At 68.2% G+C, this 57,671-nt stretch carries 36 protein-coding genes, 1 tRNA gene, 2 pseudogenes and 1 riboswitch (1 of these 40 running past the window's edge); of the genes and pseudogenes, 21 read left to right on the top strand and 18 right to left on the bottom strand.

Annotated elements, in window-relative coordinates; genetic code table 11:
* From E1291_RS00175 to E1291_RS41665, 3 genes are all read right to left on the bottom strand, one after another.
* A protein-coding gene (locus E1291_RS00175; RefSeq protein WP_131735437.1) for a PqqD family protein crosses the window boundary here: on the bottom strand, positions 1-819 show its 5' portion. The gene continues 408 nt to the left of window position 1, outside the view; the window shows 819 of its 1,227 coding nt (coding positions 1-819); the start codon lies at positions 817-819; its stop codon lies off the left edge, out of view.
* A gap of 2 nt (positions 820-821) precedes the next feature.
* On the bottom strand, positions 822-1,925 hold the full coding sequence (locus E1291_RS00170) for a HesA/MoeB/ThiF family protein (RefSeq protein ID WP_242613854.1): 1,104 nt from the start codon (positions 1,923-1,925) through the stop codon (positions 822-824).
* Positions 1,926-2,041: 116 nt separating this feature from the next.
* Positions 2,042-2,209 carry a hypothetical protein gene (locus E1291_RS41665; RefSeq protein WP_165494877.1) on the bottom strand — a complete coding sequence of 56 codons (168 nt, stop codon included), beginning with the start codon at positions 2,207-2,209 and terminating at the stop codon, positions 2,042-2,044.
* A gap of 217 nt (positions 2,210-2,426) precedes the next feature.
* Between E1291_RS41665 and E1291_RS00165 the strand changes: the two genes are divergently transcribed.
* The 3 genes from E1291_RS00165 to E1291_RS41660 all read left to right on the top strand — a co-directional run bounded on the left by E1291_RS00165 (position 2,427) and on the right by E1291_RS41660 (position 8,739).
* Positions 2,427-5,639: an AfsR/SARP family transcriptional regulator gene (locus tag E1291_RS00165; RefSeq protein WP_131735435.1), complete on the top strand. Its 3,213-nt coding sequence runs from the start codon at positions 2,427-2,429 to the stop codon at positions 5,637-5,639.
* Between the two features lie 629 nt (positions 5,640-6,268).
* Positions 6,269-7,861 (top strand): hypothetical protein, encoded by a 1,593-nt coding sequence (locus tag E1291_RS00160; RefSeq protein WP_131735434.1) that lies wholly within the window; start codon positions 6,269-6,271, stop codon positions 7,859-7,861.
* 728 nt (positions 7,862-8,589) lie between these two features.
* A complete protein-coding gene (locus tag E1291_RS41660) occupies positions 8,590-8,739 on the top strand; it encodes a hypothetical protein (RefSeq protein ID WP_165494876.1) in 150 nt (49 codons plus the stop codon).
* A 425-nt stretch (positions 8,740-9,164) separates the two neighbouring features.
* On the opposite strand, the gene E1291_RS00155 is transcribed toward E1291_RS41660, so the two are convergent.
* The gene (locus tag E1291_RS00155; protein ID WP_131735433.1) at positions 9,165-12,149 is read right to left on the bottom strand and encodes a DEAD/DEAH box helicase; all 2,985 of its coding nucleotides are present in this window, start codon (positions 12,147-12,149) and stop codon (positions 9,165-9,167) included.
* 118 nt (positions 12,150-12,267) lie between these two features.
* On the opposite strand from E1291_RS00155, the gene E1291_RS00150 reads away from it, so the two are divergent.
* Positions 12,268-14,931 (top strand): DEAD/DEAH box helicase, encoded by a 2,664-nt coding sequence (locus tag E1291_RS00150; RefSeq protein ID WP_131735432.1) that lies wholly within the window; start codon positions 12,268-12,270, stop codon positions 14,929-14,931.
* A gap of 235 nt (positions 14,932-15,166) precedes the next feature.
* Here E1291_RS00150 and E1291_RS00145 read toward each other — a convergent pair whose 3' ends face one another.
* Positions 15,167-15,712 (bottom strand): IS5 family transposase, encoded by a 546-nt coding sequence (locus E1291_RS00145; protein WP_131735431.1) that lies wholly within the window; start codon positions 15,710-15,712, stop codon positions 15,167-15,169.
* A 327-nt stretch (positions 15,713-16,039) separates the two neighbouring features.
* A pseudogene (locus E1291_RS00140) lies at positions 16,040-16,809 on the bottom strand (transposase family protein).
* A 1,307-nt stretch (positions 16,810-18,116) separates the two neighbouring features.
* Here E1291_RS00140 and E1291_RS00135 point away from each other — a divergent pair.
* The 3 genes from E1291_RS00135 to E1291_RS00125 all read left to right on the top strand — a co-directional run bounded on the left by E1291_RS00135 (position 18,117) and on the right by E1291_RS00125 (position 21,744).
* Complete coding sequence (locus tag E1291_RS00135) at positions 18,117-19,013, top strand: helix-turn-helix domain-containing protein (protein ID WP_165494875.1); 897 nt, start codon at positions 18,117-18,119, stop codon at positions 19,011-19,013.
* 615 nt (positions 19,014-19,628) lie between these two features.
* Complete coding sequence (locus E1291_RS00130; protein ID WP_131735429.1) at positions 19,629-20,369, top strand: response regulator; 741 nt, start codon at positions 19,629-19,631, stop codon at positions 20,367-20,369.
* Between the two features lie 10 nt (positions 20,370-20,379).
* Positions 20,380-21,744: a condensation domain-containing protein gene (locus tag E1291_RS00125; protein WP_278045215.1), complete on the top strand. Its 1,365-nt coding sequence runs from the start codon at positions 20,380-20,382 to the stop codon at positions 21,742-21,744.
* Positions 21,745-22,130: 386 nt separating this feature from the next.
* Here E1291_RS00125 and E1291_RS00120 read toward each other — a convergent pair whose 3' ends face one another.
* Genes E1291_RS00120 through E1291_RS00095 form a run of 6 tightly spaced genes read right to left on the bottom strand, consistent with a single transcriptional unit; the run spans position 22,131 to position 33,343 of the window.
* Positions 22,131-22,367, bottom strand: coding sequence for an acyl carrier protein (locus E1291_RS00120; protein WP_165494874.1), 237 nt, complete (start codon positions 22,365-22,367; stop codon positions 22,131-22,133).
* A gap of 10 nt (positions 22,368-22,377) precedes the next feature.
* Positions 22,378-23,361, bottom strand: a complete 984-nt coding sequence (locus E1291_RS00115) for a beta-ketoacyl-ACP synthase III (protein WP_131735426.1) — start codon at positions 23,359-23,361, stop codon at positions 22,378-22,380.
* Positions 23,358-23,576 (bottom strand): MbtH family protein, encoded by a 219-nt coding sequence (locus E1291_RS00110; protein ID WP_278045214.1) that lies wholly within the window; start codon positions 23,574-23,576, stop codon positions 23,358-23,360. The genes E1291_RS00115 and E1291_RS00110 overlap by 4 nt, the downstream gene beginning before the upstream one ends.
* A 20-nt stretch (positions 23,577-23,596) precedes the next feature.
* Positions 23,597-25,372 carry a non-ribosomal peptide synthetase gene (locus tag E1291_RS00105; protein WP_131735424.1) on the bottom strand — a complete coding sequence of 592 codons (1,776 nt, stop codon included), beginning with the start codon at positions 25,370-25,372 and terminating at the stop codon, positions 23,597-23,599.
* Positions 25,373-31,303, bottom strand: a complete 5,931-nt coding sequence (locus E1291_RS00100) for a type I polyketide synthase (RefSeq protein WP_131735423.1) — start codon at positions 31,301-31,303, stop codon at positions 25,373-25,375.
* A gap of 3 nt (positions 31,304-31,306) precedes the next feature.
* Positions 31,307-33,343 (bottom strand): AMP-binding protein, encoded by a 2,037-nt coding sequence (locus E1291_RS00095; RefSeq protein ID WP_131735422.1) that lies wholly within the window; start codon positions 33,341-33,343, stop codon positions 31,307-31,309.
* Between the two features lie 261 nt (positions 33,344-33,604).
* On the opposite strand from E1291_RS00095, the gene E1291_RS00090 reads away from it, so the two are divergent.
* The 8 genes from E1291_RS00090 (at position 33,605) to E1291_RS00055 (ending at position 42,922) form a co-directional block, all read left to right on the top strand.
* Complete coding sequence (locus tag E1291_RS00090) at positions 33,605-34,402, top strand: thioesterase II family protein (RefSeq protein ID WP_165494873.1); 798 nt, start codon at positions 33,605-33,607, stop codon at positions 34,400-34,402.
* 1 nt (position 34,403) lies between these two features.
* Positions 34,404-36,239: a non-ribosomal peptide synthetase gene (locus E1291_RS00085; RefSeq protein WP_131735420.1), complete on the top strand. Its 1,836-nt coding sequence runs from the start codon at positions 34,404-34,406 to the stop codon at positions 36,237-36,239.
* Between the two features lie 325 nt (positions 36,240-36,564).
* Positions 36,565-37,878, top strand: a complete 1,314-nt coding sequence (locus E1291_RS00080) for a TfuA-like protein (RefSeq protein ID WP_131735419.1) — start codon at positions 36,565-36,567, stop codon at positions 37,876-37,878.
* Entirely contained in the window at positions 37,875-39,038 is a 1,164-nt protein-coding gene (locus E1291_RS00075) for a YcaO-like family protein (RefSeq protein ID WP_165494872.1), read from the top strand. Before E1291_RS00080 ends, E1291_RS00075 begins: the two co-directional genes overlap by 4 nt.
* Positions 39,039-39,091: 53 nt before the next feature.
* A complete protein-coding gene (locus E1291_RS00070) occupies positions 39,092-39,370 on the top strand; it encodes a ubiquitin family protein (protein ID WP_165494871.1) in 279 nt (92 codons plus the stop codon).
* Between the two features lie 81 nt (positions 39,371-39,451).
* Positions 39,452-39,718: a hypothetical protein gene (locus E1291_RS00065; RefSeq protein ID WP_131735416.1), complete on the top strand. Its 267-nt coding sequence runs from the start codon at positions 39,452-39,454 to the stop codon at positions 39,716-39,718.
* Between the two features lie 173 nt (positions 39,719-39,891).
* Complete coding sequence (locus E1291_RS00060; RefSeq protein WP_131735415.1) at positions 39,892-40,905, top strand: MvdC/MvdD family ATP grasp protein; 1,014 nt, start codon at positions 39,892-39,894, stop codon at positions 40,903-40,905.
* Between the two features lie 52 nt (positions 40,906-40,957).
* Entirely contained in the window at positions 40,958-42,922 is a 1,965-nt protein-coding gene (locus E1291_RS00055) for an ABC transporter ATP-binding protein (RefSeq protein WP_207400474.1), read from the top strand.
* 1,215 nt (positions 42,923-44,137) lie between these two features.
* Here the strand turns inward: E1291_RS00055 and E1291_RS00050 are convergent.
* Complete coding sequence (locus E1291_RS00050) at positions 44,138-44,959, bottom strand: alpha/beta hydrolase (RefSeq protein WP_131735413.1); 822 nt, start codon at positions 44,957-44,959, stop codon at positions 44,138-44,140.
* 1,043 nt (positions 44,960-46,002) lie between these two features.
* A complete protein-coding gene (locus tag E1291_RS41655; RefSeq protein WP_165494870.1) occupies positions 46,003-46,179 on the bottom strand; it encodes a hypothetical protein in 177 nt (58 codons plus the stop codon).
* 250 nt (positions 46,180-46,429) lie between these two features.
* Here E1291_RS41655 and E1291_RS00045 point away from each other — a divergent pair, with 250 nt between their 5' ends.
* On the top strand, positions 46,430-47,731 hold the full coding sequence (locus E1291_RS00045; RefSeq protein WP_242613856.1) for a pentapeptide repeat-containing protein: 1,302 nt from the start codon (positions 46,430-46,432) through the stop codon (positions 47,729-47,731).
* 11 nt (positions 47,732-47,742) lie between these two features.
* Here the strand turns inward: E1291_RS00045 and E1291_RS45355 are convergent.
* Positions 47,743-48,890, bottom strand: a pseudogene (locus E1291_RS45355) (IS30 family transposase); the annotation flags it as partial.
* A 231-nt stretch (positions 48,891-49,121) separates the two neighbouring features.
* Between E1291_RS45355 and E1291_RS41650 the strand changes: the two are divergent.
* Positions 49,122-49,262, top strand: a complete 141-nt coding sequence (locus E1291_RS41650) for a hypothetical protein (RefSeq protein WP_165494868.1) — start codon at positions 49,122-49,124, stop codon at positions 49,260-49,262.
* 93 nt (positions 49,263-49,355) lie between these two features.
* Here the strand turns inward: E1291_RS41650 and E1291_RS00035 are convergent.
* A tRNA-Pro gene (locus E1291_RS00035) sits at positions 49,356-49,429 on the bottom strand.
* A 278-nt stretch (positions 49,430-49,707) separates the two neighbouring features.
* Between E1291_RS00035 and E1291_RS00030 the strand changes: the two genes are divergently transcribed.
* Entirely contained in the window at positions 49,708-50,421 is a 714-nt protein-coding gene (locus E1291_RS00030) for a serine hydrolase (protein WP_242613853.1), read from the top strand.
* Here E1291_RS00030 and E1291_RS00025 read toward each other — a convergent pair.
* Entirely contained in the window at positions 50,400-50,867 is a 468-nt protein-coding gene (locus tag E1291_RS00025) for a GNAT family N-acetyltransferase (RefSeq protein WP_207400471.1), read from the bottom strand. The genes E1291_RS00030 and E1291_RS00025 overlap by 22 nt on opposite strands.
* Positions 50,868-50,871: 4 nt before the next feature.
* Positions 50,872-52,206: a pyridoxal phosphate-dependent decarboxylase family protein gene (locus E1291_RS00020; protein ID WP_131735411.1), complete on the bottom strand. Its 1,335-nt coding sequence runs from the start codon at positions 52,204-52,206 to the stop codon at positions 50,872-50,874.
* A gap of 293 nt (positions 52,207-52,499) precedes the next feature.
* Here E1291_RS00020 and E1291_RS44455 point away from each other — a divergent pair, with 293 nt between their 5' ends.
* The 3 genes from E1291_RS44455 to E1291_RS00005 form a co-directional block, all read left to right on the top strand.
* Positions 52,500-54,377: a PP2C family protein-serine/threonine phosphatase gene (locus E1291_RS44455; RefSeq protein ID WP_131735410.1), complete on the top strand. Its 1,878-nt coding sequence runs from the start codon at positions 52,500-52,502 to the stop codon at positions 54,375-54,377.
* A 493-nt stretch (positions 54,378-54,870) separates the two neighbouring features.
* Positions 54,871-55,025, top strand: a riboswitch (cyclic di-AMP (ydaO/yuaA leader).
* A 12-nt stretch (positions 55,026-55,037) separates the two neighbouring features.
* Positions 55,038-55,793, top strand: coding sequence for a CHAP domain-containing protein (locus E1291_RS00010; protein ID WP_165494867.1), 756 nt, complete (start codon positions 55,038-55,040; stop codon positions 55,791-55,793).
* A gap of 245 nt (positions 55,794-56,038) precedes the next feature.
* A partial coding sequence (locus E1291_RS00005) for a glycosyltransferase family 2 protein (RefSeq protein WP_131735408.1) occupies positions 56,039-57,671 on the top strand: 1,633 nt, incomplete at its 3' end.

Here is a 57,671-nt window from a genome sequence, read left to right as displayed (position 1 = left end):
GGTCCGCAAGAAGACCATGCATTGCCACAGGAAACCGACCAGCTTCACCAGCACCCACGCGGCCAGCAGCGAGTCCACGACCGCCGGGGGCGACCAGACGCCGGCGTGGATGAGGAGGCGCGCGGACAACAGGCAGCCGAGCACCACGGAGTCGACGGCCATTCCCCCGAGCAGGGGGCTGTAGCGCCGCCGGCGGGGGACCGACCAGACCTGGGTCAGGTCGGTCTCGAAGACGAGCATCATCATGCGGCGATCGACGCCGAAACGCGCCTTGACGCCGATCGCCCGAGCCGCCAGCCAGTGCCCGCACTCGTGGACGGCCATCGACAGCATCCCGAAGGGAGCGAGCAGCAGGGCGCTCAGCCCGATGTCGCCGAGAAAGAACGCGTCGTCGGCCGGGCGGGGGAACAACGCCGGAACACCGATCAGCACCGCGACGTCGAAGGCGAAGAAGAGCCCGTAGCACGTCCAGGCCGTACGGCCGAAGAAGGGGCGGACCAGTTCCTGCCGGATCCCTCTCAGCCACCGCCGGCCCTGGATCGGCGCCGTCCGCGCGGGGGCAGGTGCCTCGGCGTCCTCGACGAAGCCGAGTTCGCGCAGCGTCTCGACGAACGCGGGGATGTCCACCGGCTCCCCGGCGTACTCCTCGGCCTTCGCGGCCACCTCGTCCAGGGGCGCTCCCCGCTGAAGCAGGGAGATCACTACACCGCCCACCGTCGGGAGGGTCACGAAGGTGCCCGATTCCGGATCGCCCACCAGAACCTCGTCGCCTTCTTCGACGAGGCTGAGCGGGCGCAGCGGTACCGTCTGCTCTTTCATGCTCACGGGCTCTTGCCTTCCGGTGGGGACGGAACATGCCGGCATACTCGGCAGTCCGGGTCCCTGACGACGGGCACGCGCTCGGGAATCATCCCGTTCCTTAGATCCAGGACGATGCGAGCTCCGGCGGCATGGGGCGGTTCGAACCCGGTGATGTAGCGGAGCGCCTCGTACGCGATCAGTGAACCGATCTGCATCGCCATCGGACCGATGAGGAAGTTGTTCGATCTCATGTCCTGGGCGAGCCGCTGGCCGATTCCCGCCGCGCTCTTCTCGGTCTCGTCGGGCCGGTCCGCCTCATCGCACTGGATGCACGCGCTCTTTCCGGGATCCACCGATGCGTACATCACCTGGGTGCGGCCGGGCGATCCACCGGTGACAAAGGGAATTCCGGCGCGCACGGCGGCCTCGTTGACGACGAGGTTGCCGTCCCGGAAACCGTCGATGCCCCCCGCGATGAGGTCGACATCCGCGATCAGGTCCGACAGGTCCTCCAGGCGCGAAATCCACCGGTTCACCGCGCGCACCTCGATGTCCGGATCGTAGTCGCGCACCCACTCGGCGGCCCGATCGACCTTTGACCGGCCGATGTCCTCCCGCCGGTACAGGAACTGGCGGGCGAAATTGCGGGGCTCGACGTCATCGCGGTCCACCAGGGTCATCGCGCCCACGCCCAGCCCGGCCAGGCACTGCACCAGCGAGGAGCCCGCGCCTCCGACACCGAGGACGAGCACGCGCGCGTCGCTCAGACTACGGAGATAGCCGGCCCGGGGCCGCTCGATTCCACTGAACGTGCCGAAGAAGGTGAGGTTGGAGAAATGCCGCCCGTCCGCCCAGTGGTCGCCGAGCCACCGATCGTCGGCGTTCTCGACGAGGCCGAGGGAGTCCAGTCCCTCCACCGCGGCGCGCACATCCCCCTCCGTCACCCGAACTCCCCGACCCGCCAGGCCGTGGCACAGTTCGATCGCCGTCCGCGGTCCTCGGCCGAGTTCGGAAAGGAGCGCCTCGATATGCCCCTCGGGATCGGCGAGTGTGATCGCCTCACAGGGATCGGAGACCACGAGAATCTCGTTGTCGAGCGTTTCCCAGGCGCATTCCTTCAGCATGACTCGCATGAGATCTCCCAATGGGTCCGTATCGGCCCGCGGGGAAGGGGATGGGAGAGAATCCCGCCCCCTTCCGCCGCGGTACCGTGTGAGTCGACGACGGGTCACGTTGGCTTTCAGCCGGTCGCGTCCCGGCCAGTGGCCTTGATGGACTCGACCTTGCGAACCTCGATCTTCATGTCGGATCTCACCTCCTTCGCAAAACCGCGAGGAATGTTGAGATCAACGATGGCGAACGTTTCTACAATCTCGCCATAGGCGCACCACAGAACCACTACACGCATCGCGGAGTCGGTTCCGCGCCGGCGGGCGGGGCGCCGCCGGGGGGCGAACGCCCCACCACGATCGATGGCCGGTCCGCCGAGGACGACTCGGAGGGACGGCGGAGGCCCGACCCGGGTCACGCGACAGGAAGGATCGGGTCGGGGCTGGTCAGACGCGACTCCCCGTGCTTAATCTGACCGAAGATCAACTGATCTTCGGTCAGAGGCGGGAGATGCCATGTATCGCACCCCACACGACGGCCGGGACATGACCTTCGCGGCCCTCGGGCCCCTCGAGGTCCGGAAGGCCGACCGCATCGTCCGGCTGTCGGGCAAGCAGCGGGCCGTCCTCGGCATGCTTCTGCTGAACGCCAACGCCGTCGTCCCGCGCGACCGGCTCGTGGAGGGGCTCTGGAACGAGCCACCCTCTTCCGCCGTCGCGAACGTGCAGACCTACGTGTCGGGCCTGCGCCGCGTTCTCCTGAACGGTGAATCAGGTGGTTCCAGTCGGCTGAGAACCCAGGGGCACGGCTACGTCCTGACCGCGGATCCGGTCCAGCTGGATCTGCTGGAGTTCACCGAGGCCGCCGAGAGGGGCCGCAGGCAGATGGCACGGGGGGACCTCGCCATGGCCGAGCGGGAACTCGGGCATGCCCTGTCCCTGTGGCGCGGTCACCCTCTCGAGGACGTCGCGTTGAGCGACCTCGTCGCCCCGCGGCTGGCCGAACTCGCCGAGCAGCGCATGCGGGCGTGGACGACCTGGATCGACGTGCGCCTTTCCCGGAGCCCCGCCGACGAGCTGATCGGCGAGCTGCGCACGGCGGCCGCCGCCCATCCGCTGCGCGAGCCCATCTGGGAACACCTGATCCTCGCGCTCTACCGGGCCCGCCGCCGAGGCGAGGCGCTGGACTGCTACCAGCAGGCCAGGACCATCCTCGCCGACGAGCTGGGGATCGAGCCCGGACCGAATCTGCAACGGCTGCACATGGCCGTCCTCCACGACGACTCGTCGCTGATGCGGCCATTGGACGAACGCGCCGGAGAGGAAGAGGGATCAGACGATCACGGCGCCACCCTCGGCGGCTGGATGCGACCGGCCGAGCTTCCCCGTGACATCCGGGGATTCGTCGGCCGGGCCCGCGAGCAGGACCTGCTCGGCATGAGCCTGCCGCACGACGGAGCGACCGCCCCGGAACCCGCGGGGCCGAACCTCTGGGTCGTCAGCGGCACCGCGGGGGTGGGAAAGACCGCTCTGGCCGTGCACTGGGCGCACGCGGCGAAGGACGCCTTCCCCGATGGTCAACTCCACGTCGATCTGTACGGGTTCGACCGGCGACGTGACCCGGTGGAACCCGCGGCGGCGCTGTCGCAACTGCTGCAGAGCCTCGGGGTCCCCGCGGCGCAGGTTCCGGGAGGATCCGACGAGCGCGAGAAGTTGTACCGCTCCATGATCGCGGGCCGGCGCGTCCTGGTGGTGCTGGACGACGCCCGTACCGCCGAGCAGGTCCGGCCGCTGCTGCCCGGTCACGGAGAGGCCGTGGTGCTGGTGACCAGCAGGTTCCGGCTCGGTGACCTGGTCGTCCGGCACGACGCCCGGTCCTTGCCGCTCGCGGCGCTCACCACCGAGGACGCGCGCGAGCTGCTGGCCCACGCCGTCGGCCACGAACGGCTGGCGACGGAGACGGAGGCGGCGGACGAGCTCGCGTGCTTGTGCGGACACCTGCCGCTCGCGCTGCGCATCGCCGCGGCGAACATCACCGGGGGACCGGACGGGGCGATCGCGGGCATGGTCGCCGAGCTGAACCAGGGCGACCGGCTCGCCGGCCTGTCGGTCGACGGCGACGCGGAAGAGTCCGTCGCGGCCGCGTTCCGGCTCTCCTACGACTCCCTCAGACCCGAGCATCAGAAATTGTTCCGGCTCCTCGGCCTCATCCCCGGACCGACGTTCACCCCGCCCGCCGTGGCCGCCCTCGCGGGCTGTTCCCGCTCCGCCGCCGCCGACCGGCTCAAGGCGCTGGCCGCCGCCCACCTGATCGACCACGACGGCGGGCGCGTCTACCGGATGCACGACCTGCTCCGCCGGTACGCGGCCGACCGCGCCGACCGCGAGGAGCGGCGGAAGGAGCAGCGGCGGGCCTTGACCGGCCTGTTCACGTACTACCTGAACGGCGTGGACGCGGCCGGGCTGACGATCAGCCCGAGCACGTTCCGGCCGCGGCACGGCCTGCCCCGCCGGACATCGCACGCCGCCATGGACCTGGCCGAGGCGGGCACCGCGCTCGCGTGGCTGCAGGCCGAGCTGGAGAACATCATCTCCGTGATCTCCTTCTGCCTGGCGAACGGCCCCCTGCTGTTCGTCTGGCGGATCATGGACGCCCTCCGGCCCTTTCTCAGCATGGGGATCTACCGCGAGGAGTGGCTCGAACTCGGCCGGCAGGGGCTCGAGGCCGCGGAGCGGGTCGGCGACCGGCAGGCCCAGGCGACCGTGCACATGAGCCTCGGAGTGGCCCACCTCATCCTCGGGCAGCTTTCCCTGAGCGAACGTCACCTGGAGCAGGCGCTGGAATCCGGTACCGAGAGCGGCTGGCTCGAAGGGACCGCTGAGGCCTCCACCCACCTGAGCGGCGTGCTGCTCCGGAACAAGAACCCCGGCAGGGCGATGCAGCTGGCCAGGAGCGCCATCGACCTCTATCGGGAACACGGCCACCCCAGCGGAGAGGCCGCGGCGCACACCATCCTCGGCTATTCACATTGGCTGGTCGGTGACCTGTCCCAGGCACTTCGGCATCAAGAGCAGGCCCATTCCCTCTATCTGCGGACCAGCAGCGAATACGGTCAGGCGATCTGCCTGACCGAACTGGCCGCCACGCTCCACGACCTGGGCGACCTGACCGGAGCGGCAGCACGCTACGCCATGGCGCTGGCGATCTGCGAACGCCTGAAAGCGCCGGCCCGGCAGGTCCAGGCGCTCGTCGGGCTCAGCCGTGTGCAGACCGAGATGGGGGAGCACGAGGCCGCCCTCCGAAACGCCGAACTCGCGGTCGAGCTCGCCCGCCGATCGAGAAACCGGAGAGCGGAGACGAGCGCGTTCGATGCCCTGGCACGCGCCTGCTTCGCGCTCGACCGGCACGACGACGCCCGGGACGGCCACCGCAGGGCACTGCGGGCGGCCGAGCACGTCGGTGTGGCCGTGGACATCGTCCAGGTGCTGATAGGCATGACGGAGTGCCGAGGCCCGGGATCCGATCGCGAGGATTTTTCCGCCACCGTTCTTCGTGCCATGGCCATTGCCAAGGAACATGGGTTCCGGCTTTTCGAGGGCAAGGCCGCCGAGGTATTGGCCAAGGCCGACGAGAGCGAGATCGCCACGGCACGGCGCCGAGTTGCGATCACTGCCTACGAACGGACAGGCCACCGCCACGGAGCCGAACGCGTACGACGCCTTCTCTGACGGAGACGGCCCATACCGCCCCGGGGCCTGCGCCGCGCACCGTGACCGCCTTCCCGCCGTCGCCATGCGCACCGCGGCTTGGTCTGCTGACCTGCCGCCGTACCCGCCCCGAGCCGGGAGGCGTGATCACGGGGTCACTCACCGCAGCGGGCTTCGCCGCTTCCATTGGCCCGGCCGATGAGGCACGGCTCGGCGGCGTATGTCGTCCGGCCCTGAGTGAAATGCGTATCGGACGGCTCAATGTCCTTCCGGGCAGGGCCCTCAGCGAATGAGCGATACCGAGAATTCACGACACGGAACGATATCAACGCTCGTTGTGAGCGGAGCGGAAAGCTACGTTTGCCCCAGGTCCGTGGATGGACTCGTGCGACGGGGCGCACCGGCCGGACGGAACGAGGGACGTCATGCCTGTGGTGTTCAGAGGATCACGGTGGTTGACCGTTGCCCTGATGATGAGTCTGGTGCTGGCCACCGGAACAGCCGCTCTGGGGGCGAGCGACAGCCGAGCGGGTGTCGCGATCGGGGGGACGCACGGCCTGAGGGCGGCCGCCTCCTCACCATCGGACCCGTGCTTCGGCTCGGGGCCTTTCACCAACTGCCAGAGCACCGATCCAGTGGTGAGCTTCGGCATGGCGAGCGTCGGGAACACGAGTTCCTGTACGTTCAGCACGACCGCCGACTGGGGCGACCACACGACGACAAAGCAGACATTTCCCGGCGGCCAGAACGGGACTCAACTCGCCCTCTTCAGCCACACCTACAGCGCTCCCGGGACGTACACGCTGTCGGTGACGTCGGTCGTGACCGGCAACTGCTACGCCAACCCCGCCACGGCGCAGTTCACGCTGCTGGCCTCGACCAAGCTCATCACCAGCCCGGTGGGCGGCAGCGTCATCGCCCTCACCGACCGCGACCTCGTCCAGAGCCCGCCGACCGACAAGAGCAGCGCGCCCGGACCGTACGGCCTCAAGGTCGACGGCAAACTCCCCTGCAAGTGCACGCTCAAGGTCAACGGCCGGCCCGCGACGGTGACGGGCGACACCTGGCACGTCGTCCTGCCGGACGTCAAGCCCGGCCCGCTGGACATCGCCGCGGTCGCGAGCGACGGCAAGAGCCAGCAGATCCAGGTCACCCTGATCGACCTGCGCGTGGTGAGCCCCGCGGACCGTGCCGGCCTGCCCCTCACCGCCGCCCCCGCGATGCCCGCGCTCAACGCCACCCTCCAGGTCGCCGGGTTCCCCGGACGCGTGCCGCAGACCGTGACCTTCTCTTGGAGCCTCCAGGCGTACAACCGACGGGTGACCAAGTCGGCGAAGGGCAAGGTTCAGTGGCAGCAGGGCCCGACACTCCTCGCCCAGGGGTCGACCGTGGGTGACTCGGCAGGATGGACTCCGAAATACGGGACCACGCTCCTCGGCGGATGGGGGCGCCTGGTGGTCAAGGCCTCGATTCCGGGTGTCACGGGCGGCACGGTCACCTCCAGCCCTCGCTGGTTCGACATGCCGGGGACCAACCCCGTCCGCAGCGACCTGACGGCCTTCATCAAGACCCACACCGGCAACAACGCCGCCCAGGCCGCCGCGATCACGGGGATCGCCTGCAAGGAGAGCCACTACCGGCAGTTCGGTGCCAAGAGCCCGGCCGCCTACAAGGAAACCGACATTCCCTCGAACCTGCCCAACCCCGCGGCGAACCGCCCGCTCTTCGGGCCGCCCGCCGGAGTCGGGATCATGCAGCTCGACCCCGCCGCCTACCCGGCGGAGCAGTGGAACTGGCAGACCAACATGCTCGACGGAATCGCCCTCTTCAACCAGAAGAAGGCCATCGCCTCCGGCTACCCGGGCAAGGTCAAAGCCGCGCTCGACAAGCAGCGTTCCACGGTCATCAAGACGGTTCTACCGCCGCTCAACAAGAGGCGGGCCGCACACAAGCCCGTCCTTCGTCCCCTGACCCCGGCTGACGTCCCCGTGGCCACGGTGCCCGCCTTCAGCGCCACGCAGCTGATGCAGGACGCGATCCGCGGATACAACGGATACGCCGGCAAGCCGGCCAAGCCGGGCGGCAAGCGCCCCATCGTCCACCAGTTCACCTTCGACGCCCATTACGCCACCACTCCAGGCCTGACAGTGGCTCTCGCCGGCTCCCACAGCTGGCGGCCGACCCCGCCCGCCGCGTTCAACGCCAACCCCTACTACGTCCAAGAGGTCCAGTCCTGCAAGTAGGCCCGCCCTGGAACACGCGTCGCCTGGTGCCGGTGCACGGCTGATCGAGCCGTACCAGGCGGCGCGTGCTCTTTCTCGGGTCAGCGGCGTCCTCACCGAGTGAGGAGACGAGGCCGCAGCCGTACCCACGGCGTTTCCACATGGTCCCGTTCAGCCTGCGCATCCAGGCGTACCCACATGTCGAGGGAGCAGGCAGGCCCCCGACGGCCGCCATGGAGGCGCACCCTCGAGCGGCCCAAAGGTCTCAAGCCGGCCCACCTGCAGCGATCGCAAAGCTGGCACCCGCCGCCGAGACGTCGATCCCGCCACGCCACGACCCACGATGCAGCCAACACCTGGCCGCGCGCTCCACCTGCGTCCGCACCCACGGGATCTCCTCTAACTGCCCGGGGGCCGCTGAAAGCGCCCACAGTGCAGCGAGATCGACAGCACCCACTCCAACCAAGACAACATGGAAGCAGACAGACGCACCACCCGCCTGGCCCTCCACGGGCACCGCGCCGACCAGGAGTTGTCTGGCGCTGCCCGTGCAGAAAGACAGCAGAGAACGCCTTGACAGCGCGTCGGGCGAGTATCACGCATCCGTCGCCCCGCCCGGCCCGAGACACAAACCCGGTCCCGTCTCTTAAGTTGAAGGCCGAGCCTGGCCAGGTCAGCAGGGACGAACTGGTCGACGGGCGCCGCTGGGCCGGAGTGTTTAGCCGAACTGCTCGCCTTTGGCTGGACGCATGCCCAGCACGACGGATTTACTCCCCAACGTCGACCACGCCACCTACCGGACGTGCGCCACCGGGCAACAGAGCCTCAACGTCCACGAGCCGAGCATCCCTCTGGGCAAGCTCGATCCTGCCGACGTGGTCGCCGAGCTACGGGTGTAGTCCATGACCTATCAGCAGGACCAAGGCCGGGACCGCGCTTACTGTCCAAACCGCAGTCGCCCCGCCAAGCCCGCGCCGCCGAGGCGGGCTACGCGCTGCGATGCGGACCGGAGACATCCAACCCACATGGAATGAGAGCGAAGAACGACGACGGTGCCGCGCTGGAGCCAGCAGAGTTAAAGCGGGTGGGCAGCGCATAAAATGGGACCTCAGCGGCTCACCACGACTGAGGCCCCTGGTCGGGCGCATAGGAGCTTGGGACCGGAGTGGTCCGCGCGGTTGGATGACACCCCGCCAGGTGCATCCTCTCGCGTGTGCGAGCCGGCCCCGGCCCCAGCACCGCCGCACGTCAAGCGCTACCGCCACACGCACAACAGGTCTCTATACGTTAGGCCGCCCTTCAACCTCGGGGCAGGGCCACTGGATCATCCGGGTGTCGCCGGAAGAACGAGTGCCACGCTCAAGATCAGTGGCGGCTTTGCGGACATTTGTGCCTGGTGGTCGAACAACTCCAGGCGTTTGTGGAGCCGGTGGTCGAGGTCGACGGCCTTGCGGCGAAGACTGTCAGCTGATTCCTTGGGCTTTTCGCCGAGGAGTTCCTTCTGGTCCGCCAGGGTGGCGTCGAATATGAGCCGGTCGCGTTCGCCTATGAGTCGATTCGTGACGAGCTCACGCGCCTTGGCGAGTTCCGCCGACCGTCGGGACCTGATCTCGGCGAGGTACTCGGGCAACCGGTGCGAAACAATCCAGCTCGTTGCCTTGTCCTCGGCGTCCGCCAGCCACGGCAGTGCCTTCGCTGTGGTCACCTCCGGGATATCGGGGGCCGCTGCGTGGGCGAGGTGCGGTGCGGACTCAGCGGGCGTGACAGTGCCGAGGCTGTCGACGTAGGCATACCCGAAGCGCCGGGCGATGAATGCACCGGTGGCGTCGACCACCTCCTCGATGACGCTTACGAGAAGGTGAGGTTGGTTCAGCGTCCGGGAGACCAGGACGGTGCCGGCGTGGAGGGCACCGCCGAAGCGCCTGAGCGTTTCGTCCATGACCGCGTCGTGGAGCGGGTGCCCGGGGGCGAGTAGATGCGCGTGCGCCTGATCGTCGGACGGAACGAGGGAAAGGTCGAAGACGACCCGGCCGTAGCGGGCAGCGATCGGGCCATGTTTTCCGGCCCGGATGTGAGCGGGTACGGTGGTGATCTCGTAATGCCCCGGCTCGCGGTGAACGATGCGACCTCCGAGCCGTGTGAACGCCCTCTGGAAGACCGTTTCGATGTCGTGAGGCCGGAGCCTGCGGGCGCAAGCGTCGTTCATGGCGGCATGCAGCGTAGCGAGGTCTGCTTCGGTGAAGTGCTCGGATGCCAGTGCCCGTTCGTCGAGCAATTCCTTGATCCCGTCACCGACCGATTGATCGATGACCATGTGCATCCTGGCCCTCACATCGGCGCGCTCACCGTACTGGATGGCCTCCATGAGGAGGGTACGGAGCGGGGTACTGGTGAAGGCTTCGCCAAGGACGTCGAAGACTTTGCCACCGTACGCTTTGCGCTGCTCCTCGATCTTGAGTAGGAGCCGGGTGAAGACCTCGCCTTCTCGAGTGTTGGAGGCGACGAGGTTCCACAGGCGGCAGACCTCTTGCTGGCCGATGCGGTGGATACGGCCGAAGCGCTGCTCGATGCGGTTCGGGTTCCAGGGCAGATCGTAATTGACCATCAGGTGGGCGGCTTGGAGGTTCAGCCCTTCACCGGCGGCATCGGTGGCGACAAGAACCTGGCAGTCGGGGTTGTTCGTGAAGTCTTCGGTGATCTGCCGGCGCTCGCTTCGGCGTACGCCGCCGTGAATGGCCTTGACGGCATCGGGGCGACCGATCAACGAACTGATTCGCGTGGTCAAATAGTCGAGGGTGTCGCGGTGCTCGGTGAAGACAATGAACTTTCGGGGCTTACCGTTTGCGTCCACGGCGAGCGAGTTGTCCCGGAGGATCGCGGACAGTTCGCTCCATTTGCGATCGGCGCCGAGATCGCGGACCTGCTCGGCGACCCCGGTCAACTCGGCGAGTTCGAGCAGTTCGGCATTGAGTTCATCGATCGTCTGCGCGACGGTGGCGGCATCGAGGAGTTCGTCTTCGACCTGCTCGATCTCCCCGGCACTCAAGTCGTCGGAGTCCAGGCCTTCCAGATCGATCGTCGGTAAGATCTCCCTGTAGGTTCCGTCAAGGATCTCTTGTTTCTTGCGCTCCAGTCGCCTCGATCTGCGGACGAGGCTCTTGTAGATGGCCTCGGGGCTGGAGGCGAGGCGCCGTTGCAGGACCGTCAGTGCGAATCCGACAGTGTTCCTTCGCTTGCCGCCGAGCCGCTCGGCCCGGTTCATTCCCTCGCGGACATAGGCGGTGACCTGCTTGTAAAGGTCGTACTCCAACGTGGTCAGCTCGTAGGGAACGGTCTCGGCGATTCGCTCGGGGAAGAGCTTCCTGCCCTCGAAGGTGAGCAGGTCCTCCTTGATCATCCGGCGCATGATTCCGCTGGTGTCTGCGGTGACCTTGCTTCTTCCCTCGAACCTGTCCCTATCCAGCAGAGTGAGGAAGAGTTGGAAATCCTCCTCCTTGCCCGGGTGCGGGGTTGCGGTCATCAGCAGCATGTGGCGGGTGGCCTCACCGAGCGACTCGCCGAGTTGGAAGCGTTTGGTCTTCTCCAGCTTGCCGCCGAAGTAGTGGGCGCCCATGCGGTGCGCCTCGTCAACGATCACCAGGTCCCACTCGGTTTCCCTGAGTTGAGTTTGTAGCCGCTCGTTGCGGGAGAGCTGGTCCATCCGCGCGATCAGCAGTGGATTGTCCTCGAAGACGTTGAAGTTGGCGTTGGCGTCGATGAGCTGGTTGGTCAGCAGATCGAACCGGAGGCCGAACTTGAAGAACAACTCGTCCTGCCACTGCTCGACGAGCCCACCGGGCGCAACGATCAGGCACCGTTTCACATCGTCGCGTAGGATCAGCTCCCTGACATAGAGCCCGGCCATGATCGTCTTTCCGGCGCCAGGGTCGTCCGCGAGAAGGAATCGCAACGGGGTACGGGGCAGCAGTTCGCCGTAGACCGCGCGGATCTGATGCGGCAGTGGCCGCACGTCACTGGTCGCGACCGCGAGCATCTGGTCGGACAGTCCCGCCAGGGTGATGCGTTGAGCCTCTGCGGCCAGTTTGAACTCTGAAGCAGCGGCGTCGAAAGCGCGGTTTCCGGACCGAGCGATGCGAAGCTTGCCCTGGTCCTTGCGGAAGACCACCTGCTGCCCGAGAGAGCCCGCCGTCGTCTTGTAGGTCAACTCGAGCGCGTCGCCGCCATGCCACTGCACGGCGATGACCGTGAGCACCTCAGCAGGAATGAGACCCTCGACGCGCAGGCCTGGCTTGAGTCCCTCGAGCAGCACCAACGACCTCCCAGTCCCCAGCACCACCGCTTGTCGGCAACCTGGTATGTCGATTCTCGACCCCAGTGTCGGTGCTCGAGGTTAATCTTTGCAGCAACCCCAACCGACCGTCAGGCCCATGGAACGATACGAAAGACAGCAGCTACGCGGCATCATCGACGAGGTCGCCGGCTGGGTCGACCAGGCCCATTCCGTGCTGGCACATCGCGATGAGGTCGCCAGGGCGGCCGACGAGGCCGTCGAGTCCCTAAGCCGTGCCGTCGTCGCTCTCCGACGGGACGGGCCGGTCGACTGGGGCGCGATACCGCTGCGCCCCGGAGATGGCCGACTGCTGGGACGGGTCGCGAGGCATGCGCACCTACCCTCGCTCGCTGCCGGCGAGGATCACACGCTGAGGCATCTGACCACGCAGGTCGCCACGTCGCTGCACGACGCCAAGCCGGCGATCGGTGCTCGGCGGTTCTTCAGCGGCCGAGCAAGGCGCGATGCCGGACAGGCCGCCGCGAGGGCCCTTCTCGATTTCCGTGAGTGGGGGGTTTCCTCCGGTGTCCCACGACTTCTGCATCGCCTGAACAAGCACGACAACAGGACGTTCGAGGTCGACGTCGCCGATTCACTCAGCGAGTGGGTCGGCTTCCGGATGCGAGTCGCCGATCTGGGACAAGCGCCGGATGTCATCTCCAGTGCGGTGGTCGCTGATCTCCCGGCTTCGATCAGGATGATAGAGAAGGCGCTCCAGGACGAGGCCAGTTACCGTGCTGCCGCCCTGTCCGCCGGTCAGGCCGTGCGGGATCGCGAGGTCCGGCGGATGCTTGTGGAAATGCCTGTAGAGCGGCTTAAGGATGCCACCCGCGACCGGCTCCGCATCGGTCCCCTGGCCGAGGCGGGCATTGCCACCGTTCAGGCCGTCCTCGACCACGGGGCCCGGCTCAAACACCTGCCCGGAATCGGCGAGACGACGGCCACTCGGATGCGTGGCGCTGCGCAGACGCTGCGGCAGATGACCTACGATGAGATGCCGGTCCGCATCGATGTTAAGAAGCGCACCGCCGAAAGCACCGCATTGCTCCGATGCCTCGGGGAATGGGATGCCGTGCGCAAGACGAAGGACGCCACGACCGACTTGACGCTCGCCCGAGCGCTGACGCCGCTCGCGCATGTCCTCCACCGGGACGTGAGCCACCTCATCCTGTTCGGCAGAGCCGCGCCGCTCTCGGAGTTCAGGGAAACGGTCGACGCGGTCCGCCGCCGTGCCCAGGTCATCGGCGGCATGAGCCGGAGGGAAGCTTCCGGCGACCCTTGGGAGGACTTCCTCAGCCGGCCCGCCGACTACTTCGCCATGCTCTCCGAGTTGGGTTTCCTGACGGAAGACGAACAGAAGACCCACGGAGATCTCCCTGATGACATCGTCGAAGCGGTCCGGCGGCTCCAGCTCGATACCGAATACCTGTCGGCATCGTTGCGCGGTTACCAAAGCTTCGGGGCACGTTTCGCGCTTGTGCAGCGCAAGGTGATCATCGGCGACGAGATGGGGCTGGGTAAGACCGTCGAGGCTTTGGCCGTCCTCGCGCACCTGCGCGCCAACGGCAACCACCACTCGGTGGTGGTCTGCCCCGCGGCCGTGGTGACCAACTGGATCCGCGAGATCTCCTCCAAGTCGTCCCTCCGCCCTCACCGTGTGCACGGGCCGGGACGCGAGGCCGCGGCACGCAACTGGAGCCGCAACGGCGGAGTGGCCGTCACAACCTTCGAGACACTCGGCTGGTTCGAGGACCAGATACACGCGGTGGACGACCTGGGCTGCGTCGTTGTGGACGAGGCCCACTACATCAAGAATCCGACCGCACTTCGGACCCGCCGGACGAGGCGGGTTCTGGACGCCGCGGACAGGACAATTCTGCTCACCGGTACCCCATTGGAGAATCGCATCGATGAGTTCCGCAACCTCGTGAGCTATCTGCGCCCGGACCTGCTCGTGGACGCCGACGAGTTCGCACCTGGACGCTTCCGCCGACAGGTGGCGCCCGCGTACTTGCGGCGCAACCAGGAGGACGTGCTGACGGAACTGCCAGAACTCGTCGAGGTAGAGGAGTGGCTTCCACTGTCCCGCGAGGACTTCCTGGCGTATCGGAGCGCTGTGGCGGCCGGAAACTTCATGGCGATGAGACAGGCTGCGATGCTTCAGGGTTCGAAATCCGAGAAGGTCCAGCGACTCGTCGAGATCGTTCGGGAAGCAGAGGATAATGGACGCCGAGTGATCGTTTTCTCACACTTCCGTGAGGTGCTCGAACAAGCGGCCCGAGCCTTGCCCCGTAATGTTTTCGGCCCCCTCACGGGTTCGGTGCCCGCCACGGCGAGGCAGGCGATGGTCGACCAGTTCTCCGCGGCCGGCCACGGTGCCGTGCTGGTTGCCCAGATCGTGGCCGGCGGCGTAGGCCTGAACATCCAGGCGGCCTCGGTGGTCGTCATCTGCGAGCCTCAACTCAAACCGACCACCGAATGGCAAGCCGTCGCGCGTGCCCACCGCATGGGACAACTCGAATCCGTACAGGTCCACCGGCTCCTCTCCGAGGAGGGAGTCGACCTACGGGTCACGGAGATTTTGGCCCGCAAGCGGGAGCTGTTCGAGGATTTCGCGCGCGTCAGCGAGACCGCGGACAGCGCGCCCGAGGCCTTTGATGTCTCTGAGGCCGAGCTCACCCGTGAGGTGATCGCTGCCGAGCGCAAGCGTCTGTTCTCCCAGACCTCCGCGAAACCGCCCGAGCCAGGGGAGGCTGTCTGATCGTGTATGCCCGGTGGAGTGTCCAGCTGTAGCCGTAGCAACGGCTGTGCTCCGGTAGTTGTGTGGTGCGTACGCCGGGGAGGTACTTGAACGGCGAGTAGCAACCTGATGTCACTTACGACGGCGCAGATTCTCCTTCAAGGATTCAGCGACGAGGGGAACGGAATGCCCGTCGCAGGAAGACGTTCAGGTCGAATCGTGGTGCAAGAGTGGCCCGCGCGGTTAAGAGAATGTCTCATGTGGTCTGTTTGGCGAGCTTCTTGTAGCAGGTGATGGCGGCGGCCAGGACGAGGAAGGCATTGAACAGATGGCCGTGGTGTTCGTAGCGGATGGTCAGGCGCCGGTAGCCGAACAGCCAGGCCAGCGTCCGTTCGATCACCCAGCGGTGTCGGCCGAGGCGCTCGCCGGACTCGATGCCGAGCCGGGCAATGCGCGGCACGATTCCGCGTCGCCTCAGCCAGGTTCGATGCTCGGCGGAGTGGTACGCCTTGTCGGCGCGCATCTTCACCGGGCGCCGACGGCGTGGCCCACGGCGCGATCGGATCGCCGGCAACGCCATCAGCAGTGGCTTAAGGGCCTGGCTGTCGTGGACGTTGGCCGCCGACACCGCGACCACCAGCGGCAGCCCGGCAGTATCGCTCAGCACGTGGAGTTTGCTGCCCTCTTGGTGCGATCGACCGGATTGGGGGCCGGTCGGAGTGCTCTCTCTCGCTCGCTGACTGCGGTGGCGTCCAGATCGCCTACGTCCAGTCGATCTGCCCGCGCATGCAGAGCTCGTCAAGCACCGCCCGGTGCAGCCTGGGCCACAACTGGCCTTGGTTCAGGCGACGAACCTGCGGTGTGTGGTGAGCACGCTCACCCCGAACTCACCAGGGAGTTGCTGCCGACAGCTTAATTATGCTACCCATCCCATGGGCGAATCTCAAAGCCTGCGCACGAGTACCTCCACGAGACCCGGCCTGGCGAAGGTTTTGTGACCGTCGCTGCCGCTTCACCGTCTTGCCGATTGCCACGGTTGGGACGATTCTCAGCACCTTTGTGGGGGAGGGGACCGTCACCAGTGCTACCGAGCCCACACCGACGCCGGCTGAAACACAGTGAGCCTTTTTCAGTATCCGTTGCACTCACGGTTCTGGAGGACGTGGATGGCCTTGGCCAGGTGACCGGCCCGGTACGGGCAACAACGTAGCTTGGCCAGGATCTTCGAGCTTTTCAGCTGGGCGTTGGCTCGTTCGCTGGGCCCGCGGAGCCGGGCGTGGGAGCGGTTGGCGTCTTTGCGGGACGCGGGCTTGTCCTTGCCCTTGTAGGGGGTCTTGATGTGCGGTCCGGCACCGTCGTAGCCCTTGTCGGCCAGTACGAGTATCCCGGAGGCGGCCAGCGCACGGACCAGGCCCCAGATCCGGGCGGCCTTCAGGTCGTGGACGGAGCCGGGCAGTGGTCCCGACACCCACACGATGGTCCCGTCCGGGGAGGCGATGACCTGCAGATTCATGCCGTGCTTCTTGTGCTTGCCCGAGTAGAAGGGCCGGTCGGCCCGCACCCGGTCGATCGCGATCAGCGTGCCGTCCAGGACCAGGTAGAGCAGGCCGTCCTTCTTGGCCTTCGCCAGCGCCCGGGTGAGCTTGGGGGATCGGGCCGACAGCAGCGTCACCGTCTCCTCGACGTAGCGCCAGGCGGTGCTGGTTCCGACCCGAAACCGGCGCCGAGCTGTGCGAACGTCTCGCCCTTCTTCAAGTACGCCAAGGTCATCAGCGCCTGCATGCCCGCTGTCAGGGCTCGGCCCTTGCTGCCGGTCTGCTTGCGGTGTCAGCTGACGACTCCGGTGACGTACTGCAGGGTCTGACGCGACAACGGCAGCGAAGAACGATAGAAAAGCATGTGAAGCCTCTGGTGGGGGCGGTGGGTTGTGAGAGATCACCCGTCCTACCAGGGCTTCTTCACGTTTCAGGGCCGCCACACCGTCCGCGATCATGCTGTGATCGCCCGCACCACGGATGCTGCTGGAAAACGTTCACTGTGAGACGGCGTTGGATGCGCTGGACAATCCCGGTGGTGACGCGGTCGGTGGATTGACGGCGTCGCCGCCCAGATGCCGAACAGTACCCACTTCACCTGGACTGCCTGGGGCGACCCAGGACCATCTTCCGCGAGCGCAGAACTATGTTCTCAACACAGCGCCGTTAGCGCTGCCGGGGCATGCGTGGGCGCGCCTCGGGCACGCCCTCTCCTCATTCCGTGGTAACTGAGCCACACTCACTCGCGCTCCTTGCATTTTCTAGCCTGCAGAAGCGGATCGATTAGGGATCTTGGTGTGCCTATGAGTGGCGTGTCGATTGATGATTCTTTCGCACGGTGTTATGCCCATAGTCGCAGGCCGACCGGGCGATTCGGCCGATGCGCGGGCGCCGCCGTCGCGCGATCTGCGCCTGGTCGCAGAGTCCCAAAAATAGCCCCTGGGCTGAGATCTGGGCAGGTAGGACCCACTTCTAGACCTATTATGCCCGAAAGTGCAAATAAAAGATGCCCAAAAGTGCACATTTATAGTGCTATTCTGTTTGTAGGGCGGCTGGTCGGGTGATGAATCGGCAATCGCCCCAGGAGAGAGTCTCGTATAATGTGGGGGAGAGCAGGGCTTGTTTTTTCTCCCCGGACACCTTAGCGGGATCGTCCCGGTGGCCGGCCGGCTCGTAACTTCGAGTCGAGCGTCATGCACCTGACCGTCCTTCCTTCGGCCGCGACGAAGGCAGAGGCACAGAAAGCATGTCGAGACAGGAGTTGCCCGGCCAGCCGGCTTCTCATGCGCTGAGCGACGAAGGGGTCATTCTCGCTCTCTGTGTCCCCGGTCGGTGCCACGTCGTGGGGCACGGGGGTCTGTGCCGCGAGATCTCCGGTGTGAGGCAGATGGTGGTGCCTCGGCCCCTGTGCTCCTTGGACCGTGACGGCCTCGTCGCTCGTGAGGTCACGCCGGCGGCACCGGTGTGGGTCGAATGCGAGCTCACCGGCCACGTCGGCTGGAGCCAGTGCCGCCTTCTCCGCGATGAAGGTCTGGGCCGAGACCCGCATCTTGGCGGTCCGCGAGGCCCACCGGCGACATGAAGACGACGCAACGGCGGTTCCGACCCCGGGGGACGGCACGGGCATCGCCGCCCAGGGCGAGGTGCGGATGGGACGTGAGGAGGCATTCTATGGTCGTGCAGAACCAGGATTTGACCCGGCGAGCACTGATGGTGGACAAGCAGGTCAGCAGCGACACTCTGCTCTATCACCTGCCAGATGATTGGTTCACTATTTTTACCCTTTTGCGAGGATCGTGTCGGATTGAGGGCCAGGATTCATCTGGAAAGCGATGTATTACATTTGCGCCGGGTGACATTTGTCGAATTGCACCTAATAATCTGATACGCCTCAGTCCGGTCCGGCCGTCGCATCAACCCTTTGAAATCGCCTGCATGCGAATACCCGCGGAGCTTCTCCGGTCCGAGATGGTTGCACGATCCGATATTGTTGCTCAAGATCTGTCCACACTGCACACGCTACGTTTGTTCGATCCTCATATCGCATCAATGGCGTCCGTCTTCCTCAGCGCCCAAGACACCGGCATAGATGATCACTATGCGACGAGTGCGGCGCGCTATCTGGCTGCGTACCTGCTCCTGCCGCAACGTGTCATGTCCACACGCAGTGGGTGCTTGAGCCCGAAACAGCTGCGCGCAGTGATCGTGTACATGCACGAGCACTTGGCCTCCGGAGTCACCCTCGATCAGCTTGCCAAGGAGGCCGCGCTCAGCCGCTACCACTTCATTCGACGGTTCGCCGCCTCCACGGGGAAAACTCCGTTGCAGTACCTGACCGAACTCCGTATCGATACGGCACGTCAGCATCTCGCGGTGGGCGCCGAGCCCATATCGCAGGTCGGCAGACGCTGCGGCTTTCCCAGTCCGGAGAATTTCGCCAGGGTTTTCCGTAAGCATGTGGGGTGCTCGCCAACGCAGTACCGGCGACGGGCGACACGCGACGGATGGCGCCCGGAGACGGAACTCTCGGTGTCATCAACCTGGCTTAGCGCCGCGCGTCATCCCTAGTGCCTTTCGACGCCAGAAGCGACATTTGGCGCCAGCTTGCCGGGGGCGGCTGATGCGGATTCGACTTCCGCTTTGCTCGAAGGGCTCGGCGAGGCGACCGTTGTATCGGTCGCGTCCTTTGAGTCGTGGCGTTCGGTTCGCTGAACCTCGATCTTGCGGCGAGGGCGCTGCCGGCATTGTTTGAGCAGCAGCGGAAACGGCGAGGTTACGCTTCGACTGCAGGCGGCCCCGGGTCGTGGCGCGTGGCAGGCCCGGCGCCTATACCTCGGATGATGCGCCCTTATCGCCTGCGAGGCTGCAGTGACGATATCGAAAATTGGAGCGGGCCATCGCGTTTGGTTATTACGGGCGAGACGAGAAGAATCGTCACTACCAACGGTATCGAACAAATGTAAGTTTGAGGGCATGTGGCTTGGTGTATTGGAGGGTGAGTATGTGTGAGAGACAGGATGATTCGGATTATGTCGCTGTCGTTGAAGTGACTGAAGAGTGGGGAGTTTCTGTGATTTCTGTCGGGTGTGGTTGCGACAAGCCGAGCGCCGGTCGTTGGTTCGGTGGCAGTTGTTTCAGAGAACGGTCGGGTGTGTCGACCGAGCTTCAACCGACCAGCACGGCATGACTGAACAGCGCGCCATCAGAGTGGTCATCGCTGATGAGCAGGAACTCGCTCGCGCGGGAATCAGGGCAATGCTCGGCGGTGAGCAGGAAGTGGAGATCGTCGGCGAGGCCGAAAACGCTCCGGAGGCACTTGACGTCATAGGCGGTCAGCGGCCCCACGTGGTGATGGTGGATTCCACGTTGCCGCCGATCGGTGGCGTGGATCTCTGCCGAAGACTCCTCGAACGGTCGCCGGCCTCGCCGGCCGGGGTTGTCGTCATGGCCGATGCGCACAGCGACGAGTTGCTTCTGCAGGCGGTACGCGCGGGAGCACGCGGCTACATCCTCAAGAACTCCCCGGTGTGGTCGTGGTCGACGGCGTTGCGATCGGTGGCCTCCGGCGAGGCGTTTCTCTCCGAGCAGATCACCAGCCGGGTGTTCAGCAGGTTCATCCTCGTGCCCGGCTATGACCCCGGGAACCTGCCCAAGGAGCTGAGCAGGCTCAACGACCGGGAACTCCAGGTCTTCAAGGGTATCGCCAAGGGATTGTTCAACCGGGAGATCGCGCAGTTGCTCGCCGTCTCGGAGAGCACCGTCAAGGCGTCCGTATCCAAGATCATCAGCAAGCTCGGGGTGCGCAACAGGGTGGAGGTCGCGCTCGTCGCGTTCCACCTGGGCCTTGTCGCTCCCGTTCGTTCCGTCGATTCCAGACGTCGGTCGCGTCTCAAGCACGGTCGGCCGCGTCAAGGAATCAGATAGGAGTAGCTCTGTGTCAGCACCGTGGACGACTCCCAGTCAGGGGCAGCAGCGCCTCTGGATCGCGGAGGAAATGGCATCCGAAGGTGTTTATAATGTTCCAGTCGGGTTGCGCATGCAAGGAGATCTCAACGAGGGGGCCTTGCTCACGGCGATTCACGGAATCGTATCCCGACATGAGTCGCTTCGTTGTTTATTGCGACTGGACGACGAGGGGCGGTTATCCTGCGTGATCCAGGAGCCGGCCTCGTTCGGCGTTGAGCAAGTTGACCTTACGGGCATCGATGACGCGACGGATCGGTTGGCGGAGTTCGCGGTCACGTTCTCGCGGCGGAGGTTCGTCCTGGCGGGCGAGGTCCTTCGAATCGCAATGGTCAGAATGGCGGCGAGGGATTACGTTTTACTGGTCGTCGGGCATCACGTCGTCTTCGATGACTGGGGTGTGGCACTGTTCTTCCGGGAGTTGGAGGTCGGCTACGCGGCCGCGTGCCAGGGGAGCGAGCCTGACCGATTGCTCCCGCCGCTCGACCATGGCTACGCGGAGCTCGCCGCCGCGGAACAGTCGGGCATCAATAGCGGGTACCTGGAGCGGCAGACCGCGTACTGGTCGGACCGGCTCGCCGGCGCACTGCCGTGCGAACTGCCCCTCGACCGACCACGGCCGATCGTGCCGACCGGATCGGGTGTTCCGCTGTTCTTCTCCATGCCGGACCCGTTCGGCACACATCTGATGAAGATTGGACGCGAACACGGAGCCACCGGCTTCATGACCGCCGTCGCGGTCTTTCACGCCTTGCTCCGCCGCCGCACTGGCCGCGAGGACATCACGGTGGGCACTCCCGTCTCGGGGCGCACCTCGGCCGAACGAGAGCGTCTGATCATTAATATGGTGAACATAATCGCCATTCGATCCCAGTTGCCAGGAAAACCACGGTTCGTCGATCTGCTGGGTGAGGTCCGTAACGCCGTTCTGGGGGCCTTCGCCAATCAGGACGCGCCCCTGGGTGACGCGCTCGGCCGCCTGCGTGCACGGAATCCTCAGGGAAGGCCGGCGGACATCAGGCTCCTCTTCGAACTCCAGAATACCGACTCCCACATGGGCGCCTTCCTCGGCGTCACCGACGACCTGCCGGTATTCGCCGGGCTGCACACCTCTGCCTACCTGATTCCCGACATGACCGTCAGGTACGACCTGGAGATGAAGATCGCCGTCACTGGATCGGGCAGGCTCGAGGGGCTACTGGTCTATTCGCCGGACATTTTCGAGGAGGACACAATGCGAGCGTTGATCGATGAGTTCCAAGCGATCATCCGTGCGGTCGTGCGAGATCCCTTCATCGTGACCGATGAAGCGCAACTGTCCATGGGGGACGGTTAGCGCCTATCGCTGGAGACGGCGGTTCTCGTCGGTCAACCCACCTCCCTGCGGAATCGACTCTGCCGTCGCCGACCCAGGCTCCACCGAGACATGGCACCGGTGTAGTCCAACACTTCCTGGTGCATGACCGCGACACCGATGACCTGGCCGCGCCCGTCTCGTCGAGACGGATCAAATGACTCCCGGCTTGGCGAGGCGGGCCGTCCGGCTGATTTTCGGGAACGCAGGATGTGACTGGGCGCTGCTGCTGGTCGGGACGACGTGTGCGGGCGCGCCTGCGCCTTTTCTCCGGGCTCTGGTGGCCGTGCGGGAGACGTCCTGCCGAGGGCGACCATCGGATCATGGTCGTCCTCGCCCACACCGGTACGCCGTGGGCGTCAACCGGGTCATGTGGAGAGAACGGCACCCTTGCTCCGCAACCGATCGGCCAGCTCACGCAGGGAGGTCTGGCTGGTCACCTCCTCGTCGTCAATGGTGACCTTGAGCTGTTTCTCCAGGTTGTCGCAGACCTCGGCCGTGGTCAGCGAGTCGAGGCCGAGGTCCGCGAAGCTCTTGTCCGGCGCGATCTCCCCTTCGACCTGGAAACTCTCCTGGAGCAGGTCGCGCAGGTAGTCATAGATCATGGTGTTCTCCCTACAGTTCCGATTCGACCGTGGTGATCTCCGGCCATACGAGTCCCGCCGATCCCCACGTGAGCCCGGCTCCGAAGGCCGTGAGCACCACGCGATCATCGGCTGCGAGCTTTCCGGTCGCCTGTCCGCGCGCCAGCGCGAGTGGAATCGACGCGGCGCCGGTGTTTCCGGTCCGCTCCAACGCGCACACCGCCCTGTCCTCGGGCAGCGAGAGCCGCTGCGCCACGGCCTGGATGATCCGCTGGTTGGCCTGGTGCGGGACGAAGGTGTCGACCTCGCCGAGCGTCCAGCCGCACCGGTCGAGCACCCGCAGCGTCGAGGCCGTCATGTGCTCGATCGCCTGGAGGTAGACCCGTTTGCCGGACATCGAGAGGTGGCCGCTGTTCCGCTCCGGCACATGGATCAGTTCGCTGCCGGTGCCGTCGCTTCCCCAGTCAACGCCGAGCAGCGCCCCCTGCTCGTCTCGCTGGCCGCTTCTCAGGACGGCCGCTCCGGCGCCGTCGCCGAACAGCACGGCCGTGGCGCGGTCCGTCGGATCGACGATGTTCGTGAACCTCTCCGTGGCCACCACGAGGACGTCGCCGGACACGCCGGTCGCGATCAGGCCGGCCGACATCGTCAACATGTAGATGAACGCACAGCACGCCGCGGACACGTCGAACGCCGGCACGGCGCCGAGCCCGAGCGTGGTGGCGATCTGCGGCGCCAAGGGAGGCAGCGGACGATCGGGGGTCGACGTCGCCACCACCACCGCGTCGACCTTGGACAGCCCGGCCGCCTTGAGCGCGTTCTCGCCCGCCGTGTGCCCCATGTCGCGTGCCGACACGTCGGCGCCGGCGATCCGCCGCGCGGCGATCCCGGTCCGCTCGCGTATCCAGGAGTCGCTGGTGTCCAGGCGCGCGAGGAGCGCCGAGTTGCCCACCTCCGACCGGGGCAGGCAGGTACCGAGCCCCGCGAGCACAGCCGTCCGGTCTCCGATGGTCATCGGTCCCCCCGCCGCGGTGCCGAAGCGATGAGACTCCTGATCCGCAGTTCCGTCCAGTTTTCCTCGATGTAGGCCATGCAGTCGGCTCGGCTGCCCGGGCCCCTGACCATCCGCCAGCCGGCGGGCACGTCGGTGAAGCCCGGCCACAGCGAGTGCTGTCCCTCGTCGTTCACCAGCACCAGGAACTCGCCGGCCGGGTCGTCGAAACAGTTCATTCTCACCACACCTTCCCGCGTCATCTCCGGGCGGGCCGGAACTCGTCGAGCAGCTCGGCGGCGAGCTCGGCCACGGTCGGGCAGCCGAGGAGGACCTGCATCGGTACGTCCATCCCCAGCTCGGCGACGATCGACTTCCTGATCCTGATCAGGGCCATGGAGCTGCCGCCCAGGGCATAGAGGTTGTCGTCGCGTCGCACCGTCGGGACGTTCAACGTGCTCGCCCAGATCTCGGCCAGTCGCCGTTCCAGCAGCACGGCCTCTTCGTTCGAGGCTTCGGGCGTCCCGCGGGCGCCGTCGAGGAGCGGCCGCGGTTCGCGAGGCAGCCGTGCGCGGTCGATCTTCCCGTTCGTGGTGAGGGGAAGCTCGTCGAGCAGCGCGTACTGGGCCGGCCACATCGTGCTAGGCAGCTTGGCCTCGGCGTGCGTCCTCAGTTCGGCGGCCGTCGGCGGGGTCCGGTGGTCGGCGGGCCATATGTAGGCCAGCAGGAACTGCGCCGGTTCGGCGCCGGCGACCGCCACCGCCGCCGACGCCACCGACCGATGGCTCATCAGCACCTGCTCGATCTCGCTGAGCTCCATCCGCACGCCGCGGAACTTGACCTGGTGGTCGCGCCTTCCGACGAACTCCAGCCGGCCGTCTTCGGTGCGCCGCGCGTGATCCCCGGTCCGGTACACGCGGGCCCCCGGCCTTCCGGAGAAGGGGTCGGCGACGAACCTGCCGGCGGTGAGCGACGCGAGCCGGGGATATCCGTTGCTGACGCCGAGGCCGCCGATCAGCACTTCGCCAACGGTCCCGTCGGGGACCTGGTGGAAGTCGTCGTCGACCAGGTAGATCTCGACCCCGGACACGGGGTCGCCGAGCGAGATCGGCCGATCGGTGTCGGCACGGGTGAGGTAGGTCGACGTGGCGATCACGGTGGTCTCGGTCGGCCCGTACACGCTGCGCACCAGGAGGACGCCGCCGTCGAAGAGCCTCGCGACCAGGCTGGGCGGAACGGCCTCACCGCCGAGGGTGACCAGGCCGACGCTGCTCGGCAGCGGCCGGTCGCGTGTCACGGCGCTCAGCACGCTGGGCACTCCGTTGACCTGCGTCGGCCGCAGGTGTCCCGGCAGGTCCAGCATCTCCACGTGATGGTTCAGCACCAGCACCGAACCGCCGGCGGCCAACGCCGGAAGGATTTCGGCGATGGAGAAGTCGAAGCAGAGCGAGGCCGCCGCCACGCTGCACTCGAAGGTCTCGCGCGGACAGCTGTCCACGGTCCAGCGGACGAAGTTGTCCAGGTTTCGATGGGTGATCCAGCACCCCTTCGGCTGGCCCGTGGTGCCCGAGGTGTAGATGACCAGCGCGGTCGACGCCGGATCCGTCGCGCGGAAGGGCAGGTCATCCCCGTGGTCGGCCATGCACACGTCGGCGTCGATCAGCGTCCACGGCCCCGGTGGCACGGAATCGGCGCAACTCTGGTCGACCAGCACTCGCCGCGTCCCCGAATCCGCGAGCAGGAAGGCTATCCGGTCCGCGGGATGGGCCGCGTCCAAGGGCAGGTAGGTCCGGCCGGAGAGCAGCACGCCGAGCAGAGCCGCGATCACTTCGGGCGTGCGCCGCAGCAGCAGCCCGACGGGTTCGTCGACCGGAACGCCCATGGCGTCCAGCCGCTTGGCGATCGCACCCGCCTTGCCGAGCAGCTCACGATAGGTGAGTTCCCGGTCCAGCGAGCGAACCGCCACCGCGTCGGGATCTCGGGCCAAGGCCGACCGCATCAGGTCGGCGATGGTCTCGGTGCTCCGCGCGGCCATTCAGGACGCTCCGTCGGCGTAGGCGGTCTTCTGGACCAGTTCCAGCCACCGTTCCCAGAGCCGTCCGATGTCGTCGGCGGGTATCTGGTCGCGGTGCACGATCTCCACATACACCTTGTCCTCCATCGGGACGACGTCGAAGAGCAGATCGAACATCGCCTCCACGGTGGACGGCAGGTTCACCTGGACGCCCAGGTCGCCCATCGTCGGAGTGGGCATCGGGCGGTTCAGGTTGAACACCACGGAGGTGAGCCGCTGCCGGGCGAGCCAGGGGTCGTCGAGCGTGCCCCGCTCGACGAGCTCGCCGAGGACGTCCTCCAGCGGCAGGGACCCGTGGGCCAGGTCTTCACCGAGAAGCCGGCTCAACCGCTTGAGGTGCGCCGGGAAGTCGGTGTCGGTGAGCCGGCTGCGCACGGGAACGTAGCTGACGTAGTGCCCCACCAGTTTCTGTTCCGTCGCGCTTCGGCACTGGTCGACCGGGGTGCTGACCACCAGGTCGTCATGGCCGGTCACCTCGTGCAGCGCGGCGGTGAACGCGCTCAACGCCGCCATGAACGGTGTGCAGCGCAATTGCGTGCACCGATTCACCAACGCCGCCCACAGGTCCGAGCCGAACTCCAGCGCACGCCGGGTCCCAGGGGCGCTCGCCGGCCGGTCCGGGGCATTCCATGGCGCCGCGGGGGACGCGTCCAAACGCCGCTGCCAGTAGTCCAGCGCCTGTCGCCGTTCATCGGCCGCCACTTCCCGGGACGCCGGCAGCGACCGCGCACCCCGCATCGACACGGGGGCCAGCCCCCGCGTGGCGCGTGTGTAGCCCGCGGCGAGGTCGTCGAGCACGGCGACCATGGAGGTGCCGTCGAACACCATGTGGTGAGCCGAGACCAGCAGGTGATGGTGGGTGTCCGAATGCCGGAGCACGGTGGGACGGAACAGTGGCCCCTCGGTGAGGCCGAACGGTGTGTTGGCGTGCTCGTCGATCACGGCCTGAAGATCATGCTCCGCGGACACCTCGCGCACGGGTGTCGTGCCCTCGGCGCCGTCCGCCAGGACCAGTTCTCGTCCGTCGGATGAGCAGACCGCGCGCAGTGCCGGGTGCCGGTTCCGCACCGCCGCCAACGCGGCGTCCAGCGCCGGCAGGTCCAGCTCGCCGGTCAGCTCCAGCACCGCGGTCTCGTTGTAGACCACCGAATCCGGCTTGAGCCGCCGGTCGATCTGCCACACCTCGCGCTGCTGGGCGGACATCAGCCAGCGGTCCGCCGACCGTACCGGGGGCGGTGTGGTGACACCGTCCAGGAACTCCGCCTCCCGCAAGGCGTGGAGACCTCGGTCCACCGCGTCGATGAGGTGTTCGGCGTCGCCGTCGGTGTGCGCGGCGGACATGAAGAACGTCCTGCCCTCCCACATGTAGATGCCGTCCGCCAGCAGGCTGTGGTAGAGCATCTCCAAGGGCAGCGGGTGATACAGATTGGACATCCCGCGGTACTGGAACCGCCACAGCGAGCCGATGGACGCGAGCGAGTACGGCACTTCGTGCTGAGCGAACAGGTCGCCCAGGGCGTTGACCGTTCGCGCGGTCCTGTCGTTCACCTCGGCGTAGAGGGTGTCCTGGTGCTCTTCCAGGTATTCCAGGCTGGCGTTGGCCGCCGCCATCGCCAGCGGGTGCTTCTGGAACGTCCCCCCGAAGAACGTGGTCTCCGCCGTCGGACCGCTCTCGTCGCCATAGTTCCAGCTGCCGCCGTCGAGCCCGTCCATCAGGGCCCGCTTCCCGGCGATCGCCGCCACCGGGAGGCCCCCGCCGAGCACCTTGCCGTAGGCCGCCAGGTCGGGCATGATCCCGAACAGCCCCTGCGCGCCGCGGATGTGCATGCGGAAGCCTGTGATCATCTCGTCGAAGATCAGCACCGTGCCGGTGTCCGCGGTCAGCCGGCGCAGCCTGCGCAGGAACTCGGCCGGCTGCGCCACCGGGTTGCGCGCCTGAATCGGTTCGCTGACGACCGCGGCGATCTCGTGGCTGTTGGCGGCGATGTAGTCCAGTGCGGCCTGGTCGTCGTAGGGCAGGACGACCACGTCGTCCAGTGCTCCGGGAGCCACCCCGTCCACGATCGGGCTCACGCTGCCGAGTTCCTCGCCGCCCCGTCCGAGGACACCGTCGGTGATGCCGTGGTAGGACTTCTCGAAGTAGGCCACCTTCCGCCGGCCGGTCGCGAGCCGGGCGAGGCGCATCGCGCCCATCACCGCCTCCGATCCGGTGTTGCAGAAGGTGACACGGTCGTGCCCGGTGATCCGGCAGAAGGTCTCGGCGACCCGGTAGGTGAGCTCCACCTGAGGTCCCAGGGTGAACGAACGCGACAGCTGCTCGGCGACCGCGTCCTGGACGCACTGCGGGTTGTGGCCGAGGAAGTGCACACCGAAGCCGACGCAGTAGTCGATGTACTCGCTGCCGTCGGGGTCCCAGAAGTGCGATCCCTTGCCCCGGTCGATGACGATGGGGAAGTTGAGCTCTTTCAGCTCGGGCCGGAAGTTCCCCCATGGGCGGCTCTCCACCATGCGGGCGCGATGCAGGCCGGCGAGCTTCTTCGACTGCGGGCTGCGCTCCTCCATACGCCGCACCAGAGAATCCACGTAGGACTTCTGCTTGCTGCTCAGCCGCTTGTCGGCCGCGGCCTTGGCGGGGGCCGCGGACCTGGGGGCCGAGGGCGCGGCGGAGGGTGCGAGGGCGGCCGGTTGGGTGCCCTGCCGTGCCGGCTCCTTGGCGGGCGGGGTCTCCTGGACCTGGACGGCGGGCGGACCGCCGAGCAGGGCCAGCTGCTGCCGCATGATCGCGAGTTGGTCCTGCACCACCGCGTCGAGGCCCGCGCGGGCCGGCGCGGCGACCTGCCGCACCACCGTGTCGAAGCCAGTGGGGGCGGCCGGGACGGTGACCTGCTGAGCCGGTGCGGCCGGGGCTTCGGGCTCGCCGGCGGCTTCCTCGGGGAAGGCGCCGGACTCCGCGAGCGCGGCAGCGAGATCACCGATGGACTGGTACTTCTCGAACAGGTCGGTCGCCTTGAAGGACGTCCCATGGCGTTTGTTCAACGTGTTGACCAGCTGGACCAGCAGGATGCTGTCCGCGCCCAGTTCGAGGAAGAACGACTGCGACGTGATCTGGTCCCGCGGGTGCTTCAGCACCGTGGCGACCTCGTCGGCCACCGCCGCCAGGGCCTGTTCCTGTGATACTGGCAACTTGCTACTCCTGACTGATTCCAGTGGTGGGTCGATACCGGTGGGCCCCTGGTCGTCCACTGCCCAATGGCGGGCGCGCTGCCAGGGATAGGTCGGCGTGCTCGACAGGAAACGCCCGCCGGGGTCCACCGCCTGCCAGTCGAGGTCAGCGCGGCGTACGTACAGCTCGGGCAGCACGGCCCGCGCGGACGCGATGCCCTCCCCGTCCTCACCAAGCGCGTGCAACACGCTCGCCTGCACGCCGACGGCGGCCGCGCTGGTGTGCACCGGGCCGAGCAGCACCTGCTGTGGGCTGATTTCGAGAAAGCTGGTGAATCCCATCGTGGCGGCCTGCTGCACGGCGGAGCGGAACCGCACCGGGTTGACCACGCCCCGGCCCCAGTGCCGCGCGTCCATCTGCGCGGGGTCGAGCAGGGCACCCGTGATCGAGGAGAACAGCGGGAGGGATCCGGGGCCGGTCGCGGCGCCGGCGCCACGGCGCGCGAGCTCTTCGCCCACGGGCGCGAGATCGGGGTGATGGGAGCCGAACCGTATCGACAGCAGCCGGGCCCGATAGCCGTCGGCCTCCAGCTGGGCGGCCAGCCGCTCGATCGACTCGGTCGGGCCGGACAAGGTGACATTGCGCGGCCCGTTGTCCACCGCCAGCGCGACGTCCTCCGGGCAGCGCGACAGCAGCTCGCTGATCTCCTCCGGCGCGGCGGCGACCGCCACCATGCGGCGATCGGTGGCGGCGTGCTGCATGACCGACCCTCGGGCCGCGACCAACGCCACCGCGCCGTCGAAGTCCAGCATGCCGGAGACGTGGGCGGCGGCCGGCTCTCCCGCGCTGTGCCCGATCACGGCGGCGGGCCGAAGGCCGAACGACGACCACAGCTCGACCAGACCGCTCTGCACGGTGAAGTGCAGAGCCTGCGCGATGTCCGTCCGGGTCAGCGCCACCTCGTTGACCTCAGGACCGCCCTTGCTCAGCAAGTCGAACAGGGAGACGCCCAAGAGCGGGGAGAACGCTTCGGAACAGCGGTGAACGTGCTCGATCACGGCGGGTTCCGAGAGGAGCGCCGTCCCGAGCCCGCTCGTCTGCGGCCCCAGTCCCGGGAACACGAAGACGGTGTCGCGCCAGACCGGCGCCTCCTGTGGGTCGGGTGCCCCTCCGTCGTCCAGGAACGATTCCACCGCCTGACGCAACTCGGCGCCGTCCCGTCCGCTGAACGCCATGCGCACCGGGTGGTGGCCGCGCCGCGCGGAGGCGCTGTAGCACAAGTCCCTCGCCGTCGCGCCGTCGTCCTTGGACAACAGGGACAGGTAACGCCCCGCCAGCTCCCGCAGCGGCCGCTCGCCCTTGGCCGACAGCGGCAGCACCAGCGTCGCCGGCGCGGGCGCCGACGGCCGGTGGGACACGGGTTCCGCCCGCTGGACGATCACATGCGCGTTCGTGCCACCGAACCCGAACGAGCTGACCCCGCCCACGCGGCGGCCGGGTTCGCCGGACCAGCTCATGTTCCGCTGGGCGACCGCGAGCCGCGTCTGGTACGCGGCCAGGCGAGGGTTGAGTTCCTCGGTATGCAGGCAACGCGGGATGGCCCCGGCTCGCAAGGAGGCCACGAGCCGGATGATGCCGGCCATCCCCGCCGCCGACTCGGCGTGCCCGATGTTGGACTTCACCGAACCGACGTAGCAGCGAGGACTTCCCGCGGGCGCCTTCCCGTACGTGGCGGCGAGCGCGCCGAACTCGATCGGATCCCCGAGAGGCGTACCGGACCCGTGCGCCTCCACATAGCCGACCTGTTCGGGACGCACCCCGGCATCGGCCAACGCGGCACGGATGACCGCCTCCTGAGCCGGGCCGTTGGGCGTGGTCAGCCCGTTGCTGGCCCCGTCCTGGTTGATCGCGCTGCCCCGGATCACCGCGTGGATCTCGTCGCCGTCGCGCTGGGCCTGGTCCAGCCTCTTGAGCACCAGCACGCCACAGCCGTCCGCGCGGACGAAACCATCGGCCCCCGCGCCGAATGAATGGCATCGTCCGGTCGGGGACATCATGCCGGCCTTGGACGCCGATACCAGGTTGTCGGCCGCGAGCACCAGGTTCACGCCGGCGGCCAGCGCCAGCGAGCAGTCCCCCTCGCGCAGCGCACGCACCGCGAGGTGCACGGCCACCAAGGAGGACGAGCAGGCGGTGTCCACGGCGATGCTGGGGCCGCCCATGTCCAGCAGGTACGACACACGGTTGGCCACGATGGAACCGGCGTGCCCGGTGACGAAGTGCCCGCCGAGTTCGGTCAGTCGACGGCCGAGCAGCCGGCCGTAGTCGCTGCCGCTGACACCGACGTACACCCCGCCGCCGGCCAGCAGGCGGCTCGTCGGCGCCACACCGGCCAGTTCCAACGCCTCGTACACCGTCTCCAGCAGAATCCTCTGCTGGGGATCCATCTGTTCGGCCTCGCGGGCCGTGATGCCGAAGAACTCCGCGTCGAACAGGTCGATCCCGTCGACGGCACCGATCCAGCGGGTACTGATCCGGCCCGGCTCGGTCAGGTCGGGCGAGTAGAGATCATGGAGCCGCCGGGAGTCCGGCATCTCGGTGATCGCGTCGACACCGTCGACCGAAAGCCGCAGGAGGTCCTCGGCGCTCCGCACCCCACCGGGGAAACGGCAGGCCATGCCAATGATCGCGATGTCGCCGCCGGCGCGGGCGGCCGCCTTCGCGTCCACCGCCTACACCGTCTCTTCCGAACGGCCCAGCGCCTGGGTGAGCCCCTCGACGGTGGGGTGGTTGAACACCAGGGCGACGTCGATCGGCCGGCCCATGACCGCCTCGACTGCGGAGGCGAGCCGGATCGCGTCCCCGGAGGTCAGCCCGTAGTGCGCGAACGGCCGGTCGTCGGCGATCTGTTCCGCGGGGACGCCGAGTATCCGGGACAGCGTCAGCCGCACCATCGGCCGGACCAGACCCGCGGATGTGACCGGCCGCCCATCGGGTGCGCTCCACACGGGTTCCTGCCGTTTCCCGCGCAGGTGAGCCAGGATCTGCCCGTCGAGGGCACCGGTTTCCAGCAGGCGCCGGTTCTCAGCGCGCTGGATCTTGCCGCTCGAGGTCTTGGCCAGTGATCCCCTGCGGACCACCGCCACCTCGGCGACCGGCAACCGGCGCCGGTCCCAGACCACGTCCCTGACGCGTTCGGCGAACCGGTCGGCCGTGGACGCGGCCAGAGTGCCCGCGCTGATCTCGACGACCACCGCCGCCTGCTCCGCGCCGTCCCGGTCGACGGCGAAGGCGGCACACGACACGGTGGAGAGCGAGGGATCGCAATCCTCGACGACGGACTCGATGTCCTCCGGGTGATAGTTCTGCCCCTCCACGATGATGAGGTCTTTCAGCCGACCGGCGACGTACAGCTCCCCGTCGTACCGGAACGCCAGGTCGCCGGTGCGGAGGAACTCGCCGTCGCCCTCCTGGCCGGCGATGCGCCCTTGGAAGGTCTCCCGAGTGGCGTCCGGCCGGTTCCAATAGCCCAGCGCGACGCACGGGCCCCTCACCCAGAGTTCACCGATCTCGTCGTCGGCCAGCTCGCGCATGGTCGCCGGATCGACCACTCGGACGTCGACGCCCGCCATCGGCGACCCGCAGCTCATGATCGGTACGGCGTCGGGACCGTCCTGACCGACCGGGACCACTTCACCGTTGCGCAGTGCCGTCGCGGACAGCCACCGGGCCTTGGGGTGTTCGTCGTCCCGCGAGCCGCAGACCGCGAGGGTCGACTCGGCCATTCCGTAGGCCGCGCACATCGCTCTCGGATCGAAACCGGCGGGCTTGAATTTTTCGGCGAAACGCCGCACTGTGTGCTCACGCACCACTTCGGCGCCGTTGAGGGCCACCCGCAGACCGGACAGATCCAGCCGGTCCAGGCCGGGCGCCGTGTCGCGCAGGCACAGTTCGAAGCCGAAGTTGGGACCGCACGTGTGCGTGGCCCTGAACCGGGAGATGGCCTCCAGTAACCGCCGAGGACGTCTGACGAACAACGCCGGTGACAGCAGATAAGCCGGAACCCCGAGAACCCACGGGAGAATGACGCTGTACACCAGACCGAGGTCGTGATGGAACGGGGCCCAGGAGGCCACCACCCCGTCGTCGTGCATGGGCCAGGTCCGGTCGATGAGTTCGGCCTCTGTGATGAGGTTGCGATGGGAGACCATGACACCTTTCGGGTGCCCGGTCGAACCGGAAGTGAACTGGAGTAGCGCGGTGTGCCCCGCGTCGAGGTCCGGGGGAATCCATTCGTCGGCCAGTTCGAGCGCGATATCGTCCGTTTCGACCAGAATCAGGTCTCGCAGTTCCTCCGCGTCGGGAAAGCGGCCGCGCAGTTCTCGAAGCGCCGGTCCCGTGGTCAGCACGACCCGTGTCCCGGCCGCGTCGGCGATGCGACGGACCCGCTCGAGGTCGTGTTGAGCCTGCGGCATCTTCACCGGCGCGGCGGCGACGCCCGCGTACAGGCATCCGGCGAAGGCATTGACGAAATCAAGGCCGTACGGGTAGGCGAGGACGATATTGCTCCCGGTGAGACCTCGCCGCTCGAGGTGCACGGCGCACGCCCGAGCCGAGCGGTCGAGGTCCGCGCAGCTCGCCTGCTCCGCGACCTCCACGCCGCCGGACAGGAATGCGCAGAGCAGGTCGTCCGGAGAATCGGCTGAACGCCTTCGCAGGAGGTCGACCAGCGTTTCCGCGGCCCACTCGGATTTATTGATGTGACTCATCTCCGGAAACTTCTCCTCACTCGGCCGGACACCCGTGCGAATCAAAGCTATGAACGCGGGTCGCGGATCGTCAACGCTCTGCGACCAACGACGAACGGGAGCGCGCCTTTCGTATCGGCGCCAATAGACGAAATGACAACCACCGGTGGCACGATCCGCCAGTTCGCTTGACCGTCGCGGGGACCGGCGTGATTATGGGGCCACTTTCCCCGTTTTCATCGGTTCCGATGGACGGTGGTCGGCCAATTCCGGGAGATGCGCATGTTCACGCCCCCCGACGCGAGCGGCCCGTGGTTCTGGATACCTCGTCCGAGGTCGGCGCCGCGGTACCGGCTGGTGTGCTTCGCGCACGCGGGCGGTTCGGCGGCTTCCTTCTCCGCTTTAGCCACCGCACTTCCGCCGGACGCCGAGTTGTGGGCGGTTCAGCTGCCCGGCCGGTTCGTCCGCTACCGCGAGCCGGCGCCGACCGGCCTGCCGACGCTGGTCGTTCAAATAGCGGACGCTATCCGGGCGGCCGCCGGATCGGACGTGCCCATCGTGCTGCTGGGACAGAGCTTCGGCGCCCTGCTCGCGACCGAGGTCGCGAGGCAACTCGAACCAGACCGGCCCGCACTGGCATTGATGCTGTTGTCGGCCCGGCCACCGCATCTGTTCTTGCCACTACCCGCGGTCTCCCATGAGCTGGTGACCGATCTGCTGCTTCGTACCGACGACGGCGCGCGGGAAATCCTCGAATGCGACGAGCTCCGCGACATCGTGCTCGACGCCGTCCGGGCCGACATCGAGCTGTTGCGCCAGCTTCCGCAGTCCGAGCGGCCCGCGCTCAGGTGCCCGGTGCACGCGATGGTGGGTGCCGGTGACAGCCAGGTCAGCGCGGCGGAAACGTCGCAGTGGCGGCGGTACACGGAGTCGGTCTTCACCTTGGACGAGTTGCCGGCGCCGCATCTGATCGCCTCGGCGTACCCGGCCGGCCTGAGCGACATCATCACCGAACTCCTTCGATCGGACATGGCGCGGTGCCGGTACGACCATCCGGCCCGTCAGACTGAAGGGCGATAACGTGCACCCGAACACCATCCCTCTACTGGCCCCCCTGCGCGGGGTCCGCGAGGACGACCCCCGGCCGGCGATCATCGCGGCCGATGGCGTGCGCACCTACGGCGACCTGCGCCGCCGCGTGACCCGGTACTCCGAAGTGCTGGGCTGCCTCGGCCTGCGTCCGTACGAGGCCGTCGCGATAGGCGTCGAGTACGGGCCCGACGCGGTGGCCGCGATCCTCGCCACGCTGGAGGTCGGCGCGGCCTTCGTGTGGCTGGACGGCGGCCAGCCGGCCGCGAGGAACCAGAACGTGGCCCGCGGCTGCGGCGCCAGGTACCTGATGACCGACAGCGGTCAGGGGGGCAGGCGGCTGGTCGCCGACCTGGCCCAGCTGAACCTGGGGCAGTTGCGGATCGGCGACGACTCGACGGCCTTCGTTGAACGCGTCAGCCGCGCCCGCGGCGAGGCGACGCTGCCGGCGGACACCGCGACCGTGGTGTACACCTCCGGCTCGACAGGGACGCCCAAAGGGATCGTCCTGACACGGAGCGGCATCGACCAGTTCACCGAGTGGTACGCCGGCCAGGTCGGCCTGTCGCCGGACGCGAGGCAGTTCCAGTGGGCGCAGTTCACCTACGACGCGGCCTCCGTGGAGATCTTTTCCACGATGCGCAGCGGCGCGACCCTGGTGATGCCACCGCCAGAGGTCAAGTCGGACGTACGCGCGGTGGTGGAATGGATCCTCCGCCACGACGTGACCCACATGGTGACCGCGCCCAGCCTCTACCGCGCGCTCATAGACGCCGCGGACGGCACCGGAACGGCCGTGCTCGACAAGGTGCGCGCGCTCACCGTCTCCGGCGAGGAACTGCGGCCGGCGCTGGTCGCCAAGATGCGCGCCGCCTTCCCGCGGGCCGATATCTACAACATGTACGGCCAGACCGAGAACATCGCGGCCACCTTCCACCTGGTCACCCCGGAGGACGAGCACTCGCCCGCGGTGCCGGTCGGGCGTCCCCTGCCGGGACGCGAGGTGGTGTTGCGCACCGCCGACGGCGACGATGTGACCGATGGCGAGCTCGGCGAGGTGTGGGTGCGCAGCCGGTTCCTGACACCCGGCTACCTGAACGAGCCCGAGTTGACCGACGCCGCCTTCTTCCCCGATCCGTGCGGCGAACCCGGGGTCCGGATATACCGGACGGGCGATCTGGCCGGCCTGCTGCCCAACGGCGAGCTGGTCTTCCACCGGCGGGTCGACCATCAGATCCAGCTGCACGGCGTGCGGGTGGAGCTGGGCGAGATCGAAGCCGCCTTGCTGGACGTCGCGGACATCGTCAACGCCGCGGTCGTGCCGAGAGAGATCGACGAGGGACGATCGCAACTGGTGGCCTATCTCCAACGCGGCGCCGGTGCCGCGATGTCGCCGGAGCAGATCAAGGCGGCGCTCGCGCGACGGCTGCCGCGGAACATGGTTCCGGCGCGTTTCGTCGTGCTCGACGAGATGCCGCTGACCACGTTCGGAAAGATCGATCGGAGGCGTCTGCCCGCCGTGGAGTCCGACGCCGGGGCTCCCGGCGCCGGGGCTTCCGGCGGAGCCGATGCCGCCGCCGGCAGTGCGACCGAGAGGCGACTGGCCCTCATCTGGTCGCAGATCCTTTCGGTGCGGCCGCCGGGTCGCGAGGCGGACTTCTTCGCGCTCGGCGGCGATTCCCTGACCGTGCCTCGGGTCCGCGACGCCGTCCTGGCCGGCTTCGGCGTCCGGGTCCCGCTGAGCGCCTTCTACGAGTGCCCACGACTGGACCAGCTGGCCGAGCGGGTCGACATGTTGAGACCACAGGCAACGGTGGGAACGCCCTGAGGCCCCGTAGCAGCCCGCCTGCCCCAGGGCACCCGCGCCATGACCACGGGACGTCCGTTCTCAGATCCTCCAGGCCCAATTCATTCCCATGCCCCGCGAGCCGGTTGCAATGGCGTGGTGTGCGCACGCAGGTCATTGAGGCCCAACCGGTTCTCGGGCCCGAAGTTCCTCGCAACATCCGTCACGGACTGCGCAATTTTGATCAGGAAATATCTTTTCATCTCCCCTAGAGTTCCTTCTAAGGGACGTTGCTCCGTATCTCGAAACAGCCGATCGCGAATGACGGCGGTCTGGTGTCCTGTGCAATTCTGGGAGAGGGAGACCGGTGACAGAGGGAAGGGTTCACGTCTACGTCGGACCAACGTGTCCGGCGAGTGAGATACTCCAGCGGTTCCCAGACGTGGTGATGCATCCGCCTGCGTCTCATGGGGACTTCTTCTCCTCGGAAATAAGGTCCGGAGACGCGGCGGTCGTCGTCGACGGTTTCTACCATCACAGGCTGGGCCTGCGGCACAAGGAATACCTGCACGCGCTGGACCGGGGAGTGTCCGTGATCGGCGCGGCGAGCATCGGCGCCCTACGGGCTCTGGAACTGGACGCCTTCGGAATGCGGGGCCTCGGGGTCGTCTACGAGCTCTACCGTGCCGGGGTGTTCGACGGTGACGACGCGGTCGCGGTGGCCCACGAAGACGAAGCGCCGTACTCGACCCTCAGCGTTCCTCTCGTGAACCTCTACACGGCGGCAAAGGCCGCAAGCGCGGTGGGAGTTCTGCGAGAGCGTGACGTGGACGAGGTCATCTCCGCGCTTCGCTCCGAGTACTACCCCTCACGCACACAGCAACGTGTCCTCCACATCATGCGCCGGGCCGGCTGGCCTGATCTGGCGGATTGGTACGAGCGGCAGGTGGCCGACGATCCGCTCGTCTTCGACCAGAAGCGCAGGGACTGCCTCTCCGCCGTCGACGCGGCACGCCACCTCGTCGCCGCCGGGGCCGTCGGACGGGTGACGGGGGCGGAGGGCGCCGACTGGAAGACCATGTTCCTTCGCACATGGGGCAACCATTTCGCTGGTCTTACCGGGACTCCTCCGCTGGGTCGGCGTCTCGCGTACCAGCAGATCTTCAACCCCCATTACGCACGTGTCTGGGAACGCTATCTGGAGGAGACCTACAGGCGTGACCACCCGGGTTTGACCGGAAGGCCCGGGCACGGCCTGGAGGACTCCCTTTCCAAGAAAATCGGCGTGCACGAATTCCCGCTCCAGGCGGTGCAGGCGAAGAAGGACTGGCTCTACGACTTCCTTTGCCCGATGCCCGACCTGAGCGATCCGTTCGAGGTGGAGCTCCTGCTGAGTGCGGAGGAGCCGTCGGACGTCGAAGCCGTTGCCCGACATCTTCGGCAGACGCAGGAATTCAGCAGCCGGAACACCGGCCCCGCGGGCGGGGAAATCTCTACCGTGCTCGCCGAGGACGCCAGCAAGATTCTGCTGTGCAAGATATGGAGGATTCCGTCCGAGGAGCTCTCACGCGAGTACCGCAGCCGCGGTATTCCCAACATCAAGACGGCGGTCCGGATGCTTCAGCCGTTCATCGTCGGAGCCATAAGGGAGCAGAGACACCTACGAGCGGAATCGGCATGACAAGGAAAATCGTACTTCGGGGAACGCATCGCGCCGCATCGGCCGAAGCGACGTGGTCGCGCATCGAGCCGCTGCTGGGGGACTTCGGCATCACCCGTGTCGCGGACGTGACCCACCTGGACCACATCGGCATCCCCGTGATGGTCGCGGTGCGCCCCCTGTCGGAGACATACGGCACCTCCCAGGGCAAGGGCGCCACCCCGCTCCTGGCCCGGATATCCGCGGCGATGGAATCGATCGAGATGTGGCATGCGGAGAACTTCGAATGTCCCCAGTTCGAAGCGACCGCGCACGACCTCGACCTGCCCTATCCGATCCGGGCGCTCAACGTTCCGCCGCTGAACCAGCCGCTCGAACGCGTCCGGCTCAGCTGGACGCGCGGACGCACGGTGGCCGGTGGGGATCCGGTGCCACTTCCCGTCCAGTTGCTGCGTCTGTCATCGGTCGGCGGCACCCTGTGGGAACCTCGTGTGTTCAGGACCACGTCCAATGGCCTCGCGTCGGGCAACTCCTTCGCTGAGGCATGCCTGCACGGCATCTACGAGGTGATCGAACGCCACGCGCTGGCCGGCCTCAGCTCTTCCCGCCCGGACTCCCGCGTGCAGGTCGACCTGTCCACGGTCGACGACGACCACCTCGTGTCGCTGCTCGACCGGCTGGCCGACGCGGGCACGCAGTGCGAGGTGGCCATGATCCGCAACGATCTCTCGATTCCCGTGTTCGTGGCGTTCATCTGGTCCCCTCTCTACCCGCTCGTCGCGGCGGGGTCCGGTGCCCACATGGACGTCACCGTCGCCATGAGCCGTGCGATAACCGAGGCGGTCCAGACACGACTCACAAGGATATGCACCACTCGCGACAATCTGCCGTCCGACTACCAGCCGCCCCATGTAGCCGATCCCTTGTTGTCCGCGGTCTCAGGCCGGCCTCTCGCGGACGTGACCGAGGGGTACGGTGCCGCCCACGATGATCTCGGTAAAGAGCTTCAGGAAGTCGCGGACAGGGTCGAAAGACTGACCGGGATGCCACCGGTGGTCGCCGACATGTCCACCCGGCCTGAAGTCCTCTCGGTGGTCAGGGTGGTCTGCCCCGGTCTCGACTACCCCGGTAGAGGTGGGAACAGCATTCCGAGGGCCATGCCGTCCGCGACGCTCGCCTGAGCCGCGCCGGGATTTTCAGCCACATCCGCTCTGTAACCGTCCGAGGTGATCCCGTGGGTGACGTTCATATCGCTCTGCCGTCGTCTTTGGCGCAGTTCACCGGAGGCGTCCGACATTTTTCTGTGCAGGGAGGAACGGTACGTCAGGTACTGGAGAACATGCAGGACGCGTTTCCGCTCCTCGCCGGGCGCGTCGTCAATGAGGATTTCCAGCCCTTGCCTTTCGTCCGTGTCTACGTCGGTGATGAGGACGTACGCAACCTGGGTCCGGGGGATTCGGCCGTTGCGCCCGGTAGCACAGTAATGATCACGGCTGCCGTCGCCGGCGGCTGAAGCGCGACGAAGGGAGTTGCCTAACGAAAAGCTCAGAAGGCGAGACTCGACCCAAGAGTTCAACTACAGAAAGAGTCCTGAATGGAAACCGCACCGCAGGTCATGGCCGGCCATCTGCTGAGCGAAGTGGAGCCCATCCACGGCACCCTGGACGTCCTGGCGGACAGGGACGCGAAGCAGCAGCTCGACCGGCTCGTCGACTACCTCATGGACCCCGAGCCGACCGAAGCCTTCAAGACGGTCGGCATGTCCACCCAAACCCACACCGGCACCGACACGGGCCACTCGAGCACCAACACCGTTCCCGACGCGGACAGTGACAGCGAGTGGCAGTGGGACGACGAGTGATGTTCCCTTCCGGGAAACATCCTGAAATGGCCTCGTGCACCCGGTGATCCCGTCGTGCATGTGATTCTCAGGGCCTAGGGAGCCGGGGCGGGTCTCCGTGCGATCCCGGTGGCCCGCTCCGGTTCTCCTGCTCGGCAGTGAAGTCTTTCGATCGAAGAGATAAGGGTGACGTCATGGGCAACGCGACGATTCTGGTGGTCACGGCCAGGTGGGACAGCACAGCTTACGCCGCCGCTGAAATCCTACGCAGGAACGGTCGGGAGGCGGCATTCTTCTACCCTGAGGACCTTCCGCAGCGGGCGCAGGTCGATTCGGTCTTCCGGCAGGGGAAGTGGTCCAACATTCTGCACACCGAGGACGGATCGATCGACCTCGACGACATCAAGGCCGTCTGGTGGAGGAAGCCCTACGTGTCCCGCCCGTCGGACTCGCTCTCCCGGGTGCAGTTCCCTTATGCCAGGCGGGAGAGTGAATACGCCATGAAGGGGCTGTGGGAGCTGCTCCTCAACGATCCCGAAGTCTATTGGATGAGCAACCCGCACAACATTCGCCGGGCCGGCAACAAGATGATTCAGATGACCAGGGGCGCGGTCCACGGGCTCGTCTCGCCGAAGACCATCATCACCAACGATCCGGAGGCCGTGCGCAAGTTCTACGACGAGTGCTCGAAGAGAATGGTCTTCAAGTCCATGACGGGACCGTTTCTGCTGCCCGGCGAGGTGGAGGAGGAGTACACCGCCGAGACCTTCGTACCCGGCCTGCCGCTCGTCCGCCCGTTCACCGACGAGGACATGGAGCACGTCGACAGCGTGCGGTACAGCGCCTGCATGTTCCAGGAGTTCGTGGAGAAGAAGCACGAGTTGCGGGTCACCATCTTCGAGGACCAGATCTTCACCTGCCAGATCGACTCCCAGAAGAACGACCTCACCCGGTACGACTGGCGTCGTTCGGACTCGCTGCCCGACGCTACCGCCGGTGAACTCCCCGACTCCATCGCGGACGCCTGCCTCAAGCTGCTCGACGAGTTCGACCTGCGCTTCGGGGCTTTCGACTTCATCGTGACGCCCGATGACGAGTACATTTTCCTGGAGGTCAATCCGAACGGCCAGTGGCTGTTCATCCAGGAATGGGTGCCGCAACTGCGCGTCATGCAGGCCTTCGTCGACATCATGGTGCGGAACTCCTGACGGAGACCCCGTAGTTCCGCCTCGCCTTCCGTCCGATGTCGTAAGGTCCCCAGTGAAGACTCATCCACCGCCTGGTACCTCCTCCTCGGAGCGGCTTCTCTTCGGCGGCCCCCTGCTCTACGCCAACGGTTCGAGCACCCACGAGGGCGCCTTCGCCCGGCTCGGCCTCTGGTCGGTGGTGCGGACCCTGCCTCCGCTCGTCCGCACCACCGTCCGGCTCGCGCGTGAAGCCGACGCGCCCGCCGTGCGGATGGTCGCCGGCGCCGAGATCGGGCGCGGTCTGGCACAGGCCGTCGGCCTGGTCGCGGTCAACACCGCGCTCGCGGCCGTCCTCGCCGACGGCGACGCGGCCGACCGGCTCCGCCATGCCCTGCCGTCCCTCGTGCTCGTCGCGCTCACCGCGGTACTGGGCGCCTTGCTCACCGCCGCGTCCACCTACGGCTCAGGACGGCTCGAACCCAAGGTGGAGCGGGCGGCCGCCGAGCAGTACCTGACGTGCGCCTCGCGGGTGGAACTGGCAGCGATCGAGGACGACCGGTTCCGCCGGCTGCTCGACACCGCCCAGTTCGGTGCGCCCGCCGCCCGCCGGATGGTCGACCACTGCACACGTGTGATCACCGCACTGTTCTCCCTGGTCGCCGCCGCGAGCGTGCTGACCGTGCTGCATCCGGTACTGCTGCCGTTGCTGGCTCTGATGATCGTCCCGCGCATGTGGGGAACGCTGGTCATCAGCCGCCGCCGCTACGAGAGCTTCCAGACCTGGGTGCAGCACACGCGGGCCGGCCGGGTCTTCAGCACCGAGCTCACCGCCGTCGAGGCCGCGTCGGAGATCCGGGTCCACGCGGTCGGCCCCTTCCTGCTCAAGCACTTCCGCGACATGTCCGCCAACGCCGAGGCCGAACAGACTCGGCTGGCCACGCTGGACGCGCGCACCGGCCTGTGGGCCGCGGCCTGGACCGGCCTCGCCGCCACCACCACCTATCTCACACTGGGCGCCCTCGCCTGGGGCGGCGCCATGCCGATGTCCGTCGCGGGGACCGCCCTGCTCGCCCTGCGCACCGGCACGGCCAGCCTCGGCGGCATGGTCCAGGCGATCAACAACCTCTATGACGAGAGCCTGTTCGTCGGCGACCTCGACCGCCTGCGCGTCCAAGCCGCCGACTGGGCGATTCCGGCCGGGGGTCTGGACGTGCCGCGGCACCCCCGCCACATCACGTTCGACAAGGTCACCTTCCGCTATCCGCCGACCGAGACGACGACACTCCCGGCGCTCGACGACGTCTCGCTCACCATCCCGACAGGGCGGATCACCGCCCTGGTCGGGGAGAACGGCTCGGGCAAGTCCACCCTGGTCAAGCTGCTCGCCGGCCTCTATCTCCCGAACACAGGCAGCGTCTCCTGGGACGACGTCCCCACCTCCCGTGCCGACCGGCGGCAGGTGTTCGAGCGGATCGCCATGGTGGCCCAGGACTTCAAGCGCTGGCCCTTCACCGCCCGCGTCAACGTCGTCATCGGCGACTCCCGCGCCCCCGACGACGACGGCCGGCTGAAAGCCGCCGCCGACCAGGCGGGCGCCACCCCGGTAATCCAGGACCTGCCCCGCGGCTGGGCCACCCTGCTGGCCCGGGGATACCAGGGCGGCCACCAACTCAGCGGCGGCCAGTGGCAGCGCCTGGGCATCGCCCGAGCCCACTACCGGGACGCTCAGGTCCTCATCGTCGACGAGCCCACGGCCGCACTCGACGCCCGTGAGGAACAAAGGGTGTTCGACCAGATCCGTGAGCTGGCCGAGGGCGGACAAACCATCATCCTCATCACCCACCGAATGGCGTCCGTACGCCACGCCGACCTCGTGTACGTGCTCGACCGCGGCCGGCTCATCGAATCCGGCACCCCCGACGACCTATTGGCCCTGCCCCAGGGCCATTTCCGTGCCCTGTACGAAATCCAGGCCGCCCAGTTCACCCGAACCTCCGACCGTCCCCAAACCACAAACCCAGCATCACCCACGTGGTGACTTTAGGATGACCAGCCTCGCCCAGCAGTACACGCGGTCCGTAGCCTTCGATCACAACGGCGCTACAAGGAATGTCAAGCTCTACATCCAGGATCACGAGCGTGGACGAGCTGTTGAAAACGGCTATGCCGCTGGGTCGGCAAGCAGCACAGCGAACTCCACCCTGACGCTGTGTGCTGCAACCACACCAGTGACCTGCTCGAAGAACGCGCTCAGCAGTACGAAACCTGGTGGCGCTCCGCCCAGAGACGCTGGGAAGGAACCCTAGAGCTGGACCAGGTTTTCATCGCGGTCTGACCCGCCGCGACATTCTCGGCGCAACCTAGCCGCACCTGAAATCGCCAACCACTGACACAAAAGCGTCGGGCCCCGCAAGGAGGATCGGACCAGATTCTGGCGTTAGGTCCGCGAGGGAGCTGATCGAACGTGAAGTCTGACGCCTCAGCCGACCAGCGGGCGCAGCGACAAGCCGCCCGCGACCTCCCGCCGCCCCGAACCCCGTAACAGCGCGACGCCGGGATGACCTGACCTGCGGTAACGTCCCCGCCGCGAGAACGGACCCAAGCCGGACCACGGGCGGACTCGCCCCGGACCCGGGGCGGACCCGGGCGCGATGTGCTGCACCCATGACAGCACTCCTCGCACAGGTGGTCGCTGCGCTCCACGCGGGCGTAGCCGTGCACGTAGCCCGCGCCGGTCGACCCGACCGCGGTTCGCCCCCCGCCGGTCCGGGGAGCAACGCGCGAACGACCAGCGCCGCCCCGCCGAGCGTGGCCCCCCGCTCGCGGCGCGGCGGCCGCCGGTCGATAAGGGGCACGGCCGGACTACGCCGGGAAGGATCACCTCGCAGGTCAGACGGTCGGAGTGGGTGGGGCCATCTGGGGCCGCCCGCGTCTGGCATCCGGGGCCATGCCGGCGACCCTCCCGCCGGACTGTGCAGAGCAGCGCACAGTGATGACCTCTTTGTCGTCGGGCGTACGGCCGGCGATGGTGAACGCGCCCTTGATGGGGCCGTCCTTCAGGACCGTTCCCGGCTCTGCAGAGGGCGTCGGCCGTCCTCGGCGGCCTTGCGCCTGCGGTCTGCATGCGCTGCGACCGGTTCGCCGTGCCCGTTCCTGCATGAGCTGCCAGTGCTGGGCCACCTCGTCGAGCGCGGCCGCCAGGACGGGCCGCTGAGGCTGGGGGGCAGCGCGGCCTCTAACGATCCAGCCCCGTCTACCGGCATGAACGCACGGCCTCGTCAGTGAAGCGACGCACTGAAGAATGCCCCTTGACGAGTCCGATGCTGTGGTCGTTTCCGTCGACCGCCAGAGTGCGTACGTTCGGGGAACCCGCATCCTTCAGGCGCTTGGCCAAAGTCACAGCATTGCTGGATACGTTCCTGTTCCCCTTCTCGTAGGCTATCCACAGAGAAGCCGGGAAAGAACTGGCGGCCAGCGCGCTTACTTGGCCCGCCTTCGTCTCAATGGAAGAAGCTGGCGAAATGGCGACAGCGGCACACACGTCACGCCCCATTACCGGAGCACTCTGCTCGCGCGGGGAAACTGCCTCACGCGGGCCCGTGGGAGTTGAGGCGGACAGTGCTATGGGGGCGCCCATCGACGACCCTATAAAGACAAGGCGATGGGCGCCGTGACTCTTCAGCCATTTTCCGGCCGTAACCACATCTCCGGGGAGTTTTCGTATATCTTCTTTCCCTGGACTGGCTCCTGCGCCTCTTTGATCGACAATGAGAACCCTCGATCCGGTCGCGGCGGCCAGCCTTCTCCCTTCGCCTAGCCAGTCGCAGAGAGTTTGGGATGCGCCGTAGCTGATAACGACGCCGACCGACATGCCTTCTTGGCCAATAATCGCTGCACCTAGACTAAAGCCGTCTTCGGCCTTGAGAGTGAGGCGACGAGCGTCCGATGGAATCGATTCGCACTGAGCTTCGAGTTTGGCATCTGCCGCAACGCTACGGTGTTCTTTATCGGAACATGCGCTCATCGCGAAAGCGGCGCAGGTTAGACCAGTCAGAGCGAGGGCGCGCATTTTCATGAAGGACATGCTAGCGCTTTATGAGGATCGCTCGTGGCATTACCGTGAGGGACAGGCGTTGGCGGCATTGGCAAGCCCGTCGACCGACATCCGTCCGTGTTCCTGGAACAGTCCCTTCGCCTTCCTGATAGCCATGACGCCAATGTCACGGCTATCAGGACAGTGCTGCCGAGCCGCCCACCGGCCAGGCTCGCAACCCCATGGACGAGTTCTTCGCCGCCGGCCGCGACACCGGCACCCACCCGCGTCCCACGTCCGGAGTCGTCAGCGGTCGAAGACAGCCCCGACGAACTCGGCGACCTCGGCCGCGCTGGCGCGGAAGTAGCGCCCCGAGGTGGCCACCGAGGCGCGCCCGAGCAGGTACCGCACCTGCGCGGTGCCGTGGGTATGGCGGAGGACGTACGGCCGCGGCCCCGCGAGCCCGGACGACCGCGAGCACGACCTGCGGGAGGCCGGAGATGGTCAGGGGGCCGCGCCGGTCCCAGCCACAGCGACCCGTCGACGCGGCCGCGCCCGGCGAGCTAGTCCAGCAGCGCCGCGCGCGCCGGGAGCGGCACGGTGCGCACCTGGCCGCCCTTGCCGTTGCAGGCGCACGCCGCCGGTCCGCGCGGTCACCGGGACGTCCTCCGTCTCAAGGCGGGCGTACTCCTCCACCCGGGCGCCGGAGTACAGCAGGACTGCGACGATCGCCCAGTCCCGGGCCCCACGCCGCCGCGCCGCCCCCGGCCTGCCGATCGTTCAGCGCGACCGGTTCCCCGGGCGGCGTCACCCGCAGCTGCTTGATCGTCAGCCGCAGCCCGGCACGCTCCGTACATCAGCGCCGGCGCGGCCCGCGCCTGGTCGACCTTGGAGACCGAGGCCCGAGCGTCCACCAGGTCCGCGCGCCACGTGCTCACCGCGGCGTCGGCGCCGACCACGTCCCGGAAGGCGTCCGAGCGCTCCTCCGCGCCGCCTTCCTCCACCGGCCACGCCACGAACGCGCGGCAGTGCCGCCGGTACGCCTCGACCGTGTTGGAGCTCAGGGCCCACCGGTCGAGATGCTGCTAGACGTCGGCCAGAGCCCGCTCGGCGGCCGCCACGGTGCCCGCGACCGCGGCCGCCGTCCACTCGGCCGAGATCGCCGTGGCGGCGCCCGCCACCGTGGTGTACCGCTCGGCGTCCGGTCGCAGCGCGATCACTCGACCCCCGGAACCGGCCCGGCTGTTACCCGTGTCCGCCATGGCGACCGCCCCTCGCGTCGTCAACCACGGACTTTCGTCCCCGCCATCGAGGGCGCCAGGACGGCCGTTCATCGGCGGCATGAGGTTCTCGGGCAACCCCGTCCAGGACCTGAAGCCCGCAGGGCTGCAGACCCCCGGCTTCTGCCGAAGATCCAAACATGGGGGAGTTTCTGGGGTCGCCCTACGCGCGGGCGCGTGCAGGTGGGCGAGATGGTGGTGGGGGTGTCGGGAAACGATGGTCGTGATCCGGATGTGGCCATGGTCGGCGGTCCAGGGGTGGACGCTCGTTGACTGGTTTGCCGTGGAGTTGATGAGGCGTGTTCGACGGCGGTGGCAGTACGAGCTGGCGCGGCCGGCCGCGCGCGGCGCCGGGGTGGCGTTGGCCGGGCTGGGCCTGGCCGGACTGGCGGTGGCCTACGGGGTGGCGTTGTGGAAGATGCCCGGCTGGATGGGGGTGACCGATCCCAAGGATCGGCATAACGCGCGGCTGCTGGTGGTCTCGGCCGGTGGTGCGATCGTGGTGGCGATCTCCCTGCTGTACACCGCGCGCAACTACCGGCTGTCGCACCGTGGGCAGGTGACCGACCGGTTCACCAAGGCCCTGGAACGGCTGGGGTCCCCCGACATCGACGCCCGGCTCGGCGGCATCCATGCCTTGGCCCATGTCACCGCTGATTCCCGCGCTCATCACGATGACGTCGTGGAGGTGTTGGAGGCCTTCGTTCGCCGCCGGGCGCCGCGGGCCCGCCTCGACGGTCGTGAACCGAGCTTGTCGCGCCGGCCGTCTTTGCCTGGGCGGCCTGCGGCAGATGTCCAGGCCGCCCTGACCGCGCTGGCCGTACGACCCCGCCGCCCTGAGCGTCGCAGCTTGGACCTCAGTGGCCTTCATCTGGCCGGCGCCCGGCTGAACGGCGCCGATCTGCGCACTGCGGACCTGCGCGGGACGAATCTGGAAGGCGCGGATCTGAAGGGCGCGGACTTGCGGGATTCCGGCTTGGAGGATGCGAACCTGCGCGGTGCGAGCCTGCGTGGTGCGGATGTGCGTGGTGCGGACTTGCGATCTGCGGGCTTGAAGCACGCGGACGGGATACGCGCGGAAGCGGAGATGCCCGCGCGTCGGTCGAGCGAGCGCGTGCAGGACCCGCGCCGCGCCGAAGCAAGAAGGGACGCATTCCTCCTAGTGGGGATGGACCTGGAGGGCGCGGACCTGCAGGGGGCGAACCTTCAAGGTGCGGACCTGCGAAGGGTGAGCCTGAAGCGAGTTCAGCTGAGGGGCACGAACCTTCAAGGTGCGGACCTGCGGGACACAAGCCTGCGAGGCGTCTTCCTGTGGGAGGCGGACCTGCGGGGCGCGAACCTTCAAGGTGCGGGCCTGCAGGGCGTGTTCCTGTCGCGCGTGGACCTGCGTGGTGCCGACCTGCAGGGCGCGATCCTGATGCGTGTGAATCTGCGGAGCGTGGACCTGAGGGGCGCGGACCTGCGGAACATCCGGGGGCAGTCGGAGGAGTCTGTTCGGTCCACCGCGAGAGTGAACGCGCGCACCCGATTTTAAGGATGGCGGTCTCAGGGGGTCGTTGCATCGACCTGAGCGCAAAGGGCAGCGTAAAGCGCGCTCGGTGCGCGATAGCCGTGGATTCTGCGGGGACGGTCGTTGAGCTCGGTTGCGATCCGGTCCAGGTCGTTCTGGTCAAGGAGCCTGAGATCGGTGCTTTTGCCCAGGTATTGGGGTAGCGGTCCGTTGGTGTTCTCGTTGGTGCCGCGCTGCCAGGGGCTGCCTTTGCGGCAGAAGTGAACCGGCATGCCCATCTGGGCGGTGAGCTGGGCGTGCTCGGCCATCTCCCGGCCCCGGTCCCAGGTGAGCGATCCGCGCATCGGGGGCGGCATCTGCTCGATGGCACGAACCAGATGCGGACGCACCTGCTGGGTCTTGATGCCGTCGGGCAACGCGACCAGTCGGACGACGCGGGTGGTCCGCTCCAGCAGCGTTGCGACCGCGGAGGGACGCCGGCCCATGACCACGTCACCTTCCCAGCGGCCGGGCACGAGCCGGGTCTCAACCTCGGCGGGGCGCCGGCTGATGGGCACCATGTCCCGGATCTGCCCGCGGCCGCTGGGGCGGCGCACGACACGCGGATGTCGCATGGTTCGCCCGGTGCGCAGCTGCCCGGTCAGCTTCCGGTTCAGTGCCCGCCGCGGGTCGGACAGCGACATGTAGATCGTCTTGTGTAAGACCCGCATGCCGAGATGGTCGGGGTAGACCAGCGGGCGATCTGCTGCGGCGACCGGCGGCACTCCAGCCGCTCCTCGACGATTCGGCGCAGCGGCGAGTGGACGGTCAGCTTGGCGGGCTTGGGACGTCGCGCCAGGCGGGCGGCGCGGGCCTGGGCGTCCAGGGCGCGGTAGCGTTCGCGGCCGCCGTCGCGGCTGATCTCCCCGGCCACCGTCGAGCCCGGCCGGTTCAGCCGGCGGGCGATCGCACGGCCCGACATCCCCGCCGCGAGGCCCCGCGAGATCTCCTCCCGCTCGTACAGCGTCACATGCCCGGCGGCACGACGCTGGACCTGGACCCGCACACCTCCGCTTTGAGTCGGGAACCGCCGCACGTGCTGCTGCTTGACCCCCACATTGCGAGCGATCGCGCTGATCGGCTCGCCCTGCTTCCACTGCCGCCACTGCTCCCCCTGCTGACCGGACGACCAGGCCGGATGGCGTCCGGTGGCGAAGGCCGGCTTCGATCACGCGATGTGCGCCATCTGCGTGTGGCGCTCGGTGCAGGCGCACGGCGACACCAAGACCCGGAAGTCGCGCCGGACACTGGAACTCCCGCAGCGGGCGGCGGAGACACTGCGCAGGCACCACGTGCTGCAGGCCTCGCAGCGGCTCAAGGCGGGGGAGGCGTGGAAACGCACCGGCTTGGTGTTCTGCTCGGTGGGCGGAGGGGTGTGCCCCTCGAGGAGATCGCCGAGCTGTGCGGGCACTCCTGCCCGGCCGTCACCAGGGGCTACCGGCATCAGTTGAAGGCGTTGATCGCCAAGGGTGCCGACGCGGTGTTCGGGCCGGGCGGGTCGGCGTCGGTTGGGTGACGGTGGCTCCCCTTTTGGCTCCCCTTCGACCTTCAAGATCGAAAAAGGGCTTCGGAGCGATCTCCGAAGCCCCTCTGAGCTGGTACTTCTCTGTCGGGACGGCGGGATTTGAACCCACGACCCCTTGACCCCCAGTCAAGTGCGCTGCCAAACTGCGCTACGTCCCGGTGCCTGCCGCAGCAGGCGTGATTACTGTAGCGCAGTCTGAGAGGTCGTGCGTACCGGGTTACGGTGCCGTGGCGGGGGGCCGGTCTGGTAGGCATGGCCGGTGTTCTCGTTAGTGACGCGGGTGGGGCCGGCTGTTGTGGCCGGGGTCCTGGTGTGCGGGTGTGAGGGGGGCGGGTCGCCCTCTTCGAAGCCCTCGGTGTCCGTTGGTTCGCCTACGGTGAGGCCTGGGCCGGAGCGGTCGGGGAGGCCGGTTCCGCGGCCGTCGGCGGGGGCCGGGGTGCGCGCCGCGTGGGTCGTGTTCGATCTGAAGGCCGGGCGGGTGCTCGTGGAGCATCGGGCGCGGGAGACGTTCCGGTCGGCGTCGGTGGTGAAGATCCTGCTGGCGCTGGACTACATGCGCGAGCACACGGTGTCGGCCGCGGATCGGGAGACGCTGGGGCTGATGCTGCGGTCGAGCGATGACAAGGCCGCCACGGGGTTCTGGAGGCGGGGCGGGCAGGCGCGGATCATCGAGCGGATGGTGCGGCGGGCGGGGTTGCGGGACACGGCGCCGCCGCCGCGGGACAAGCCCGGGTTCTGGGGGTACACGGCGCTCAGCGCGGCGGACGTCGTCCGGACCTACCGGTATCTGGTCGGCGGGGCACCGAAGGCGCATCGGGAGTTCGTGCTGGCGCAGCTTCGGAGGTCCACGCCGTGCGGGACGGACGGGTTCGACCAGACGTTCGGGATCCCGCGGGCGTTGAAGCGGCCGTGGGCGGTGAAACAGGGATGGTCGGGGTTCGGGAACGTGCCCGCGGTGCCGTGCCGTGGGGGAGGGATGGTGCGGGCGGCCGATCTCGGGATCGGGAGGCCCGTGCTGCACACGACCGGGATCGTGGGGCGGCACGTCGTCGTCGTGCTGACGCTGCAGCCGGTGGGGACGTCCTTCCGGGCCGGGTCGGCGCGGGTGACGTCCTTGACGCGGCAGGTCTACGCCTCGGCGGTGCGGTAGGGGCGCAGGCCCCGCGCGCGGTAGTTCGGCAGGGCGTTGGGGTGGTCGAGCGTCGAGGTGTGCAGCCAGACGCGCCGGGCGTCGGGGAGGAGTTCCCACGCCTTGCGGAGGACGAGGGTGAGCGCGTGGCCGCCGACGCCGCGGCCGGTCCATTCGCGGAGCAGGCCGAACGTGGTGATCTCGACGTCGTCTCCGTCGATGGCGTAGCGGGCGAGGCCGATGTCCTCGGTGAGCCTGAGGACCCAGGAGTGGTGGGGGCCGTTCAGGTAGGCGGCCCATTGGTCGTCGGTCCAGGAGGCGCTCTTCCACTGGTACTGGACACCGATGCGGCAGGTGAGGTCACGAGTGACGGATGGGGCGGCGGGTTCCATGGTGATGGGGGCGGGGCGGCCGGGGACGAGGTCGGCGGAGCTGGTCATCTCCAGGTAGGTAATCGTCGTTTTCACATGATCACTGTACGAGCGTCCGGGCGACCCGGTCCACGTCCTCGTCGGTGGTGCGCCAGTTGCTGAAGGCGGCGCGGATGCCTGGGGTGCCCCAGAGGACGGTGGGGGTGACGAACGCCTCGCCGGAGGCGGCGACGTCGTTCATGACCGCCTCGGGGGACCGGCTGTCGTGGGCGAAGCAGACGACGTTGAGGCGCACCGGGGCGAGCAGCCGCCAGCCCGGGGAGGCGGCGAGGATGCCGCCGAGGCGGTGGGCCTGGGCGATGTTGCGCTCGACGATCGCCCGGTGGCCCTCGCGGCCGTAGGCGCGGAGGGTGAACCAGGCGGGCAGGGCCCGCAGGCGGCGCGAGTTCTCCGGGGTGAGATGGACGGGGTCGGCGGCGCCGGGGGCGCCGAGGTAGGCGGCGGAGTTCTTGAACACCTGGGTCTGCAGGTCGCGGCGGCGGGTGAACTGGACGGCCGAGTCATAGGGGACGTTGAGCCATTTGTGGAGGTCCACGCATACGGAGTCGGCCTCGTCCAGGCCGGCGACGAGGCCGGCGTGGGAGGGAGAGAGGGCGGCGAACCCGCCGAACGCGGCGTCCGCGTGGAGCCAGAAGGGGTGCCGGTCGCGCAGGGCGGCGATGGCGCGCAGGTCGTCGAAGTCGACGGTGTTCACGGTGCCGGCGTTGGCGACGACGATCGCGGGGCGGCCGCCGAGGGCGGTGAGGGCCTCGTCGAGGGCGTCCGGGTCGACGGCCTCGCGGCCGGGGAGGGTGGGGACGGCTTGGAGCCGCCTGCGGCCGATGCCGAGCATGGAGAGCGCCTTGGCGACGCTGGAGTGCGGGGCGCCGGACAGGACGGTGATCTCGCCGAGGGCCGCGGTGCCGTCCTCGGCCGGGGAGACGCCGGCGCGTTCGCCGAGCCACTCCCGGGCGATCGCCAGGCCCGCCGTGGTGGACATGGTCGCGCCGGAGACGAACATGCCCGTGTGGGACGGGAGGGCGAGCAGTTCGGCGAGCCAGCCGAGGGTCTCCTGCTCCAGGTCGGGGGCCGTGGAGTCGAGCAGGGAGGTCGGGTTCTGGTCGAGGACGGTGGTCAGCCAGTCTCCGGCGATGGAGGCGGGGGTCGTGCCGCCGGTGACGAAGCCGAGGTAGCGGGGGCCGGCGCCGCCGGAGAAGCCGGGTTCCCAGCGCTCGGCGAAGTCGGCGAGGGCGCCCTCGAGCCCGGCCGCCGGGGGCAGCGGCCGGGCCGGTGGCGGGACGGGCTGGACGGCGGCCGGGCGGCCGTCCAGGCCGTCCAGGAGGCCGGCGGCGTAGCCCGACAGCAGCCCGGGCAGCCGGGCGAGGTCTTCGTTCATGCTGGTGACGCTAGGGGCGGTGGGGGACCCCTGTCGCGATCCAATCGGTGGAAGTGGACTGGCGGGTGTGGCGGGTGTGGCCGGGATGTTCCGGGGAAGAGTCCCGGGAACCGGTCGCTTCCGGCTCGAACGGAAAACCCGGTTAAAGATATGGACTGCTTATGAGATGGGGACGAATACCTCATCGTCGGCCTTAGTACCTTTTTCTCCCGGGGCCATCGCAACGCCGAATGGGGGACTGGGTGGCGGAAGCTGAGGGGGCTCCGGCTCCGGGCACGCCCGCGGAGCCGGGTATGCACGCGGCCGTACCGGACCTTGAGGACCTGCGGGGGGCCGCGCACGACCGCGCGGTCCTGGCCGAGGCGCGGGTCGTGCTGGCCCGGCGGCTCGGCGTCCCGCCCGGCGAGGCCCTGCAGCATCTGATCTGGCTGGCGCGCGACCTGGACCTGGAGCTCGCCGAGGCCGCGGCGCTGGTGGTGGGGGGCCAGGACCTCGAGGAGGGCGCCGGGCGGGTGGGCGCGGTGGTGGCGGGCCGTCACGCGCCGCGCGCCGAGGGCGCCGACGCCCGGCGCACGGTGGTGTCGGGGGCCGAGGACGTGCTGCGCCGGGTCACGGCGGAGGACACCAGCGGTGACCCCGAGATCCTCGCCGCGGTCCCGGAGGACCCGACGGCGCGGGCCGTCCTGGACGTGTCCCTGGACGGGGCGGCGCACCTGGTGCCGGTGCGGGGGAAGGAAGGGCGGGTCGCCGACTTCCTTTACGCGGGCCTCAACTCCATCGCGCGCGACCTCTTCGGCCGGGGGGCGGACGAGCTGACCGGGCAGCGGCTGCTGCTGGCCGAGCCCGGCGTGGCGATGAGCGGCCTGTTCGAGGCGTTCGTCGAGGTGCACGAGACCGGGACGGCCATGGAGCGGCTGGGGGTCAGGTACTCGACCGCCCAGAGCGGGCTGTCCCGCACGTCGCGGATGAGCGTGCGGTGCGTCTCGGTGCCCACCGGGATCTGCGTGACGTGGCGGTTCCATCGGGGCGAGGACCGGATGGCGCGGCGGCTGGAGCGGGTCGAGCGGCTGGCGCTGCTGGGGTTCGGGGAGTGGGACCTCGCCACCGGCGAGGCGAACTGGACGCCGCAGATGCTGGCCAACTACGGGCTGCGCCCCGACGAGGTGCCGCCAATGCCGCACGACCTGCCGAAGGTGGTGGCGGGCGACGACCTGCCGCTGGTCGAGGAGGCCGTGCAGACGCTGTTCTCCCGCCGCGAGCCGGTGGAGGCCGAGCACCGGGTGATCGGCAAGGACGGCGCGGCGCGGCACCTGTGGGTGTTCGCCGAGCCGGTCCTGGACACGGCGGGGCTGCCGGTGTCGATCAACATCGTCTCGCAGGACATCACCCGGCGGCGCGGCGTGGAGCGGGCGCTGGCCGAGACGCGCCGGCAGATGCTCGAGCAGCAGGCGCAGACGGCGCAGGAGCGGCGCGTGGCGGTGACGCTGCGCCGGGCGATCCTGCCGGACGAGCACGAGCTGGAGCGGCTGCCGGGGCTGGGCATCGCGCTGCGCAGCCTGGCGGCCGAGAGCACCGCCCGGATCGGCGGCGACTGGTTCGCGACCCAGGCGATGCCCGACGGGCGGGCGATGTTCGCGATCGGGGACGCGGCGGGGCACGGGCTGCCGGCCGCGGCGGCGATGGCGCGGACCCGCAACGGGCTGCTCGGGCTCGCCTGCACGGGGGAGCCGACGGGGCGGCTGGCGGGCTGGCTGAACGACCTGGTGGGCCGGATGGACCCGCCGGCGACGGGCACCGCCGTGATCGGCTGCTTCGACCCGGGCCGCCGCGTCCTGGAATGGACCTGCGCGGGCCATCCGCCGCCGATCCTGGTGCGCCGCGGGCGGGCGGCGCCGCTGCAGGTCGTCCCGGACCCGATGCTCGGCGCGCTGCCGGGCTGGGAGTACGCGACGGTCGGGACGCGGCTGCGGGCCGGGGACCTGATCTTCCTCTACACCGACGGCCTGGTGGAGCGCCGGGACGCCGATCTGGACGAGCGGATCGAGCGGCTCACGGCGATCCTGCAGGAGGCCTCGGCCGGCCCCGAGCCCGTGCTGGACGAGGTCCTGGCGCGGATGGAGCACGACCGCGCGGCGGACGACACGACGCTGTTCGCCCTGCGAGTCGAGTGACGCAGGTCACGCGGCCATCCGAGTGATCACTCTCCGTGACCCGGGTCTCATCTCGGGTCCTTGGAGATCGTCCCGGGTGCCTCCGGCTCCGGACGTCGGCCGTCTTTGCCTGCCTCTGAGACTGGTCGCGAAGGTAAAAATGGACGCCCGGCCGAAGTTGTGGAGGCCCTGTGGCGCGGGCCCTGCGGACGGACGGGCGGTGCGCCGCCGCGCCGGGCCCAGGGTGATCGGGAAGACCCGCCCGGGGTGGTGTGTTGGGACCCCATTGGAAGGGCTTTGAGCAGGCAAGAGAGTGTTTTGTGCCTGATTTGCTTTTCTTGAGAAGGTTGGTACCTTCTGTCTGAATCACGCAGCGCGTTCCATGCGTTGCCGCCGGTCGCGTACTCGCGCGGCCGAGGATCGCGGAGCGGCCACCGCCCGCGACACGCGCCCCGCGGGGGCGCCCCTCTCAAGATCAGTCGCTGAGACACATCCGAACAGGCATCGCGATCCGCGCGGTGCCAGGCCGAGTCCGTCCAGGTCCACCCGACCGGACGGAGCCGGGGACCCAGGTTCCAGGGGTGAATCGGCGCGCTCCCAGAGCGTGCCGTAGGGCAACTTCCATGCCCGAATCCGTCAGCTAACCCGGTAGGCGTCATGGGAGACAAGGAGATTCCCCGCATGACCGGTCTTTTCAATCGACTTTCCCTGAACAGCCTCACCCCCGAGGACCGGGCCGTCGGCGTCGCCGTAGGCGCCGTGCTGGCCGGAGCGGTCGGCCTCGCGGTCTTCACCCCCCTCGCCGGTGAGAACGCCGCCGCCGGGACCCCGGCCGAGGCCGCGGTGGTCTCGCACCATGGGAAGGCGGCGTCGAAGACCCGGCACGTCAAGAAGCCGTCGGCCACCGCCGAGGCCCGCCGTGAGGGCTTCAAGGTCGCCCCGCACCGGGTCAAGCCCGCCGAGGTCATCAAGATGGCCGAGTCGCAGGTCGGCATCCACGAGGGCAAGGGCGGCCAGACCAAGTACACCCGCTGGTACGTCTCGACCCCGCACGCCAAGCAGACCGCCAAGCGCGACGGCGGCCGGGTCAGCGACTACAACGGCGCCTCGTGGTGCAACATGTTCGTGTCCTGGGTCGGCGCGCAGGTCGGCGCCAAGAACATGGGCTGGGACGCCTACACCGTCGGCCACGCCACCTGGTTCAAGCAGAACCACCGCTGGGGGCAGAAGGCCCGCCCCGGCGCGGTCGTGTTCTACGACTGGCAGAACGGGTCCAAGGGCCGCATCGGTGACATCGACCATGTCGGCTTCGTCGTGAAGGACAACGGCGACGGCACCATCAAGACCGTCGAGGGCAACACCGACGACGCCGTCAAGAACAGGGTCCGCAGCAAGTCCATGGTCGTCGGCTACGGGTACCCCGACTACCGGAAGTGACCCCACGCCCCACGGGGGCGTCACGGTCCGCGCACCCGCGGAGCCCACGGAAGGCGCCCGGCCTCACGGCCGGGCGCCTTCCGGCGTTCCGGGCCGTGGCCGCGCGGCGCTCGGTGGCCGCCACCGCCGAGTGATCACCAATGTCGGGTCATGCCAATCATTGACAGGCTTTGATCGGTCTTGGACCTCCGCGCGGCGTTCCGGGAAAGGAATCCCTGGCACGCCGGAGAGCGGAGGGGAGGCCCATGCGGGTGCGCCCGGATGTCAGCGTGGTGGTGATCGCCTACAACGACGCGCGGCGGCTGCCGCGGGCGGTCGCCTCGACGCTGGAGCAGTCGCTGGGCGGCGTGCAGACCGTCATCGTGGACGACGCGAGCACCGACGGCACGGGCCGGGTGGCCGACCACCTCGCCGCCGCGCACCCGGACCGGGTGCGGGCCGTCCACCTGCCCGTGAACTCGGGGGGCTGCGGCCGTCCGCGCAACGTGGGGGTCGAGCGGTCCGAGGGCCGCTACCTGATGTTCCTCGACAGCGACGATCTGCTGGACCGGCACGCCTGCCTGAACCTGCTGGCCGCCGCCGAGGAGACGGGCGCCGACCTGGTCTCGGGGCTCTGCGAGAGGATCTTCCTGGACGAGCCCGAAGGTTCGAAGGAGCGCGTCCGCCCCTGGTATCCGTGGCTGTACGGGCACAGTGCCGTGTACGGGTCGCTGGCGGAGAACCCCGACCTCCTCTACGACACCCTGTCGACCAACAAGGCGTACCGCCGGGGCTTCCTTGAGGACAACGGGCTCCGTTTCGTCGAGAACCTGCACTATGAGGACCTTCTCTTCACGGCCGAGGCGTACCTGGCGGCCGAGCGCACCGCGCTGATCCCGCACCGGGTCTACCACTGGCTGGTCAAGGAGCGGACGCCGGCGCCGTCGATCTCCAACCGCCGGGCCGACCCGGCCAACTTCGCCGACCGGCTGGAGATCCACCGGCGCATCGACCTGCTGTTCGCGCTGCGCGGCGCGCACGGGCTGCGATCGATCAAGGACGCGAAGTTCGTCAACCACGACCTGGTCCTCTACCTGCGGGAACTGCGCGACCGGGAGCCGCGGCACCGGGCCCGGTTCCTGGAGCTGGCGGCCGGTTACCTCGCCGAGCTGGACCCGCGGGTGTTCGAGACCGCCAACCCGATGCCGGCGATCGCGGCGTTCCTCGTCCGGGCGGGCGACCACGCGGGCGCGCTGGCAGCCGCCGACTACGGCCGTGTCCGGCACCCCGAGCTCAGGTCGCCACTGGTGGAGCGGGACGGGCGGATCTTCTGGGGCGCCGGGCCCGTCCGCGGGGCGGGGGCGCCGGTCCATGCGGGCGCGGGCCGCCGGGTCCTCGACGTGACCGACTTCGGCTTCCATGAGCGGCCGGTGGGGGAGCTGCGCCCGGCCAACACCGTCACCCGCCTGGAGATGCGCGGCGGCCGTGCCCGCATGGCCGGGCACGTGCTGAACCCGCTGGGCCGGATCGCGCCCACCGCGAAGCTGACCGCGACGCTGGAGTTCCACGACCGGCGGCGCCCGCGCCGGAGACGGCGGACGGAGGCGGTGATCGAGCACCGGGGCGACCGGCTGGCCTGGCGGGCGGACTTCGACCCCCGCGATCGCCTCCGGCCGTTCGGTTTCGCCGATCCCGTCTGGGACGTGCGGCTCCGCGTGCGGGCGGACGGCGAGGAGATCGTCACGAGGCCCGGGGACGGTGCCGGCGCGGCGCCGCTCGGCGGCGTCGCGCTGCCGGTGCGGCCGCGGCTCACCCGCCTGGCCGCCGGCCGGTTCCGCTCCTACGCCACCGAGGGCGGGCATCTGGCGTTCGTCCTCGAGCCGGGCGGCCCGTGGGGTC

This window comes from Actinomadura roseirufa (assembly GCF_900659635.1).
GTDB classification, from domain to species: Bacteria; Actinomycetota; Actinomycetes; order Streptosporangiales; family Streptosporangiaceae; genus Spirillospora; species Spirillospora roseirufa.
Note: the sequence above shows the minus strand (reverse complement) of the source record. Positions and strands in the feature narration are given on the sequence as shown.

Excerpts from the sequence above, each read along its gene's own strand:
- E1291_RS00065 (WP_131735416.1), top strand. The coding sequence starts at position 39,452 with ATGGAAACCGCACCGCAGGTCATGGCCGGCCATCTGCTGAGCGAAGTG.
- E1291_RS00135 (WP_165494875.1), top strand. The coding sequence starts at position 18,117 with ATGGTCGTGCAGAACCAGGATTTGACCCGGCGAGCACTGATGGTGGAC.
- E1291_RS00020 (WP_131735411.1), bottom strand. The coding sequence starts at position 52,206 with ATGAACGAAGACCTCGCCCGGCTGCCCGGGCTGCTGTCGGGCTACGCC.
- E1291_RS00105 (WP_131735424.1), bottom strand. The coding sequence starts at position 25,372 with ATGGCCGCGCGGAGCACCGAGACCATCGCCGACCTGATGCGGTCGGCC.
- E1291_RS00045 (WP_242613856.1), top strand. The coding sequence starts at position 46,430 with ATGTGGCCATGGTCGGCGGTCCAGGGGTGGACGCTCGTTGACTGGTTT.
- E1291_RS00050 (WP_131735413.1), bottom strand. The coding sequence starts at position 44,959 with ATGAAAATGCGCGCCCTCGCTCTGACTGGTCTAACCTGCGCCGCTTTC.
- E1291_RS00115 (WP_131735426.1), bottom strand. The coding sequence starts at position 23,361 with ATGACCATCGGAGACCGGACGGCTGTGCTCGCGGGGCTCGGTACCTGC.
- E1291_RS00010 (WP_165494867.1), top strand. The coding sequence starts at position 55,038 with ATGACCGGTCTTTTCAATCGACTTTCCCTGAACAGCCTCACCCCCGAG.
- E1291_RS00075 (WP_165494872.1), top strand. The coding sequence starts at position 37,875 with ATGACAAGGAAAATCGTACTTCGGGGAACGCATCGCGCCGCATCGGCC.
- E1291_RS00060 (WP_131735415.1), top strand. The coding sequence starts at position 39,892 with ATGGGCAACGCGACGATTCTGGTGGTCACGGCCAGGTGGGACAGCACA.
- E1291_RS00120 (WP_165494874.1), bottom strand. The coding sequence starts at position 22,367 with ATGATCTATGACTACCTGCGCGACCTGCTCCAGGAGAGTTTCCAGGTC.
- E1291_RS41655 (WP_165494870.1), bottom strand. The coding sequence starts at position 46,179 with ATGGCGGACACGGGTAACAGCCGGGCCGGTTCCGGGGGTCGAGTGATC.
- E1291_RS00095 (WP_131735422.1), bottom strand. The coding sequence starts at position 33,343 with ATGAGTCACATCAATAAATCCGAGTGGGCCGCGGAAACGCTGGTCGAC.
- E1291_RS00130 (WP_131735429.1), top strand. The coding sequence starts at position 19,629 with ATGACTGAACAGCGCGCCATCAGAGTGGTCATCGCTGATGAGCAGGAA.
- E1291_RS00090 (WP_165494873.1), top strand. The coding sequence starts at position 33,605 with ATGTTCACGCCCCCCGACGCGAGCGGCCCGTGGTTCTGGATACCTCGT.
- E1291_RS00170 (WP_242613854.1), bottom strand. The coding sequence starts at position 1,925 with ATGCTGAAGGAATGCGCCTGGGAAACGCTCGACAACGAGATTCTCGTG.
- E1291_RS44455 (WP_131735410.1), top strand. The coding sequence starts at position 52,500 with ATGCACGCGGCCGTACCGGACCTTGAGGACCTGCGGGGGGCCGCGCAC.
- E1291_RS00150 (WP_131735432.1), top strand. The coding sequence starts at position 12,268 with ATGGAACGATACGAAAGACAGCAGCTACGCGGCATCATCGACGAGGTC.
- E1291_RS41665 (WP_165494877.1), bottom strand. The coding sequence starts at position 2,209 with ATGCGTGTAGTGGTTCTGTGGTGCGCCTATGGCGAGATTGTAGAAACG.
- E1291_RS00160 (WP_131735434.1), top strand. The coding sequence starts at position 6,269 with ATGGCGAGCGTCGGGAACACGAGTTCCTGTACGTTCAGCACGACCGCC.
- E1291_RS00165 (WP_131735435.1), top strand. The coding sequence starts at position 2,427 with ATGTATCGCACCCCACACGACGGCCGGGACATGACCTTCGCGGCCCTC.
- E1291_RS41660 (WP_165494876.1), top strand. The coding sequence starts at position 8,590 with ATGCCCAGCACGACGGATTTACTCCCCAACGTCGACCACGCCACCTAC.
- E1291_RS00110 (WP_278045214.1), bottom strand. The coding sequence starts at position 23,576 with ATGAACTGTTTCGACGACCCGGCCGGCGAGTTCCTGGTGCTGGTGAAC.